The sequence below is a fragment of the Micromonospora lacuserhaii genome, assembly GCF_036902735.1.
Classification (GTDB): domain Bacteria; phylum Actinomycetota; class Actinomycetes; order Mycobacteriales; family Micromonosporaceae; genus Micromonospora.
This window is the reverse complement of sequence record NZ_JBAKHO010000015.1, coordinates 1-54705: the sequence shown is the minus strand read 5'-3', so window position 1 is coordinate 54705 and position 54705 is coordinate 1. Positions and strand designations below refer to the sequence as shown.

Sequence of the window (54705 nt, the reverse complement as noted above, 5' to 3'; positions counted from 1 at the left end):
GGGGCGTCCGGCTCGCCGACGGCACCGTGCACGTGCTGTGGCTGCTGCTCATCGTCGTCGGCCTGCTCACCCTGGCCCGCACCCTGCTGCTCTTCGGGTACGCGGTGGCCCACGCCCGCCGTCGCCGCGCCCCGACCTGGTCCTGGGGCGGCGAGGTGAACGACCCGGTCACGATCATCGTGCCCGCCTTCAACGAGCGGACCACCATCGCCGCCGCCGTACGCTCGCTGGCCTCCGGTACGCACCCCGGCACCGAGGTGCTGGTCGTCGACGACGAGTCCGACGACGGCACCGCCGACGAGGTGGAGCGCCTCGGGCTGCCCAACGTGCGGGTGGCCCGGGTCCCCGGTGGCGGCAAGGCCGCCGCGCTCAACGCCGGGGTGGCGCTCGCCCGCAACGACCTGCTGGTCATGGTCGACGCCGACACCGTCGTCGCGCCCGACGCGGTGCACCGTCTGGTGCAGCCGTTCGCGGACCCGCGGGTCGGCGCGGTCGCCGGCAACGTCAAGGTGGGCAACCGACGGCGGCTGCTCGGCCGCTGGCAGCACATCGAGTACGTCATCGGATTCAGCCTCGACCGGCGCCTCTACGACACGCTGCACTGCATGCCCACCATCCCCGGCGCCCTGGGCGCATTCCGGCGCGAGGCGGTACGGGCCGCCGGCGGGCTCAGCCGGGCCACCCTCGCCGAGGACACCGACCTGACCATGGGGATCCACCGTGCCGGCTGGCAGGTCGTCTACGAGGAGGCCGCGGTCGCCCGTACGGAGGCGCCGAGCACGCTGCCGGAGCTGTGGCGGCAGCGCTACCGGTGGAGCTACGGCACCATGCAGGCGTTGTGGCGGCACCGCCGGGCGCTGATCGAGCGGGGGCCGTCGGGCCGATTCGGCCGGCGGGGGTTGCCGTTCATCGCCCTGTTCTCGGTGCTGCTGCCGCTGCTCGCCCCGGTCGTCGACATCTTCGCCGTCTACGGGCTGTTCTTCCTCGACCGGTACGAGACCGTGCTGGCCTGGCTGGCCGTCATGGTGGTGCAGATCGTCACCGCGATCCTGGCATTCCGTCTCGACCGGGAACCGCTGCGCCCGCTCTGGGTCCTCCCGCTCCAGCAGTTCCTCTACCGGCAGGTCATGTACCTGGTGCTGGTGCACTCGGTGATCACCGCGCTCAGCGGTGGACGCCTGAAATGGCAGAAGCTGCGCCGCACCGGCGAGGTGGCCGAGGCGCAGCCGCAGCCGGTCAGCTGAGCGGCGCCCGCGCCCCGGCTGCCGCCTGCCGGGCGGCAGCCGGCAGCCACGGCGCGGCCGAGATCAGGGCGCGGGCCCGGGCGGGGGAGAAGACGCCCGCCGCCGGTTCGGCCCGGCCGCACGGCCCGTCCGACTCGCCCGGACTCTTGATCCAGAGCAGCGCGGCGACCCGTTCCAGGCCCGGGTCGGTGGTCGGTGGCGCACCGAGACCCTCCGGGGTCGAGTTGCACCACTGGTCGTCCGGGGGAGCCGGCAGCCCGTTGCGGGAGGTGTCGATGACCATCTCCCGGTCGCCCACCAGCCGCGACACGGCCAACCCCCACCGGTGGCTGTCGGCGGTGGACTGGCGGTTGGACACGTTCACCGAGAAGCCCTCGGCCCGGGTGATGCCGGACCGGCGCAGCCGCTCGGCGATCTCCTTCGGCCCCCGCCAGCGAGAATGCCCCGCGTCGAGGTAGACGTGGTGGCCGGCGTCGGCCAGCGTCCGGGTGGTGTCGGCCAGCAGGTCCGCCCGGGCGTCGTCGAAGCACTCCGCGGCCACCGCGTCCGGCTCCAGGATCACCGCCGTCCGGGTGTCGCCGAGCCGCCGCACGGTCTGCGCGATGAACTCCGTGTAGGCGTCCCCGTCGGCCGCACCGCCCCCGCTCGGGCCCGCGCAGTCCCGGTTCGGGATGTGGTAGATCACCACGACCGGCAGGGCCTTGCGCCGGCGGGCCGTGGCCAGCACCGGTGCCAGGTCGGTCAGGTCGTCGGGACCGGTCAGCCACCGGGCCTGCGGGGTGTCGGCGATCGGGTCCAACCAGGCCGCGTCGTGGTCGTCCCGCCAGCGCGCCGCCGGGCTGTCGGTGTCCACCAGCAGGGTCGCGCCGCGGAACGGGTGGCGCAGCGGCGCGTACTCCTCGCCGCCCGCGCAGCCGCCGAGCGTCCCGAGCAGCACGGCGGCCAGGGTGCAGGCGAGCAGAGCCGATCGCATTTGGCCACGGTAGGCCCGGACGGGGTCGGCCGCAGCGCGGGCGACCGGCCGGCCGGTCCCGGCGGCCCGCCCCGTCTTCGCCGCCGTATGCGGCCGGCCGGGACAACCGCCGGGCGCGACGGAATTACTCGGAATCCAGAGTAGTAACCGCCGCAGAGCAGCGCGGGCCTTCGTCGCCGACGCCCGCCGGTCGGCGCGCCGGCGGCGCAGCAGCGTCTTGGCGTCGGACAGGGTGCGCGGCCTCAGGCCCGGCCCGCCGCAGCCGCAGCTGTCGAACAGCGGCCCGTCGGTGCGGTACGCCGGGTCGACGGCGCGCCGGCCCGGCCGCCACGAGCAGCTGGATCTTGCGCCACTCGCGGCGGTTCTCCCGCCTGTACCTCAAGAGGCCGGACCTGCCTGACCTCCCGGAGAACTCCCGTGGTCGTTACCCGGACTTCGCGGAGGAGGACGCCAACGGCAACTTCACCCTGCACGAGGTGTAGGCCGGCATCCCGATGCGGGACGAGGACATCGAGCAGTGCAAGAAGGACGGGTGGTACAAGGACCCGGCCAACCAGGCGAAGATCCAGGCGGACAACCCGGGGATGGGGAGCAAGAAGGTCGTGGGCGTCCACTGGCACTTCATGCCGCACGGCGGTGGCTCGCCGAACAACCCCTACAACAGCCTCGGGGTGTGGGATGACCTCCTGAACTGTCTCGTGCAACAGAACATCACGTTCGCCATTCATTTCCCGGCCGACTGACAGGTCGTCAGCGCGTCGCTGACCACTCGTAGGGTGAATCCGGGGCGTCCTCGTCGATGCCCCGGATTCACCGGTCGCACCCACCGACGTCCGACGGAGGACACCTGGCCATGAACTCGTCGACAAGCTCCGCGCTTCCCCCGTACGCGGTGCCCGGCATCCAGCCGCTCCGGGTCAACGAGGAGGGCCGGCATGTCGAATACCGTGGTCACCAGCTCATCCGGAGACCGCCGGTGGCCGCGGTGTTCGCTCGCGTACCCGAGACCTTCCTTCCCCTCACCGAGGGGGAGCTCCTCCGTCGCGAGGAGCTCTGCGCGGCGCTCGACGTCAGTTCCCGCGACGGCCTGGCCTGGATCGTCGGCCTCGGCGACGCGGTGAAGTGCATGGTGGACAGCGGCGGTGACTTCGTCGAGGACGACCTGATCGAGGAGGCGCTCGCAGCCCCGCCGGACGTGGTCGAGGTCTACCACGTGGACCGAGAGGTCTTCGACGTGGTGCTGGCGCGCTTCCTGCGGGCCGACGAGATGTTCGCCCGCTGGCTCGACGCCATCACCGCCGCCCACCGGGAGTTCGCCCGACGGCTCGGCGTGGAGCTGCCCTACTGAGCTGACCCTGCCCCGCCACCGAACTGCGAGGACGTTCGGGCCCCCCGGCCGAACGACTGTCCCGATCATCCGTTGTGGATGAGTTCGCCCAACTACATGTTCGGCGTCCACGACGGTGACGATTCCGCCGGCGAGGGCGCCGGTCCCGGTCCGGCCGGCTCCGCCCAGATCGAGGACCTGTTCGAAGGATTCTTCGCCGGCCGCGGCCTGCCGACGAACGCCGCCGACTTCACCGGCCGCTCGGACCACGGGCCGTTCATCGTCGTCGGCATCCCCGCCGGTGGCCTGTTCACCGGCAGCTCCCGCGAGACCCAACGGCAACGGCAACAACTGGGGCGTGACGATCCAGCACAACGGCAACTGGACCTGGCCGACGGTCTCCTGCCGCGCAGGCTGACCCCGACCACAGCGTCGGCGGCGCGGCGGCCGCTGGCCGGCGCGCCCACCCGCCATATCTGATCTTCCGTACCTCGCCGAATCGGGCTCATGCGTCGATTCCTCCGCATACCGTCACGGTGGCGGATTCACCGCCGATCCGGCTGTCCAGTTGGTCGAAGACCTCATGCGGCTCTTCGTAGGACACCCATTCGTCGGTGCTGTTCAGAACGGCGCCGAGTTCGTCGAGGATCATGGCCACGCCGCGCATGGGGACGTCTGACCGTGAACCCGCGTAGCTGCAGGCGGTCACGCAGCTGGGCGACTCGTGAGGCGTAGCCGAAGGTGTCGTCGTCGTACCGCAGCTCTGCCTTTGTGAAAAGGGCGCGTGAACGAGGGCGGGAGCCGGCTCTGCCAGATGAGGAGCCTGGCCGAACCTGTTGATCCCTGCCGCTCTACGCGGAATCTGCTCGGTGAGTCGTGGGTGCTGCTGGGCCGCCGTGGTTAGCGCTGGGCAGGGACGGGCACGGAAACGGGCGGCCGGCGATTGCATGCTCCATGTGTGCTCCGCCGGTCGGCGCAACGGCAGCCGACACCGCTGGGCACCGGAGGGCGCTCCTGGGCACTTGTGGGTATCCGCTGGCAGGTAGGCTGGGCACTCGCGCCCTCGTAGCTCAGGGGATAGAGCATCGGTTTCCTAAACCGTGTGTCGCAGGTTCGAATCCTGCCGGGGGCACCAGGTCAGCGCCTTGATCAGGGATCACATCTTCCCCTTCCGGGGCTTCCGTGCCTGTTGCGTCCCCGATCGTGGGCGTTCCAGGGTCTCCAGGTGAACGGCCACCTCGGCATCCCGGGAGTCGATTGCGCGGGCATAGTGCCGCAGCATCTGGGCAGCGACGACGCCACGGCGGTCTGCGCCAACTGACCGGGCCGGCTGCCGGCGATGCACGTGCTCGTACCGCGGCCTCGATCAACCGGTCGGCACGAGGATGGCCGGCGGCGGCCGAGCGCGGACAGTCGCCCGAGGTCGCATACGCGGACAGATCCCGCCGGACGAAGCCCCTAGAACTTGTAGCGGGGCGTCAGGCCCGTGCCGTGCCGTCAGAGGCGAGCGATGCAAGGTCGTCGCGCTCCTGGGTCGTCATCTCCTGGTATGCCTTCCAGAAGGTTTGGAAGGGTTGGGTCAGTTCGTCGCTGTAGGTGGTGCTGGCGACGGCCTGGCGGAGGCTGAGTTGGCCGTCCTGGACGGCGGCGGCCATCTCGCGTAGGAGTGGGTTGTTGCTGCGGCCGAGCTGGTCCAGGGCGTGGCGCAGCGCGTCAGCGCGTCTTTCGTCCCCGCCGGTGATGTCGTCTCGGTCGTCCATGGCGTCAGACCTTTGCTCCGGCGAGGGGGTGGTCGTACCGGCCGCCGTCGGGCAGTGCGGGGAGGGCGACGGCGTCGAGGTCGCTGAGCTCGCGGGTGAGGATGGCGCGGAAGACGAGGACGGCTGCGGCGATCTGCTGGCAGAGCTTGGTGGCTTCGCCCCAGAGCCGGAACAGGTTGGCGACCTCGGCGGCGGCCAGGCCGTAACCGACGACGGCGCCGACGCCGGTCTCGCTGGTCACGGTGCCGGCGGCGGCGGCTACGCCGGCGATGATGGCGCCGTCGATGAGGCTCTTGACGACGCCGCCGAGGGCTTCGCCGGCGGACCAGACGGCGTCGGCCATGTCGAGGTACGCCTTGCTGATGGTGCCCAAGGGTGTGTGAAGGTCGGCGACGGCGTTGGCGGTGGTGGTGAAGTACCGGAAGGCTCCGTCGCCGGCGACGCCTTGCCAGAGCGGGTGCAGGGTGCTGGCACCGGACTGGACGTTGTAGGCCAGGTCGCGCAGGGCTCCGCCGATGTTGTCCACGACGGGCGCCATCTTGGCGAGGGCTTCCCAGTCGCCGGAGACCTTGTCCTGGATCTCGCCGACCGGGTTGAAGCCGAAGACGTGGTCGAAGACCTCGTTGACCCAGGAAGCGGGGCTGAGGTAGTCCATCCAGCCCAGCGCGTTCGACGGGTTCTTCGCCTCGCCTGGGACGTCGAGGTGGCCCTGGACGTCGCGGGGGTCGATGAAGTTCGCCGGGGTGCAGGGGTTGTCCGCCAGCTCCAGTTCCAGTGGAGTGATGCAGCGGTCGACCGCGGCGGGCAGCGTGCGGTCGAGGCGGTCAGCGGCGGCGAGGTCCGTCGTGCGGTAGTAGCCTGCGCTGGCCCGCAGCTCAGGGGCGGAGTTCTCCAGGAGGCAAGCGAGCCGGTTGAGGGTGCCGTTGATGACCTCGACGGCGTGCTCGTGTGCGGCCTTGGCGATGCGTAGCTGCTCACCTCCGGTGGCAACGTCGGCGTACCGGTTGAGGTAGCTGCGGATCTCCCACACATCGCCGGTGGCGCGGTCGACCTGACGTGCGAAGCCGACCACCGCGTCGGGCTCGACGAACAGCGCCATCTCGCCGCCTAATCCACCAGGAAGATGCCGACCAGGCCGGCGACGGCGAGGATGACGGCGGCAGCGAGTACGTAGAGGCGAGCACGCGCCTCCCGCACGACGTACGTGCACAGGCCGAGCGCTCCGCCCAGGATCGAGGCGGCGTACCACGGCAGGTTCGCGGGAGTGACTTCACCGATGAAGATCATCCAGACGGCGATGACGGCGAAGAAGATGGTCGCGTAGGCGATCGTCTGCCGCAGGTTCCGATAGGCCGTCGTCTGCAACCTCGCCACCGACTCGCGGTAGGCCTCCGCCGCCTCGGCGCGTACCTCCTCGGTGCCCCGCTGCCGACGGTCTCGGCTACCGGTCCTTCGCCCCCGACTCATGCCAGCGAAGATACCAACGACAGTCATGCCACCGCTGCCCTCGGTCACTGTCAGCGACGGAAGGCTGAGGTGTGTTTCCGGCCGGACGATCACAATGACTCGGTGAGGATGCGACGACCGAAGTGGTATGGCGACTGCCCCGACTGTGGGCATGACTGGCGCGAGCACACCCCGCCGGAGCCGTGCAGCGAGTGCCAGTACGAGATCGAGCACGAGGAGCCGGAAGCTCCGGCCGTCCCGTGCACTGCGACGGCCCCACCGCCTCCCGGCCGTCGATGACAGGTGCTAGGCGCGGGGCGGCAGGTCGACAGCAACGGTGACAGCAACACACCGGGACGAGAACAGCCGGCGACCACCGGGCGCGGACAGGTGGTGGAGGTGGCGGATGCGGCCGGACCCCGCCGGGCAGAGCGCCAGAACCTGTAAGCGAGATGTCGGCAGGGCCAAGACGCTCGCTCAGAGTTGCTGCGGATGACGCCGCAGCCTGATCCGATGCATCTGCAGCGCCGCGGCTGCGGCGGCGGCGACTAGCAGGACTGCCAGAACCGGCCCGCCAAACATGATCGTCAGGCCCGCTCCGATGTTGGCGCCGATGCCCCCAGCGGTCAGCACCCGCCAGGCGAAGCCAACGACGGCGCCGGCCCCGACCAGCGGCAGCAGCACCGGCCACCACCCGGAGTCGAGACGGCGGGTGGCGGTGCCCCGAACCAGCAGGCCGAGCGCACCGATGGCGCTGATGCACGCCAGGACGCCGACGGTCCGGTCTCCAACGGGGCCAAGGCTGAGCGGCCGGAACTCGTAGTCGAGTTCGACGCCCTGGGCGGCGAGTTGCCGTGCCGCCTCGTTGGTCAGATCGCCGGTGAGCCACCAGGATGCAACCGGTGCCGCCAGGATCAGGACGAGCATTGCGACGGGGAGCGCCGTGCGGCGTAGCTTCATGTGGTGATACCTCTCCCCGTACACCTGCTTTTCTGGATGAATGGAGAGTCTGCGGCCATGCCTGGAGCGAGGCATGAGCACCGGTACTCAACGACCAGTACCAGCTGAGGAGCGGCTATTCCACTCCCGGTCGTCGGGGATGCGTTGGCGGACGCATCCGGCGCCAGAGCAGCAACGCGGCGCCGAGGACGACCACGCCGATGACGGCGTTCGCGAGCATCGGCCAGGGACCGCGCTGCGGGCGACCGGCGTTCCGGACGGTCAGGTCGGGCAGCAGACCGGCGGCGAGGTGCAGGTCCGCCAGCTGGCAGCTCTGGGTGCCCAGCTCGCAGCTACGACCGGTGTCGAAGTGGGCCAGGGTCCGCCGGGTGCCGGCGCCGAGCTGCACCTCGACGAGCGATGCGTGACCTGCGGCGTTGATGGTCGCGACGATCACGCTGCCCGGCGAGCGCCAGCCGAGCAGTTGCACGACGTCCGGGACCGGCGCCGGTGGCGTGCCGGCGCCCGTGAGAGGCACGAATTCGACGTTGCCGACCTTCCACAGGAAGGTGCCGTGGCCGGTGTCGCCGCCGGTGGTGCCGTTGAAGGGCCCGTCCGAGAGCCATGGCACGGTGGCGAGGAACCGGCCGTCCGGTGACCAGCCGACGTCGGCGGTCAGCTCGCGTCCCCTCGGGATGGGGACGCTGCCGTACTCGTGGCCGTCGAGGTCGATGAGGTGGGCCGTCTGGCCCACCTGGACGGCGAGCCGGCGACTGTCTGGCGCGAACGCCGCCGTCCACGCCGGTTTGATCGCCGGCACCTCGGTGCTGCGTCCGCTTGCCAGGTCGAGCAGCCACAGCGTGCCGGTGCGGGCCACCTCGGCCTCGACGAAGTTGACGCTGCCGAACTCACCGGAGCCGGTGAGGGGTGCGGCGCTGTACGCGACGTGGCGGCCGTCGGGGGACCAGGCCAGCAGCCGCACGCCGACCGGGTCGCCAAGCGGGATCGATCGGCGCTTGCCGGTGGTCAGGTCGACGAGGATCAGGTCGCCGGTGGCGCCGCGTTCGTCGCCGAGCAGCACGCGGGTGCCGTCCGGGGCGAGCAGCGCCGACGGGCGGTTCCGCTCCGCCATGGCGTCGACGCGCCGGTACGTGTCGCCGTCGGCCCCGACGACCAGCGGCTGGAACATGTTGACGGCCTCGCCGTTGCCGTAGACGTAGAGAGCGATCGCGCGGCCGGGGGGAGCCGTCGTGACGGTGCTGGTGAGTGTCGAGTACCCGGCGAAACGGTCCGGCAGGCCGGGCTTCGTCGACGGGGCTGCCGGTTGGCCGGGAAGCTGGACGCCGGGCACGACCAGAACGGCCAGCAGCAGCACGACGACTGCCCATACCGCGGCGGTACCGATCCGATGGCGCCGAACCGACTGGCGACCCCGGGTGAGCACGGTGTCCACGTAACCGGGCGGCAACGGCGGCGGATCGTCCGGCAGGGTGGCGAACAGTTCTCTCATGGTGTGTCCGACCCTCCCGGCACGTAGTTCGGCAGCAGGCGGCGCAACGCCGCGATGGCGTACGAGGTCTGGCTCTTGACGGTTCCGGTCGAGCAGCCCAGCGCTGCCGCGACCTGCGCGACGTCGAGGTCCTCCCAGTAGCGCAGGACCAGGACCGCGCGCTGCCCGGGGGACAGCTTCGTGAGGGCGGCCAGCAGGTCGACGCGGTGTTCGGCACCGGCCAGCGGCACCGTCGAGGGTCCGATCACGTCGGCCACGGGCCGGACCCGACGGGTCCAGGACCGCTCCCGCTCGGCCAGGTAGGCGTGGACCAGCATCGCCCGCACGTAGGCGTCGACCGAGTCCGCTGCCGACGCCTTCCGCCAATGCCGGTACAGCGCGACGAGGCACTCCTGCACCAGGTCGTCAGCCGCCGACCACTGCCCGCACAGTCTGTACGCCAGCCGTCGCAGCCACGGCATGCGTGCCTGGACGTACTCGACGTACTCTCGTTCACTCCGCACCCGGCCTCCCATCAACACAATGAGTGGCCCGAGACCCGATTCGGTTGTGGCGGGGCCGGTCGGGTGGTGGTCCCGGCCGGCCCCGCGCCGCGACCCGGTCAGACGGTCGCCACGTACCGCCGCAACCCCATGGGCCAGCCCCCTTCGCTGGCGACCGCGTCCCGGACGCCCTCCCAGCCGGGCCCGTGCGCGTCGAGCCGGTCGTGGACCAGGTCGACCCGGGTGCCGGTGTCGGTGGGGGTGAAGGTGACGGTGACCCGGCTGCCGGTGGCGTCCGGGGGCGGGACCTTCCAGTCGGGGCCGATCAGCCAGGCGAAGGCGAAGGTGCGCGGCGGGTCCCAGGTGAGGACCCTGCCCCAGGTGCAGACCTCGCCGGCGTCGTTCTCCTCCCAGAGCCGCCCGCCGACCTGCGGATCGACGCCGATCTGCTTGAGTTCGCCGGGCAGCAGGTGGTGCGAGCGTTCCCACCAGCGGTCCATCCCGGTGGTGAAGACGGTGAAGGCGTGCTCGGGCGGCGCGGCGACCTCGACGCTGTTGCGCACGACGGTCGGGTCGGTGGTCTCTGTGGTCATGGCTTCTCCTCGGTCGGTTGCTCCGCGGCCCGCGCGAACGCGGTCAGCGCGTGGTTCCAGAACTGGTCGAAGTAGCCGCGTACGGCGGCGAGACCCTGTGGGTCGAGCGCGTACACGCGGCGGGTGCCCACGGCGGTGGACGAGACGAGTCGGGCTTCCTTGAGGACCTTGAGGTGTTGCGAGACCGCGGGACGGCTGACCGGCAGGTCGGCCGCGATCTCGGCGACGGAGCGTGGGCCGGCGGCGAGGAGCTCGAAGATGGACCGCCGGGTCGCGTCGCCCAGGGCGTCCAACATCCGCCCTTGGTAAGTGGCCACGAACGGTAAGTTTAGGCTTTCCGATCCGCCTGTCAAGGGAATCGCCCACTGGCGCGATCGGCCGCGGCGGGGTAGAAACAGCTCATTCCCCTGTTCACGTCAGCCGGGATGTCCGCCGCGCCGGCAAGAGAGCGCTCTCTCGGCGCACGGACAGACCACCACCGACAGGTAGGCCCATGACTTCCGATCTCCACCCGTCCCGCCGGCAACTCCTCGCCCTGGCGGCCGGCACCGTCGCCGCCGCCGGCCTCGTCCCCACCGCCGCCTCCGCCGCGCCCGCTCGCGCCGAGGAGCACGACGAGGAGCCCGACTTCGGCCCGAACGTCTACGTCTACGACCCGAACACCCCCGCCGCCGAGATCCAGTCCACCGTGGACCGGCTCTTCGCCCGGCAGGAACACAACGAGATGGGCACCGACCGGTACGCGGTGCTCTTCAAGCCCGGCCGGTACGAGGTGAACGCCCGGCTGGGCTACTACACGACGGTGGCGGGGCTCGGCGCGCACCCGGACGACGTCGAGATCCACGGCGCGGTCCGGGTGGTCGGCCAGCCCGACCCGAACTCCCCGGCCGGCATCTCCGCACTGACCAACTTCTGGCGCTCGGCCGAGAACCTGGCGATCACCCCCACCGACTGGTCGAACCAGTGGGCCGTCTCCCAGGCGTCCCCGATGCGGCGGGTGCACGTCAAGGGCATCCTCTGGCTGGAGCCGGGCAACGGCGGCTACTCCAGCGGCGGCTTCATCGCCGACTCGCTGGTGGACGGCATCACCATCAACGGCTCCCAGCAGCAGTGGCTGACCCGCGACAGCGAGCTGCGCGGCGACTGGACCAACGGGGTCTGGAACCAGGTCTTCTCCGGGGTCCTCGGCGCCCCCGCCCAGGGCTTCCCGAACCCGCCGTACACCACCCTGCCGACCAGCCCGGTCGTCCGGGAGAAGCCGTACCTCTGCGTCGACGCCGCCGGGCGCTGGCGGGTCGCCGTGCCGGCGCTGCGCCGGGACACCGCCGGCACCACCTGGGCGTCGGGCGCGGGCACCACCCGCTCGCTGCCGCTGCGCGACTTCTTCATCGCCCGCCCCAGCCACGACGCCCAGCGGATCAACCAGGAGCTGGCCCGCGGGAAGCACCTGCTGCTCACCCCGGGCGTCTACCGCCTCGACCGGGCGCTGCGGGTGATCCGGCCGGGCACCGTCGTGCTCGGCCTCGGCATGCCGAGCCTCGCCCCGACCACCGGCGACGCCGCGCTGCGGGTCGCCGACGTCGACGGGGTACGGATCGCCGGCGTGCTGGTCGACGCCGGGGAGCGCGAGTCGGAGGTGCTGGTCGAGATCGGCGACCCGGACTGCGGCCGCGACCACCCCGCCGATCCCATCTCGATGCAGGACGTCTTCTTCCGCATCGGCGGGCCCTGGGTCGGGCGCGCCCGGACCAGCCTGGTGGTGAACAGCAACCACACGCTGATCGACAACGTCTGGGCGTGGCGCGGCGACCACGGCAACGGCATCGGCTGGACCGCCAACACCGCCGACACCGGAGTCGTCGTCAACGGCGATGACGTGACCGCCTACGGGCTCTTCGTCGAGCACTACCAGCGGTACCAGACGATCTGGAACGGTGAGCACGGCCGGACCGTCTTCTACCAGAGCGAGCTGCCGTACGACCCGCCGAGCCAGGCCGCCTGGAGCAGCCCGACGGGGAAGGGCTGGGCGTCGTACAAGGTGGACGATCGGGTGCGCGGGCACGAGGCCTGGGGGCTGGGCGTCTACTCGTACTTCAACCAGGGCGTCGACATCCGCTGCGACCGGGCGATCGAGGCGCCGCGTCGGCCCGACGTGCGCTTCCACGACATGGTCACCGTCTTCCTCGACGGCAGCGGCGGCATCGAGCGGACCATCAACGAGGCCGGTGTCCCGGTGGTCGGCAGCTACGGCACCAGCCCGGTGGTCAGCTACCCGGCCTGAGTTCTGTGCACCCCGTCGGTCGCCGTGCACGATGGACGGCGACCGGCGGGGCCGGGATGTAACAAGAATTCGTCGGAAAGCGCTCCGCCCCTGTTACGGAGCGCGGTGGCGCGGTGGCGCATAGGCTCCAACGTATATCGAGGGCGTGCAGCTCACGGGGGGCCGTGACCAGGTCGGACGCGATCGAGGGGGCGCGTCCGGCCCTGGCCCGTGTCCGCCCCGGCGGCGCGCCGACGCGCACGACATCGCGGTGTCGGCTGCTCCGGTCACACCCCGAGCTGGTCGGCGCGGCTGATCACCTCGTCGATCAGGCCGTAGTCACGGGCCTGCTCGGCGGTGAACCAGCGGTCCCGGTCCCAGTCGCGCTGGATCTCCTCCAGCGTCCGTCCGCTGTGCTCGGCGGTCAGCTCCTGCATCGTCCGCTTCACGTGCAGCATGTTCTCGGCCTGGATGGTGACGTCGGCGGCCGTGCCGCCCATTCCGCCGGAGGGCTGGTGCATCATCACCCGCGAGTGAGGCAGCGCGAAGCGCTTCCCGGCCGCCCCCGCGCAGAGCAGGAACTGCCCCATCGAGCCGGCGAAGCCGAGGGCCAGGGTCGCCACGTCGTTCTTCACGTACCGCATGGTGTCGTAGACGGCCATCCCCGCGCTCACCGAGCCGCCCGGCGAGTTGATGTAGAGGTAGATGTCCCGCTCGGGGTCCTCCGCGGCGAGCAGCAGGATCTGCGCGCAGAGCTGGTTCGCCGAGGCGTCGGTGACCTCGGTGCCGAGGAAGACGATCCGCTCCCGCAGCAGCCGCTCGAACACCTGGTCACCGAAGGTCTGCTGGCCGCCGTCCAGCATCCGTAGGTCGTACCCGATCATCGTGACCGCCCTCCACCCACCGGCGGGCGACGGGAGCGCCCGGGGACCGGCGCCTCCAGCGTGCGCCGGCCGTGGCCGGCGGCCCCAGCCTTTCTGCCGGCGGCAGATCCGCCGTGGGCAGAACCGGCCGGCCTACCCGGCGGTCAGCCGCCGCCGGCCCGCCCGGGCCCGCCGCCGGGCCAGCACCCGGGAGGTACGCGGACCGGGGCGCCCGGCCGGCGCGGAGGCGAACAGCCGGACCCGCAGGCCCGCCCCGCCCACGGTCGACCCGACCGGCGACGCGGGGCCGCCGACGTGCAGGATCGGCCCACCCAGCCGCAGCATCGGCCCGGCCGAGTGTCGGAAGGAGGCCGGCGTCGCGGCCACCGGCGGCGTCGCGCCGGCCGGCTGGAAGCCGATCCGGATGCTCGGGCCACCCTCGCTGCGGGCGGCGGGCACCCGGTCCAGCCGGGCCAGCGCCGCCCGGGGCGCGGTGGGGATCCGCGGCTCCATCCGGCGCAGGTCGTCGCGGGCCTCCTCGAGCAGGTCGGAGAGGTTGATCCCGAGGGCGCGGCAGATCGCGGCGAGCACCTCCGAGGAGGCCTCCTTGCGCCCGCGCTCCACCTCGGAGAGGTAGGGCAGCGAGACACCGGCGGCCTCGGCCACCTCGCGCAGCGTGCGGCCCTGCCGCAGGCGTACCCGACGCAGCACCCCACCGATCACCCGGCGCAGCAGCGACATGCGGGCCTCCTCGCGGTCGGCGTCGGTGGACCTCCCCATCATGCCCCGTCCGCGACCGGGTCACCGTCCCGGTCCGCCACCCCGGGGTGCGGATCACCCGCCAACCGCTATGTTGTGGGCGTGCAGGCGACCCGGGGGAAGCAGGACCGACGGTGATCCATTTCCCGGCGCAGCGGCGCGGTCCGCTGAGCGCGCTGAGCATCCGTCTGGCCGCCGCCCTGGGCCTGGTGCTCCTCACCGTCGCGGTGGTCTACCTCGACCGGGACGGCTACCGCGACGTCGACGAGAACGGGCTGACCCTGCTCGACTGCGCGTACTACGCGGTGGTCACCCTCTCCACCACCGGGTACGGCGACATCACCCCGTTCGCGCAGTCCGCGCGGCTGGTCAACGTCCTGTTCATCACCCCCGCCCGGGTGCTCTTCCTGATCATCCTGGTCGGCACCACCCTGGAAGTCCTGACCGAGCAGTACCGGACCGGCCGTCGCCTGGTGCGGTGGAGGAGAACCGTGAAGGACCACGTCATCATCTGCGGCTACGGCACCAAGGGCCGCAGCGCGGTCTCCGCCCTGCTGGAGAACGGCCTGGACAAGTCGCGCATCGTGGTGGTGGAGCGCAGCGGCACCGCCCTGCGGCAGGCCACCTCGGCCGGGCTGGTCGCCATCGAGGGCTCGGCCACCCGCTCGTCGGTGCTGGAGGAGGCGCACGTCCGCAACGCCAAGGCGGTGATCATCGCGACCGACAGCGACGACGCCTCGGTCCTGGTCGCGCTCACCGCCCGGCAGCTCACCGCCGGCCAGGTCCGGATCATCGCGGCGGTCCGCGAGGCGGAGAACGCCCCGCTGCTGCGGCAGAGCGGCGCGCACCACGTGATCGTCTCCTCGGCCACCGCGGGCCGGCTGCTCGGTCTCTCCACCTCGGCGCCGCCGCTGATCGACGTGGTGGAGGATCTGCTCACCCCGGGTCAGGGCATGGCGCTGGCGATGCGCTCGGCCGACCGGCACGAGGTGGGCAAGTCCCCGCGCGAGCTGGAAGCGCTGGTCATCGCCCTGGTCCGCCGGGGCAAGGTGGTCAGCCTCGCCGACAAGGCCGGCGCGGTGATCGAGACCGGCGACATGCTCGTCCACGTCCGCGACGACCGTCCCAATCCCACCAACACCACCCACTGACGCCCCGCCCCTGGGGCCCGGACGCGGCTCTCTCCGTCTGCGTGGATCTTGGTCGGGGAGCGCGGGGCAGCGGTGGGGGGCAGGGGGTGGTAGAGATCAGGGCGTGGAGACGATTGTTCTGCTGCCGCCCCTTGCCGCCAGCGGCCGTACCTGGCGTCGACAGGTGGACGAGCTCAGCGGGGAATTCGCCGTGCACGCCCCCGAGCTGCCCGGGCACGGCGGCAGCCCCGGCCCGTTCACCTTCGACCGGGCGGTCGCCGAGGTGGCCGGGCTGATCGACCGGACGGCCGGGCCGGTCCACCTCGTGGGGCTCTCGCTCTCCGCCACGGTCGCCGTGCTGGCCTGCCTGGCCCGTCCGGGCCGGGTCGGCAGCCTCGTGCTCTCCGGGGGCATCGCGGCCCCGCCGAGGGCGCTGGCGGTCCAGCGGGCGATCACGGGTCTGCTGCCGGCGGCGGTCATCGCCCGGATGGCCGCCCGTCTGCTCGCCCCGTCCCTCGCCGGCCTGCCGGCGGACGAGCGGGACCGGATCCTCGCCGAGGCCAGCGAGGACTTTCGGACCGCCGGTCGGCGAACCTATCTGGACGGGCTGCGGGAGCTGGCCCGGACCGATCTGCGCCCGAGTCTCGGCGAGGTGACCGCCCCGACCCTGGTGCTCTGCGGGTCACGGGACCGGCTCAACGTGCCGGGGGCCCTGGAACTGGCGGACGGCATCCCCCACAGCCGGCTGCGGATCGTGCGGGGCGTCGGGCACCTGTGGCACCTGGAACAGCCCGGGCTGTTCTCCCGGACGATCGGTGACTTGGTCCGGGAGAACCAGGCCCGTGGCTAGCGGATCGTCCAGGTGTCGCCGCTGGCCAGCAGGCCGGCGAGCTGCTGCTCCGGGGTGTCGGTGACCGTGGCCTTGGCGGTGGCCACCTGCTCCTGCACGACGCTGTCGTAGGAGGGACGGTCGACCTTGCGGAACACGCCGATCGGGGTGTTGCGCAGGTCGAGGCCGGGCAGCCGGGACAGCGCGAAGGCGTACGCCGGGTCGTTGACCGTCGCGTCGTGCACGACGATCTCCCCGGCCGGGGTGGACGCCGTCTCCCGGACCTCCAGCCCGAAGCCGCCCGGGGGGTGGACGACGCAGAACTGGCCGTCCTTGCCGAACGTGATCGGCTGCCCGTGCTCCAGCCGGATCAGGTAGTCGTCCCGGGTGCCGGGCTCCTTGAGCTGGTCGAACGCGCCATCGTTGAAGATGTTGCAGTTCTGGTAGATCTCCACGAAGGCCGAGCCCTGGTGCTCTGCGGCGGCCCGCAACACCGACTGGAGGTGCTTGCGGTCGGAGTCGATGGTGCGGCCGACGAAGGTGGCCTCCGCGCCGAGCGCCAGCGACAGCGGGTTGAACGGGGCGTCCGCCGAGCCGACCGGGGTCGACTTGGTGATCTTGCCGACCTCGGAGGTGGGGGAGTACTGGCCCTTGGTCAGCCCGTAGATCCGGTTGTTGAAGAGCAGGATCTTGAGGTTGACGTTCCGGCGCAGCGCGTGGATCAGGTGGTTGCCGCCGATGGAGAGTGCGTCACCGTCACCGGTCACCACCCAGACCGACAGGTCCGGCCGGGAGACCGACAGGCCGGTGGCGATCGCCGGGGCGCGGCCGTGGATGGAGTGCATCCCGTAGGTGTTCATGTAGTACGGGAAGCGCGACGAGCAGCCGATGCCGGAGACGAAGACGGTGTTCTCGCGCGGGATGTTCAGCTCCGGCATGAACTGCTGCACCGCGGCGAGGATCGCGTAGTCACCGCAGCCGGGGCACCAGCGCACCTCCTGGTCGGACTTGAAGTCCTTCGCGGTGAGCTTGAGGGCGACGGGCTCAGACATTCTTCAGGACCTCTTCCAGCGTCGTCTCCAGCTCCGCGGCCGTGAACGGCAGGCCGCGGACCTGGTTGTAGCTGACCGCGTCGACCAGGTAGCGGCCCCGGATCACCTGGGCCAGCTGGCCCAGGTTCATCTCGGGGATGACCACCCGGTCGTAGGAGCGCAGCACCTCGCCGAGGTTGGCCGGCATCGGCGAGAGGTGCCGCAGGTGCGCCTGGGCGATGGAGAGCCCGCGCTGGCGCAGGCCACGGCAGGCCGCGCCGATCGGGCCGTACGTGGAGCCCCAACCGAGCACCAGCACCCGGGCGTCGCCGTCCGGGTCCTCCACCTCGACGTCCGGCACCGGGATCGCCTCGATCCGGGCCGCCCGGGTCCGCACCATGAAGTCGTGGTTCGTCGGGTCGTACGAGATGTCACCGGTCTTGTCGGCCTTCTCCAGGCCGCCGATGCGGTGCTCAAGGCCCGGGGTGCCCGGGATGGCCCACGGCCGGGCCAGGGTCTCCGGGTCCCGCAGGTACGGCAGGAAGGTGGTGCCGTCCTCGCCGTTGGGCGCGGTGGCGAACTCGACCCGCAGGTCGGGCAGGGAGTCGACGTCGGGCAGCAGCCACGGCTCGGAGCCGTTCGCGACGTAGTTGTCCGAGAGCAGCAGTACCGGGGTGCGGTAGGTGAGCGCGATCCGGGCGGCCTCCAGCGCGGCGTGGAAGCAGTCCGACGGCGACTTCGGCGCGATGACCGCGACCGGCGCCTCGCCGTGCCGGCCGTACAGGGCCATGTTGAGGTCGGCCTGCTCGGTCTTGGTCGGCATGCCGGTGGAGGGGCCGGCCCGCTGCACGTCGACGATCACCAGCGGCAGTTCCAGCGCGACCGCCAGGGAGATCGTCTCGCTCTTCAGCGCGACGCCGGGGCCGCTGGTGGTGGTGACGCCGAGCGAGCCGCCGTACGACGCGCCCAGCGCGGCGCCGACCGCGGCGATCTCGTCCTCGGCCTGCATGGTCACCACGCCGAACCGCTTGTGCTTGCTCAGCTCGTGCAGGATGTCCGAGGCCGGGGTGATCGGGTACGCCCCGAGGAAGACCGGCAGCCCGGAGCGGACCCCGGCGGCCACCAGGCCGAGCGAGAGCGCCGCGTTGCCGGTGATGTTCCGGTAGGTGCCCGGCAGCATCTTCGCCGGCTTCACCTCGTAGCGCACCGAGAAGTTCTCGGTGGTCTCGCCGAAGTTCCAGCCGGCCTTGAAGGCGGCGACGTTCGCTGCGACCAGCTCCGGCCGGGCCGCGAACTTGCGCTCCAGGAACCGCAGCGTCGACTCGTACGGCCGGGAGTACATCCAGCTGAGCAGGCCGAGGGCGAACATGTTCTTGGCCCGCTCGGCGTCCTTCTTGGACACGTCGTTGGCCGCCAGCGCGCCGACCGTCATCGAGGTGAGCGCGACCGGGTGCACCACGTAGCCGGCCAGCGAGTCGTCCTCCAGCGGGCTGGTCTGGTAGCCGACCTTGGCCAGGTTGCGCCGGGTGAACTCGTCGGTGTTGACGATGATGTCGGCCCCGCGCGGGAGGTCGCCCAGGTTGGCCTTCAGTGCCGCCGGGTTCATCGCCACCAGCACGTTCGGGGCGTCACCGGGGGTGAGGATGTCGTAGTCGGCGAAGTGCACCTGGAAGCTCGACACGCCGGGGAGCGTGCCGGCGGGCGCCCGGATCTCGGCCGGGAAGTTGGGCAACGTGGAGATGTCGTTGCCCAGCTGCGCCGTCTCCGAGGTGAACCGGTCGCCGGTCAGCTGCATGCCGTCGCCGGAGTCGCCGGCGAACCGGATGACCACCCGGTCGAGTTGACGGATCTGCTTGGTCACGCCTGCACCTCGCTTCGCTCAGCCCCGCCGCACGGGCGGCTGAACCTGTTGGTGACCCCGCCTTGCCCCGCCACGTGACCTCCTTGACGCGCCACTGCGCCGACCCACCCGTGGCTGGTCCGGCCCGCTGTCGTTTCTCACCTCAGAGCCTACGTCGAGGCATTAGGGCATCCTTGGTGGAGGTCCGACGACTGGGATCGGAATTGGCGGTTTAATGTCCCGGTTCGTGGCGTTTGGTGTGGGCCGCCGTAATCGAGATCACCGGTCACCGGGCGTCGCCCGCCGCCGGTCGGATTTCAGTCCGACGTCGTCGGGCTCGCCGCCGGCTCCGGCGCGGTGCCGCTCATCCGGCGGCGGAGCGAGGTGGTGGCCAGCGCCAACGCCAGCACCACCAGCAGCGCGGAGATCGCGATCAGGGCGGTCGCGATCCGCTGCACCGAGGACAGCCCGTCGTCGGAGTCCCGTCCGGCCGCGGCGAGCACGCCCTGCGAGCCGGTCGGGATCGGGGTCGCCACCGGCGGGGTGGTCAGCGCCGCCGCGGCGGTGATCCGGAAGGTCATCTGCATCTGCTTGGCCGGGCCGTGGCGCGGGTCGAGCCGACCGATCACGGCGCCGGCCAGCGGCGCCTCGCGCTGCGCCTCGGGGGTGGCGGCGACCGGGAGTAGCAGCGTCGCCGTCCGGCCCGCGGGCAGCATGCCCAGGTCGCACCGGGTACGCGTCGGCGCGGCGGTCACGCAGCCGGCCGGCGGGTTCGACACGCTCACCCCGGCCGGCAGCACGATCTCGACCCGGCCCTGGGCGTCCACCTTGCCGGTGTTGCCCAGCCGGACGCCCAGCTCGGTGGGGCCGCCGCTGATGTCGAAGGCCACCTCGTCGGCGGCGAGCGTCATGCCGGGCACCGGCGGGCCCGGCGGGAAGAGCACCGCGAAGCCCTCGTTGTCCTCGGCGGTTCCCTTGCCCGCGGGGCCGGTCGCGGTCACCCGCACCGAGCCGCTGAGCGGCATCTGCCGCCAGGCGCTCCCGCTGACCCGGATCCGGATCAGGGTGCTGAACTTCGCGCCCGGCGCGGCGGTCCAACTGCCGCAGCGGTAGTGCCGGTCGCCGGACGAGAGACAGCCCGGGGTCCCGGCGTCGGTCAGCCCGGCCGGCAGGGTGTAGCGGAGGCGCAACTGCTCGGGCACCGTGCCGGTGTTGCTCACGGTGACCCGCAGCGTGGTGACGGTGCTTGCGGCGTTCCAGTAGGCGGGGGTGAGGGAGACGTCCCGAGTGGTCACCCGGACGCCCAACTGGCCGGCGTCCTGCCTGCCCGACCCCGGCGGCGGCGCCAGCGTGACCCCACCGGGTCCGGCGGGTCCGCCAGGTCCACCCGGTGCGGTCGGCTCGGGCGCGGGGGCCGTCGTCGCCGGCGCGGTGGTGGCGGGGGCGGTCTCGTCCGGGGCGGTGGGGTCCGGGGCGGCCGTGGTCGGATTCGGGGCCGGAGTGGTCGGCTCCGGGTCCGGGGGCAGGGTGGGCGGTGCGGTGGTCGGGTCCGGTTCGGACGTCGTCGGCTCCACCGGAGGCGTGGTCTCCTCGGTGGGATCGCCGGCCGGGGTGGTCTCGTCCACACCCTCCATGGCCACCCGCGTGACGGTGGGTGCCGCCGTCGCCAGGCCCGGCGCGGCCGCGAGGCCGACCGTCAGCCCGACCGCGAGCGACGCGGCGACCAGCGAGGAGGTGCGCCGCTGCATCGCCCGCCGAACGGGGCCTACGTCGCTGCGGGGCATCTGTCCTCCGTGACCGTCAGTGAAGTTTCATTATTCGGCAACAGTTGCCGCAGGGCACTAGTCCGACGAGGAAACAAATCCGTAACGTGTTCGGTACTTCGCCCGATCCGGCCCGCGCCGAGCCGGTCCCGGTAGGCTCGTCGACCATGACCGGTTACCTGGGCTCGTACGCGACGCTCGGGCTCCTGCTGCTCGCTGCCGCTCTCTTCTTCGTTACGGCGTTCTCGGCCAACCGGGTGTTACGTCCTAGCCGTCCGGCTGATCCGCCAGGCAAGCTGACCAGCTACGAGTGCGGCCTCGACCCCGTCGGCGGCGACTGGGCGCAGATGCAGATCCGCTACTACGTGTACGCGTACCTGTACGTGCTGTTCGCCGTGGAGGCGGTCTTCCTCTTCCCCTGGGCGGTGGTCTTCGACCGGCCCGGTTTCGGCCTCGTCACGGTCGCCGAGATGGGCGTCTTCGTGGCCGTCGTGGCGCTGGGCATCCTCTACGCCTGGCGCAAGCGCATCCTCCGCTGGACCTGACGGCCGGCTCAGGCCAGGCCGCGGCGGGTCAGCGTCGGCGGGCGGTCGCCCCGGATGGCGGCGACCATGTCCAGCACCCGGCGGGTGGGCCGGACCTGGTGGGCGCGGAACACCTGGGCGCCGAGCCAGGCGGAGACCGCGGTCGCGGCGAGGGTTCCCTCCAGCCGCTCGGGCACCGGCAGGTCGAGCGTCTCGCCGATGAAGTCCTTGTTCGACAGCGCCACCAGCAGCGGCCAGCCGGTGCCGGAGAGCTCGTCCAGCCGGCGGGTGATCTCCAGCGAGTGCCGGGTGTTCTTGCCGAAGTCGTGCGCCGGGTCGATCAGGATGCCGTCGGGGCGTACCCCCAGGGCGACCGCGCGCTCGGCGAGCCCGGTCACCGTCGCGACCACGTCGCCGACCACGTCGTCGAAGGCGGCCCGGTGCGGGCGGGTCCGTGGCGCGAGGCCGCCGGCGTGCGAGCAGACCAGCCCGGCGCCGGTCTCCGCGGCCACCCGGGCCAGCGCCGGATCGGCACCCGACCAGGTGTCGTTGAGCAGGTCCGCGCCGGCCTCCACCGCCTCCACCGCCACCTCGGCCCGCCAGGTGTCGATCGAGATGACCACCTCGGGGAAGGCGGCCCGGACGGCGGCGATGGTGTCCACCGTCCGGCGGATCTCCTCGGCCACGTCGACCTCGTCGCCCGGGCCGGCCTTCACCCCGCCGATGTCGATGATCTCGGCGCCCTCGGTCACCGCGCGTTCCACCGCGCGCAGCGCGCTGTCCAGCCCGAACGTGGCGCCCCGGTCGAAGAACGAGTCCGGCGTCCGGTTGACGATCGCCATCACCACCAGCTCGCCCGGCGCGAACGTCCGCCCACCGAGCCGCAGCGCCCCGGCCATGCCCGCCTCCCGCCGTCACCGACCGGGTCCCCCGGCCGGTGACGACGCTATCGGAGTCCGGGCCGCCTCCGCCCGGCCGGTACGGCCCGCCAGGATCGTCGACGACGCCGGCCGTTGGGGTCGCTCGGGGACCGGTCGTCGTGCCACGATCTCTGCATGGGTCAGGTTCTGCTCGTACTGGTCGTCGCGTTGACCGTGGCGGCAGTGGTGTTCGGGGTGACGGTGCTGGTCTCCGGCCGGGATCCCGGCCTGACACCGGCCGAGCCGGACGGCCGGGCCGTCCCGCTGCCGGGCGGCCGTCCGCTGCGGGAGTCCGACGTCGGGGAGGTCCGCTTCGACACCGCCCTGCGCGGCTACCGGATGGCCCAGGTCGACGAGGCGATGCGCCGCGCCGCCTACGACATCGGCTACAAGTCCGAGCTGATCGGCGTGCTGGAGGCGGAGGTGGAGGCGCTGCGCGACGGCCGTACCGCCGACGCCGACGCGTTGCGCCGGGCCCGGGCGGAGGCCGTCGGCGACCCGGGTGTCGACGAGACCCCGGCGTACGCCGGACCGGTCGACGCGACGGCCGACGAGGACGACGCCACCGTCCTGCCGGCGGAGCCGCCCCGGCCGGCCTCGCCCGACGAGCCGCCCGCGGGCCACCTCGACGAGCCGCTCGCGGGCCACCCGGCCGAACCGGTCGGGCTGCGCGCGGATGCGCCGGACGACCCCGACCGGCGCCGCGACGAAGCCGACCGGGCCGACGCCCGAGCCGACGTGCCGGACCCGACCGCCGACGCCCGCGCCGACATGCCGGACCCGACCGCGGACCCGGTCGACGGCCGGCCCGGCGCGGTGGTCCGGTCGGAGTCGGTGTGACCAGCCCGGCGGGCGGCAGCGCCGAGGGCCTGGGCGAGGCGGCCCAGCCCGGCGCGGGGGAGTTCACCGCCACGGTGATCGTCGACGCCCCGGCGGCACGGGTCTTCGCCGCGCTGACCGCGTGGGAACGGCAGTCCGACTGGATCCCGCTCACCACGGTCCGGGTGGTCGAGGGCGACGGCGGGGAGGGCAGCCTGGTCGAGGCGGTCACCGCGCTCGGCCCGGCGGTGCTCCGCGACGAGATGCGGGTGGTCCGGGTGGACGCGCCCTACGAGGTCGGTGTGGTGCACTGCGGCAAGCTGCTGCGCGGGCCCGGTGTGCTGCGCTGCACCCCGCTGGCCCGCGACCGCACCCAGGTGGTCTGGCACGAGTGGTTCCACCTGCCCGGCGGGAAGGCCGGCCGGCTGGCCTGGCCGCTGCTCTGGCCCGGCTCCAAGGCGAGCCTCACCCTGGCGCTGAAGAAGTTCGCCCGGCTGGTCGAGCAGGGCCGCCTGCCCTGACCCGGCCCCGGTGTCGGGGGCCTGCCCTAGCGTGGACGCCGTGACTGACCTGGTGACCGGCGCCGACGGGCTGACCCGCTGCGCCTGGGGATCGAGCACCCCGGACTACGCCATCTACCACGACGAGGAGTGGGGCCGGCCGCTGCGCGGCGACGACGCGCTCTACGAGCGGCTCACCCTCGAGGCGTTCCAGTCCGGCCTGTCCTGGCTGACCATTCTGCGCAAGCGGCCGGCGTTCCGGCTCGCCTTCGACGACTTCCACCTCGAGCGGGTCGCCGAATACGGCGAGGCGGACGTGGCCCGGCTGCTGGCCGACGCGGGGATCGTCCGGAACCGGGCCAAGATCGAGGCGGCGATCGCCAACGCGCGGGCCGCGGTGGAGCTGCCCGACGGCCTCTCCGCCCTGCTCTGGTCGTACGCGCCGCCGCCCCGGGCCGCCCGGCCGGAGTCGTTCGCCCAGGTGCCCGCGCTCACCCCGGAGTCCACCGCGATGGCCAAGGCGCTCAAGAAGCGCGGCTTCCGCTTCGTCGGCCCCACCACGGCGTACGCGCTGATGCAGGCCACCGGCATGGTCGACGACCACCTCGCGGGCTGCCACGTCGCCGCCGCCGTGGCCCGTGATGGGATAAGGGCATGACCGTGACCGACCACCGCACCGGCGGGACGACCGACGCCGACGGCGGGCGGGGTGACGGCGCCTGGGCGGTGCTGCTGCCGGCCGGGCGTCTCGACGCCGAACGCCTCGTCCACCACGACACCCTGGAACTGGCCGCCCCGGCCGACCGGCACCGGCCGCGCCCCGGCGACCCGGTGGCGGTGCTGGTGGACGCCCCGCCCCGGCTGGTGGCGCTGGGCCGGGTCGCCCGGGTGGGCGCCGGCTCGCTGGTCGTGGCGTACACCCGGCGGACCCTCGACGAACCGGTGCCGGCCGACCGGGTGACCCTCGACGGGCCGGTCACCGCGCTGGACCCGGCGGCCTACCGGGAGCTGGCCGACCGGCTCGGTCCGCCGCCGCCGCGCCGGACCTGGCTGGTCAGCCTGGACCTGCCGATCGAGGCCGACTCCCGGGCCGAGGCGGTCCGGATCTTCTGGTCGTACGTGCAGGAGCTGGGCCCGGCGGAGCTGCCGGCGTTCGTCTCGCCCTCCGGCGACGAGCTGGCCATGCAGGCGTTCGTGCTGGGCGCCGAGGCCAACCAGGACCCGGAGGAGGACGACTAGCCCTCACCCGAAGCGGTGCGGCGGCCGGCAGCCCGGCCGCGTTCAGTGCCCCTCGAAGACCGGCTTCTGCTTGTTCACGAAGGCCATGGTGGCGGCCTTGTGGTCGGCGGTGGCGCCGCAGATGGACTGGGCCTGCGCCTCGGCGGCGAGGGCGTCCGCGAGGGTGCCCGCGTCGGCGATGGAGAGCTGCCGCTTGATCGCCCCGTACGCGACGGTCGGGCCGGCGGCGAGCCGGGCGGCCAGCTCCTGGGCGGTCGGCAGCACCTTCTCGTCGTCGTCGACCAGCGTGTTGAGCAGGCCCAGCCGGCAGGCCTCCTCGGCGCCGACCGGCTCGGCGAGCATCAGCAGCTCGACCGCCTTGGCGTGGCCGACCAGCCGGGGCAGCGTCCAGGAGGCGCCGGTGTCGGCAGCCAGCCCCACCCCGGCGAAGGCCATCAGGAACTTCGTCCGGGGGCCGCCGATCCGGAAGTCGGCGAGGAACGCCAGCGACGCGCCCGCCCCGGCGGCCATCCCGCGGACCGCGGCCACCACCGGCTTGGGCAGGTTGGCCAGCCGGGCGGCGATCGGGTTGTAGTGCGCCCGCACGGTGTCCAGCGGGTTGGCGGTGGCCGACTCCAGGGTCTGCACGTGCTCGCGCAGGTCCTGGCCGGCGCTGAAGGAGCCGCCCGCCCCGGCCAGCACCACCGCGCGGCAGGACCGGTCGGACTCCAGCTCGGCCAAGGCGTCCCGGAGCGCCTCCTTGAGGGCCACGTCGAGCGAGTTCATCGCCGTCGGGCGGTTCAGCGTCAGGGTGACCACGGCGTCGGTGCGGTCGACGAGCAGCGGCTCGGTCACGTTCTCAACGACCCTTCTGTCGGGCGGTGCGGTTGCTGGCGTCGAGGCAGTGCTCGACGTACCGGTCGGCGGCCGGCCGGAGCCGGGCCGCGTGCCGGTCGAAGAAGCTGGCCGCGGCGGTGCCGGGCCAGCGCTCCGGGAGCAGCGCCGGCGGCAGCTGCGGGTCCCGGAAGAGGAAGGTACGCCACGCGTGCACCAGCCGGAACCGGGCCGCGTACGCCTCCTCGTCGCCGCTGCGCACGGTGACGCCGGCCAGCAGCGGCCGCTGCTCGTCGACGAACCGCTCGTACGCGTACCCGATCTCGGTGAGGTCCCAGGCCCGGCGGACCACGCCCATCGCGCCGGGGGTGCCGGCGGCGTGCGCGGCGGTGAACCGCTCGTAGCAGACGCCGGCCTCCTCCAGCAGCATGTCGACGTCCTCGCTGGGCCGGGTCGCCACCCAGGTGTGCTCGTCGAGGGTGCCGTAGCCGAGGAAGCTCAGGTTCGCGGCGAGCCGCTGCCGGTCCCGGCGGGCCGTCGGGGTCTCCAGCACGAGCAGGTCGAACCGGCCGTCCCAGGTGATCCGGCCCGTGCGGTAGATCCGGGCGCCCGCCTCGTCGAGTCGCCGGGCCGCCTTTGGTGTGATCGAATATCCCGGTCCGGTGGCGAGGCGGAGCGGGTCGAGCCAGCCCTGGCGCACCATGCGGGAGACCGCGGTGCGCACGGCCGGAGGTGCGATTCCCAGCGGCGCGAGCAGCTTGACCAGGGCGGCAACCGGCGCGCGGCCACCCCTGGGTCGGAGGTAGTCGCCGTACAGGTCGAAGAGTGCCGACCGTGCCTGCATGACCGCACATTGTGACAGGCCTATCCAAGATAAGCTAGATGCTGTTACATCAATGCTGCTTCGGTTTGGGTCCGGCGGTGTTCATCAGGGAAAATCGTTGGTCGACGCCCCCGTGCACGTTGCGGGTGGTCATGACGAAGTGGCTGTGGGGCAACCCACCGACCCTGGTGTAGGTCTGAGGGGAGACAACATGGCGGCGATGAAGCCGCGGACGGGCGACGGTCCGCTGGAAGTCACCAAGGAGGGCCGGGGCATCGTCATGCGAGTCCCGCTGGAGGGCGGTGGCCGGCTCGTCGTCGAGATGACTCCCGACGAGGCCAACGCGCTCGGTGACGCGCTGAAGGCGGCTGCCGGCTGAGCGAACGACGGTCCACGCGGCGTCCGCCGCACGGACAGGTCGTCATACCCTGAGCCACCGGCATCGCCGGTGGCTCAGGGCCTTCAGCGTCCCCTGCGGGGCACCGATTTCCCGCACCACGATCAATTCCGGAGGTACGGTCGAGCGTGCTCGCCATCCGTCTGACAGCCGGCCCCGGCCGGCTGGACACCCTCGTCCTGCCCGTGCACACCGGTGCCGCGACCGACGGGGGCGACGCCCCGGCGACGCTGGCCCCGACCGGCTCGGCCCTGCCCGACGGGGTGTCGGCGGAGGCGGCCGCCCTGCTGCCCGCCGCCCGGCTGACCGGCCGGGCCGGGGAGACCTACCGGCACCTGCGTCCGACCCGCACCCCGGGCCGGCTGCTGCTGCTCGGCGTCGGCGAGGGCACCGACCGGCACTGGCGAACCGCCGGGGCCGCCCTGGCCCGCGCCGCGTCGGATGAGACGCACATCACTCTGGCACTTCCCGCCGACGCCGCCGAGGGGACCGTCCGGGCGCTCGTCGAGGGGCTGCTGCTCGCCTCCTACCGGTTCCGGATGACCGACGCCGGGGAACGGCCCGCGCTGGCCGAGGTCGAACTGCTCGCCACCGACCCGGACGGGTACCGCGACGCGGTCGACACCGCCCGCACCACCGCCGAGATGACCCGGTTCGCCCGGGACCTCACCAACACCCCGTCCTCGGTCAAGAACCCGCAGTGGTTCGCCGCGCAGGTCGAGGCCGCCGCGGCCGACCTTCCCGACCTGCACCTGCGGGTACGCGGGCCGGAGGAACTGGCGGCCGAGGGCTTCGGGGGGATCCTCGCCGTCGGTGGTGGCTCGGCGAGCCCACCCCGCCTGGTCGAGCTGGACTGGCGGCCGGCCGACGCCCGTACCCACGTGGTCCTGGTCGGCAAGGGGATCACCTTCGACACCGGCGGCATCTCGATCAAGCCGGTGCCGGCGATGAAGCTGATGCGCAAGGACATGGCCGGCGCTGCCGCGGTCGTCGCGGCCACCCTGGGCGCCGCCGCGCTGCGCCTGCCGGTCCGGGTGACCACCCTCGCCCCGCTGGCGGAGAACATGGTCAGCGGCTCGGCCTTCCGGCCCGGCGACATCATCCGGCACTACGACGGCACCACCAGCGAGACCACCAACTCCGACGCCGAGGGGCGGCTGGTGCTCGCCGACGCCCTGGCGTACGCCGCCCGGGAGCTGGCCCCCGACCTGCTGGTCGACCTGGCCACCCTGACCGGCGCCAACGCGGTCGCGCTCGGCAAGCGGCACGGCGCCCTCTACAGCGAGAACGACCAGCTCGCCGCCGACCTGCTCGCCGCGATCGACGCCGCCGGCGAGGCCGCCTGGCGGATGCCGCTGCCCGCCGACTACCTGGAACACCTCGGCAGCGACCTGGCCGACCTGCACAGCTCCCCGGACCGGGGCGCCGGCTCGGTGATCGCCGCGCTCTACCTGCGCGAGTTCACCGGCGACACGCGCGACCGCTGGCTGCACATCGACATGTCCGCGCCCTCCTGGGCCGACGGGGACGACGCCGAGCTGACCCGGGGCGCGACCGGCTGGGGCGTACGCGGACTGCTGCGCTGGCTGGGCACGCTGAGCTGAGCCGGCGGTCGGACCGGGCCCCCGGCGGGCCCGGTCAGCGGGTCAGCGGCTCAGCACTTCACCGCGGCCAGCAGGCCGTCGCCGACCGGCAGCAGGGCCGGGGTCCAGTGCTCGGACTCCCGGAGCGCCTTGATGGTCTCCCGGACGGTCACCGTGTCGGTGTCCCGGGCGGCCGGGTCGCCGATCCGGCCGCCGGCCAGGGTGCCGTGCAGGGCGAGCACCCCGCCCGGGCGCAGCAGCCGCAGCGCGGCGTCCACGTACGCGGCGAACCCGGTCGGCTCGGCGTCGACGAAGATCAGGTCGTACGCGCCGTCGGCGAGCCGGGGCAGCACGTCCAGCGCCCGCCCGGTGATGATCCGGGTACGCCCGGACGGGAAGCCCGCCTCGACGAGGATCCGTCGGGCGATCCGCTGGTGCTCGACCTCCAGGTCGATGGTGGTGAGCACCCCGTCGGCGCGCATCCCGCGCAGCAGCCAGACGCCGCTCACCCCGGTGCCGGTGCCGATCTCCACCACCGCGCGGGCGTTGCCGGCCGCGGCGAGCAGGCGCAACGCCGCCCCGACGCCCGGGGTCACCGCGTCGAGGCCCACCTCCCGGGCGAGGCTGCGGGCGGTCCGCAGCACGAGGTCCTCGCCGACGTACGACTCGGCGAACTGCAACGCCTGCGCCGTCGGGTTGCCGGAACTGGCGACCGTGGCGATGGGACACCTCCGGGCGGCGGGAGTGGTGCGAGGGGCGGGTTGGCGCTATGAGCCTAGAGGCGAGGCTTCCGGCGTGCAGCCGCGCGTCCACCGCTGACGATCACGCCCGGCCAAGAGCTGACTTCACTCGGCGCATCCGTGCAATCCTGGATGCGGTACCCCACGCGTCACGCCGGACCCCTCTCCCGGCGCGGCCCGGGGGACCGGGGGACGGAGTGGAGGCACCGACGTGACCGACGGCTGGGACTGGCGCCAGCCCGGCGGGAGCCCGGCACCGGCGGGACCGCCGGCCGGGACACCGCCGGTGGGGCCGCCGACGGTGCCGCACGGCGCCGCGGCAGGCACGACATCACCGTGGTGGTCCGACGCGCTCGCCGACCCGTGGCGGGACCCGTACGCGCCGGCTGCGGTGGTGATCCCCATGGCGCCCGTCGCCGGGGCGGCGCCGGAGCCGGTCACCGACCCGGACGCGCCGGGCCGGCCGAAGCTGCGCCAGCTCCTGCTGATCCCGTTGATCACCGCGCTGCTCGCCGGCGCCCTGGGCGGTGCCCTGGGGTACGCCTTCGCGGTCCGCGGCGGGGCCGGCGCGGGAGTGGCCCTGGGCGCCCGTCCCGCCGAGGCGCCGGCGCTGGCCCAGCGCCGCCCGGAGTCGCTGGCCGGAGTCGCCGAGAAGGTCCTGCCCAGCGTGGTGACCGTGCGGGTGGCCAGCCTGGGCGGCACCAGCGAGGGTTCCGGCTTCGTCGTCAGCGCCGACGGCCACGTGATCACCAACGACCACGTGGTGGCCGGTGGCACCGGCAAGGCGTCGGTGGTCTTCAACGACGGCAGCACCGCCCCGGCCACCGTGGTCGGCCAGGACCCGGAATCCGACATCGCGGTGATCAAGGTGAACCGCAGCGGGCTGCGCCCGATCGAGTTCGGCGACTCCGACGCGCTCGCCGTCGGCGACCCGGTGCTCGCGATCGGTTCGCCGCTGTCGCTGGCCAACACCGTCACCGCCGGCATCGTCAGCGCCCTGGACCGGACCATGCAGGCCGGCGAGCCGGGCGGCCCGGTGCGCTACTACGCGGCCATCCAGACCGACGCGGCGGTCAACCACGGCAACTCCGGCGGGCCGCTGGTCGACGCCGCCGGCCGGGTGATCGGGGTCAACTCGACGATCAAGTCGCTGGTCGCCGAGGGGCAGGAGGCGGGCAACATCGGCCTCGCCTTCGCCATCCCGATCAACCAGGCCAAGCGGGTCACCCAGGACATCATCGGCACCGGCAAGGCCCGGCGTACGGTGATCGGCGCCCAGGTGGGCGGTACCGGCACGGTCACCACGGTCGGCAGCGGCGTACGGCTGGCCGCGGTGGAGCCGTCCGGCCCGGCGGCCGGGGCGGGCCTGAAGGCCGGGGACGTGATCCTGAAGCTCAACGGCCGGCCGATGACCGAACCGACCGATCTGATCGCCCTGGTCCGCAAGTACGCCCCGGGCTCGGTGGTGACGGTGGAGTACCGGCGCGGCGCTAGCCGGCAGAACACCTCCGTGACGCTCGCCGCAGACGCCAAGTGAGGGCCGGTCACCCCCTCCCGAAGCGGCGCGCGACGTGCGTAGTCTTGGCCTGACGCCGACGAGGAGGCCCAGCAGTGCTCGACAACCTGAACTGGTGGGAGATCGGTGCGCTGCTGCTCCTGGCGCTGCTGATCTTCGGTGACCGGCTGCCCAACGTGATCAACGACGGGCTGCGGATGGTGCGCAACCTGCGGAACATGGCCCGCAACGCCACCGGCGACCTGAGTCGTGAGCTGGGCACCGACATCCAGTTGGAGGATCTGCACCCCAAGGCGTTCATCCGCAAGCACCTGCTCAGCGAGGAGGACGAGCAGGCGATCCGGAAGCCGCTGCAGGGTGTCTACGACAACCTCCGCGCGGACGTCACGGGCGTGCACAACGAGCTCAAGGACGTCGCGAACGCCGCGGACCCGCGTGCCAACGGCCGCCGCCCCGGCACCGCCACCGGCGGCGCTCCCGCCCCGGCCCCCCGCCCCAGCTACGACGACGCCACCTGACCCACCGGCGCCGCGTCGCACCCCCGAGGGCCGTCCTGGCCCGCACTTACTCGCAGAAGAGGGGCCTCCCGAGCTCGGGAGGCCCCTCTTTGCGTGTATGCGTGTGGATCCTGGCGGGTGTGGTGGGTCAGCGGCCGGCGGGCTTGAGGCCGAGCGGCTTGCCGAGCAGCGACTCGCGGCGCAGGGCGAGCCGGTCGGCGATCTGGTTCAGCGCCTTCGCGGCCGGGGACTCCGGCTCGGCGACCACGATCGGGTTGCCGGCGTCGCCGCCCTCCCGGACCCGGGTGTCCAGCGGGATCTGACCCAGCAGCGGCACCTGGGCGCCGATCGTCCGGCTCAGCGACTCGGCGACGGTCTGCCCGCCGCCGGCGCCGAAGAGCTCCATCCGCGAGCCGTCCGGCAGCTCCAGCCAGGACATGTTCTCGATCACACCGACCACCCGCTGGTGGGTCTGCAGGGCGATCGCGCCGGCCCGCTCGGCGACCTCGGCGGCCGCGGCCTGCGGTGTGGTCACCACCAGGATCTCGGAGTTCGGCAGCAGCTGGGCCAGAGAGATGGCCACGTCGCCGGTGCCCGGCGGCAGGTCGAGCAGGAGAACGTCCAGGTCGCCCCAGTAGACGTCGGCGAGGAACTGCTGCAACGCCCGGTGCAGCATCGGGCCGCGCCACACCACGGCGGCGTTGCCCGAGGTGAACATGCCGATCGAGATGACCTTCACGCCGTGCGCCTGCGGCGGCATGATCATGTCTTCCACCCGGGTCGGGCGGCCGTCCGCGCCGAGCATCCGGGGCACCGAGTGGCCGTAGATGTCGGCGTCCACCACCCCGACGGAGAGGCCGCGGGCGGCCAGCGCGGCGGCCAGGTTCACGGTGACGCTGGACTTGCCGACCCCGCCCTTGCCGCTGGCCACCGCGTAGACGCGGGTGCGGGAGCCGGGCTGGGCGAACGGGATGACCGGCTCGTCGGCGGCGCCCCCGCCGCGCAGCTTGGCCTGGAGGCCCTGGCGCTGCTCGGGGCTCATCACGCCGAACTCGATCTCGACACCGGTCACGCCGGGAACCGCCCCGACGGCGGCGGTGATGTCGTTGCGCAGCTTGTCCTTCAGCGGGCAGCCGGCGACAGTGAGCAGCAGCTCGACGCGGACGACGCCGTCGTCGCCGACCTCGGCGGAGCGGACCATGCCCAATTCGGTGATGGGCCGGCGGATCTCCGGGTCGTTGACGGTGGCCAGCGCGGCCTGGATCGCGTCGGAGACGGTGCTGACGGGTGCTGACATGCCCGCAATGCTACGTCGGCGGTGATCCGCCACCGCCGCCCGAGGGGGCGTGGTGTGAGCGAATCGATGACCGGGTCGCACGCGTCCGGGGCCCACCGGGCGGACGGGACATCCGGCGGCAGACCCGGCGGCGAGCGTGCCGGTCAGCCCTCCGGGCGGCCGTCCCGGGCGAAGTCGCCGTCCAGCTCGTCCCGGGGCTCGTCGAGCGGCTCCGTGCTGCGGCGCTGGGCCCGCTCCTGCTGCCGCCGCTCCAGCTTCTGCCGGCGCTGCGCCGCCTCGTCCAGCTCCTCGGCCAGCCGGGCCAGCTCCGAGCGGAGGAAGTCCCGGGTGGCCACCTCGCCCATCGCGATCCGCAACGCGGCGATCTCCCGGGCCAGGTACTCGGTGTCCGCCTTCTGCAGGGTGGCCCGCCGCCGGTCCTCCTCCAGCGACACCCGGTCCCGGTCGGCCTGCCGGTTCTGCGCGAGCAGGATCAGCGGGGCCGCGTACGACGCCTGCAACGACAGAACCAGGGTCAGGAAGGTGAAGGTGTACGGGTCGAAGCGCAGGTCCGCCGGGGCCAGGGTGTTCCAGCCGAACCAGGCGGCGATCACCACCGTCATGTAGACGATGAAGTTCGCCGTGCCCATGCCCCGGGCGATCCCCTCCGACCAGCGGCCGAAGGCCTCCGGGTCGAAGCGCGGCAGCTTGACGCCGCGGGGCTCGCGCGGCTGGTCCAGCCGCTCGGCCCGCCGCTGCTCAGCCATCTGTGCCGTCCAGGACGGCGTCGGTGGGGGTCGGGCCCGGTATGGCGTCCCGGTCACGCCAGTCGCGGGGCAGTGAATGGTCCAGCACGTCGTCCACGGTGACCGCGCCGACCAGGCGCATGCTGCGGTCCACCACCGGCATGGCGACCAGGTCGTAGGTGGCCATCCGGCGGGTGATCTCGGGCAGCGGCGTGGTCGGCCGGAGCGGGTCGATGTCGTTGACCACCACCCCGCCGAGCAGGTCGGCCGGAGGCTCGCGGAGCAGCCGCTGGAAGTGCACCATGCCCAGGTAGCGCCCGGTCGGGGTGGTCATCGGCGCGCGGGTCACGAAGACCTGCGCGGCGACCGCCGGCGACAGCTGCTCCTCCCGGATCCGGGCCAGCGCCTCGGCGACGGTGGCGTCCGGCGGCAGGATCACCGGCTCCGAGGTCATCACGCTGCCGGCGGTGCCGGAGGCGTACCGCAGGAGCTGGCGGACCGGGTCGGCCTCGTCCGGCTCCATCAGGTCGAGCAGCACGTCCTGCTCCGGCGGGGGCAGCTCGTTGAGCAGGTCGGCGGCGTCGTCCGGGTCCATCTCCTCCAGCACGTCGGCGGCCCGTTCCCGGTCCAGGGCGGCCAGGATCTCCACCTGGTCGTGCTCGGGCAGCTCGCTGAGCACGTCGGCGAGGCGCTCGTCGTCCAGGGCCGCGGCGACCTCGTTGCGCCGCGCGTCGGGCAGGTCCTGCAACGCGTTGGCCAGGTCGGCGGGGCGCATGTCCTCCAGGACGGCGAGCAGGTTCGCCGTACCCCGGTTGTCGGCGATGCCGCTGAGCCCGCGCACCCGGTCCCACTCGACCTGGTGCAGATGGCCGCGGCGGGTGAGCCGGCTGGCCTGCTCGCGGACCGCGACCCGGGACAGCGACCACTCGCCGCCACGGCTGCGCTCCATGGCCACGTCGACCACCGCGCCGGGCTGGCCGCCCGGTTCGAGCTGGACCCGCCGGTCCAGCAGCTCCTGGAGGACGAGCAGTTCGTTCGGGCGCTTCTCGAAGCGGCGCAGGTTGAGGGTGCCGCTGCCGAGGACGACCGCCTCGGCGTCGATGGAGGTGATCCGGTTGATGGACAGGAAGATCCGCCGGCGCATCGGCATCTCGGCGACCAGGCCGACCACCTCGGGCGGACGCTGGGTCGGCCGGATCCGGGCCACGGCGTCGCGGACCCGCCCCACCTGGTCGCCGTTGGGGTCGAAGACGGCGACTCCGGCGAGTCGTGCGATGTAGACCCGGTTCGGCGTGCTCACGGGCACCAGCCTAAGCGCCTAGTGTTTATCAACATGTCGACCTTGGCCTACGAGATCGTGGACGTGTTCACCGACCGCCCCTTCGCCGGCAACCCGCTGGCCGTGGTGTTCGGCGCCGAAGGGCTGGCCACCGAACAGATGCAGGCGCTCGCGGTGGAGTTCAACCTGTCGGAAACGGTGTTCGTGCTGCCACCGACCCAGGTCGGCGCCACCTACCGGGCCCGGATCTTCACCCCGGCGGCGGAACTGCCCTTCGCCGGGCACCCCAGTGTCGGCGCCGCGGTCACCGCCAGCCGGCGCGGGATGTTCGGTGTGGGCAGTGTCACTCAGGAGTGCGGTGCCGGGGTGCTCCCGATCGAGGTGACCGCCACCGGCGCCACCCTGACCGGTGGCACGCCCACCCTCGGCCCCGAACTCGACCCGGAGCAGCTGCTGGAGATGGCCGGCCTGACCGCCGCCGACCACACCGGCCCGGCGCCTCGGGTGGCCGGCTGCGGGCTGGAGTTCCCCTACCTGCCGGTCCGCCCGGACGCGGTGTCCCGCGCCAGGGTGAACCCGGCGGCGGCGGAGCGGTACGGGGTGGAGCACGTCAGCGTCTTCTCCTGGGACGCCGGGACGCAAACCGCGCACGCCCGCGTCTTCGTGCCGGGGCTCGGTGTCCCGGAGGACCCGGCGACCGGCTCGGCCGCCCTCGGCCTGGGCGTCTGGCTGGTCGCCAGCGGTCTGCTCCCCGGCGACGGCACCTCGACGTACGCGGTCCGCCAGGGCATCGAGATCCACCGGCCGTCCGCGCTGGCCTGCACGGTGACCGCGGCCGACGGGGCGGCGGTCGGCGCCACGGTCTCGGGCCAGGTGATGGCGGTGGCCCGGGGCGAGATCCTGATCCCGCCGTTCGTCGGCTGACCGGCACGGGCACGACGACGTACGAGAGGATGCCGGTGTGACGGACGAGCCGGACGCCCGGGACAGCACCCCGCTGGTCGACGAGGCGATGAAGAAGGCCGCGATCGCCTGGGTGAGCGTCGGCGACCGGCCGGCGCTGGCCCTGTGGTGCGCACCCCTGGAGGGCGCGCTCTTCGTGGTGAGCGGCCCCGGCGAGCAGTCCGCGCCGGGGCTGGCCGACGCCACCGGTGCCCGGGTGACGCTGCGCGGCGACCACGGCGGGCGGATCGTGACCTGGCCGGCCCGGGTGACCCGGGTGACACCTGGGACGGAGGCGTGGGAGAACGCGGCGCCGCTGGTGGCGGCGAAGCGGCTGAACGCGTCCGGCCCCACCGCCGACCTGGTGACCCGCTGGGCGGCCGACGGCTGCGCGCTGACCCGGCTCTCCCCGGCGGGCGACCCGGACGCCGGGGACCGGCTGCCCGACGCCGCGCTGGCCGAGCCGCCGCGCGGCGCCCCGGTGGTGCGGGTGACCCGCAAGCCGTTCCGGCTGCACCGGGTCCGCCGCCGCTGACGCCGCTCACCGATCGGGAGTCGGGTCGGCCGCTGACGCCGGTCACCGGCCGGGAGCCGGACCGCTCAGCGGGCCGCTGGCACCGCGTCGACCAGCTCGACCACCTCGCGTAGTGATCCGACCACCCGGCCGTCCCAGTTTCGTTCCGCGTCGAAGACCAGGTGCCCGGCCAGGTCCGGGGTCACCAGGCGGGCCGCGGTCATCCCGGCCCGGCGGGCACCGGTCAGTTCCCGGCTGCCGCCGTCGCCGACGTAGAGGCAAGCCTCCGGCGCGACGTCTAGCCGCCGGCACGCCGCCTGGTAGAGCGCCGGGTCGGGCTTGCACCGGCCGACCTGGACGGAGAAGACCCGCACGTCGAGCAGCGGGGCGACCGCCAGTTGCGGCAGGAACGCCGGCAGTTCGTGGGTGCAGTCGCTGACCAGGGCGGTCCGGATCCCCCGCTGGCGCAGCGCGGCGAGGGCGGGCACGGCGTCCGCGCGCAGCCGGGTGTCGGCGCGTACGGCGCGGTGCCGGGAGGCGACCGCGGAGCGGACCGCCGCGTCGGAGGGGTGCACGCCGGCCTGCGCGCACACCCAGCGCAGGGTCGCCTCCGCGTCGCCGTACCGGCCGGCGGCCCGCTGGTAGAAGGTCCGGTCGAGCACGGCGGAGAGGGTGTCGACCGGGCAGCCGAGCAGCTCGGCCGTGGCCTGGTGGGCCGCGCCGCGCTGGACGCAGCGGGTCAGCGTGCCGAAGAAGTCGAACAGCACCGCGGAGTACCTGGGCATGGGGAGCGCCTCCGGGCGTCGAGGGGTCGCCGGCGCGGACCTGCGTGATCGTAACGGAGTGCTGACGGTCCGTGCTGTCCTCTCCTGTGTGAGTATTGCTCTCCGTGTCTCCGACCCCCTCCCGCCATCCGGTGGACCCGCTGACCGCCGGCGTCCTGGTGCTGGCCGTCGCCGCCGTCTCGTCGTCCGCCCCGCTGGTCGCGTTCGCGGCCGCCCCGGCGCTGGCCATCGCGTTCTGGCGGAACCTGCTCTCCACCGCCGTGCTGGGCCCGTTCTCGCTGGCCCGCCGCCGGGCCGAGTTCCGGTCGCTGACCGTCGGCGCGGGCCGCCGGGAGGGCTTCTACTGCGTGCTGTCCGGGGTGGCGCTCGCCGCGCACTTCGCCACCTGGATGCCGAGCGCGCAGCTCACCTCGGTCGCCGCGGCCACCGCACTGGGCGCCACCCAACCGGTCTGGCAGGGGCTGATCGCCCGGTGGCAGGGCCGTCGCCTGCCGTACCAGGTCTGGCTCGGCATCGGGGTGGCGGTGACCGGCGCGGCCCTCGCCACCGGCGCGGACTTCGCCGTCTCCGGCCGGGCCTTCGCCGGTGACCTGCTGGCGGTCACCGGCGGCATGTTCGCCGCCGTCTACACGGCCTTCGGTGAGCGGGCCCGCGCCACCATCAGCACCACCACCTACACCACCATCTGCTACGGCGTCTGCGCGCTGGTCCTGCTGGTGGTCTGTTTGGTCGGCGGGGTGCCGCTGCACGGGTACGACTCGTCGACCTGGCTGGCCATCCTCGCCCTGGTGGCCGGCGCGCAGCTGCTGGGGCACTCGATGTTCAACTACGCCCTGCGTCGGGTCTCGGCGACCACGGTGAGCGTGCTGATCCTGCTGGAGGCGCCCGGCGCGGCGCTGATCGCCGGGGTCTGGCTGGGCCAGCTGCCCCGGCCGCTCGCCCTGCCCGGGTTGGCGCTGCTGCTGGTCGGGGTGGCGGTGGTGGTGCTCGGCGGGGCCCGCGCCGGCCGCCGCGCCACGCCCGCCCCGGTCCCGGCCGACGCCGCCCCACCCGCAGGCTGACCCGCGCCCCGGCGCGCCGCACCGCCCCGGCTCCTTCGGCGCGAGTACGCCCAAACCGCCGCCCCGGCCGCCCCCGTCACGTGAGATAGCGGGGAGGGAGGGGTGACCGATGGCGGGGCGGGACGAGCACGAGCCGGACGGCGGCACGGTCGTCACCCCGTCGGCCGAGTTCCCACCGCTCGACCCCGCCGAGCTGGGCACCCTGCGCCGGATCGGCGAACGCTGGCGGGTGAGCGGGGGCGCGGAGCTGCCGGTCGACCCGACCCTGCGTCGGCACCGCGCCCACCCCGTCCCGACCCGGTTCGGGCGGCTGGCGCCGATCGAGCTGTTCCGCCCGGAGGAGCCGGACGAGCTGGTCGCCACCGAGCCGGCGAACCTGCCCGGCACCCGGTTCGGCCGGACGCTGACCCGGCTGCGCCGGGCGGTCCTCGGCCCGCCGTTGACCAGCGCCGCGGTGCTCTACGAGCGGATGCGCAAGCTGGTCGCCCTGCCGGTGCTCTCCTCCGACCTGCTCAGCTCCGTGGCGTACGGCCCGGAGGCGCTGCTGACCGTGCTGGTGCTGGCCGGCAGCGGCGCGCTGGGGCTCTCCCTGCCGCTCGCCGCCGGGCTGGTGCTGCTGATGGTCGCGGTGGGCGTCTCCTACCGGCAGACCATCCCCGCCTACCCGCACGGCGCCGGGTCGTACATCGTGGCGGGGGACAACCTGGGTGCCGGGGCGGGGCTGGCCGCTGCGGCCGGGCTGATGCTCGACTACGTGCTGACCGTGTCGGTGTCGGTGGCCGCCGGGGTGCACGCGATCACCTCCGCGCTGCCCGGGCTGGCACCGTACGCCGTGCCGCTCGGGGTGCTGGTGATCGGCGTGCTGCTCGCCGGCAACCTGCGCGGCGTCCGGACCGCCGGCAACCTCTTCGTGCTCCCCACGTACGCCTTCGTGGCCGCGCTGCTCGCCCTGCTCGCGGTCGGCTACTTCCGGTTCGCGGGCCGGGGGTTCGCGCCCGTGCCGCCGCCCGCGGTGCCGGCCGCCGAGGGGCTCGGCCTGCTGCTGGTGCTGCGCGCCTTCGCGTCGGGCGCGGTGTCGATGACCGGCATCGAGGCGGTCTCCAACGCGGTGCCCGCGTTCCACCCGCCGGAGTGGCGCAACGCCCGCACCACCCTGGGCTGGATGGTGGGCATGCTGGTGCTGCTCTTCGCCGGGCTCACCCTCCTGATCCACCTCGACGGCCTGGTCCCCACCCCGGAGCAGACCCTGCTGTCCCAGCTGGCCCGGCTCACCTTCCCGACCGGCCCCTGGTACGGCGTCGTCCAGGCCACCACCGCGCTGATCCTGCTGCTGGCGGCGAACACCGCCTTCAACGACTTCCCCCGCCTGCTCTTCTTCATGGCCCGGGCGGGGCACGCGCCCCGCCGGTTCCTGCACATGGGGGACCGGCTGGCGTTCAGCAACGGCCTGGTGGCGCTGGCCGTGACGGCCGCGCTCGTCCTGGTGGCGTTCCGTGGCCACACCGAGTCGCTGATCCCGCTCTACGCGGTGGGTGTCTTCCTCGCCTTCACCCTCTCGCAGGCCGGCATGGTGGTGCACTGGCGGCGCCGGCGCGGGCCGGGCTGGCGGCACCGGCTGGCGCTCAACGCGGTCGGCGCGGCCCTGTCCGGGCTGGTGCTGCTCACCGCGGCGGTCGCCAAGTTCACCGAGGGCGCCTGGGTGGTGGTGGTCGCCGTACCCCTGCTGGTGCTGCTCTTCCACCGGGTGCACCGGCACTACCGAACGTTGCACGCGGCGCTGGCCCTGCACCCGTTGCCGCCCGCCGGCGGACCGCCCGCCGGGCCCGCCGAGGGGGAGGAGCTGCCCCAGCAGGTACGCCACCTGGTGGTGGTGCCGGTGGCCCGGCTCAACCGGGCGTCGTTGCGGGCCCTGGCGTACGCGGTGTCGCTGGGCCGGCCGACCCTGGCGCTGCACATCGCGCCGGAGGAGGCGGAGGCGGACCGCTTCCGGGCGCAGTGGGAGGCCTGGGGGGACCACGTCCGGCTGGAGACGATCGTGTCGCCGTACCGGGCGGTGATCGGGCCGCTGGCGCACTACCTGGAGGCGCTGCGCGACTCCGCGCCCGAGCTGGTGCTGACCGTGATCGTGCCCGAGGTGGTGCTGCGCCGGCGCTGGCACCGGCCGCTGCACAGCCGCACCGAGCACCGGCTGCGGCAGGCGCTGCGGGCGCTGCCGGGGGTGGTGGTGACGAGCATCCCGGTGCACCTCACCGAGTGACGGTCGGAACCTCGTGCACCTCGATCACCCGGGTCTCGGGTGCCGCGTCGCCGACCGCCGCCCGCAGCGCCAGCCGCTCCGGATCGGCCAGGTACGACTGCACCCCGTCCCGCGAGTCGAAGCGGATCAGGTGCACCTCGCTGCGCCCGTCGACGGCCCGCAGTCGCCGCTCGAGCTGGCCGCCGTGCCGTTCGAGCAGCGTGAGCACCGCGTCCTCGTAGCGCTGGCCGGCCTCCGGGTCGGCGCCGTACTCGACCACCGCCACCAGGCGCAGCCCGTTCACCCGTCGATCCCGACGGCCTTGGCGCTGGCCGTCCAGAGCCGGGCGGCGAGCTGCGGGTCGGCCGCCTTGCGCAGCGGTCGGCGCAGCCGCCGGTCGGCGTAGTAGGCGCCGTTGACCAGCCGCGCCGGGTCCTGGCGGGCCAGCCAGACCAGCGTCTCGGCGCCCTTCTCCGGGCTGCGGAACGGCAGGAGCCGCATGCCGAGGGCGACGAACCGGCTGTCCGCGCCGAACCGGGTCCGCACCACGCCCGGGTGGAACGAGTACGCCGGCACGCCCGGCCAGCGTCGGGCCGCCTCGGCGGTGAACAGGATGTTCGCCTGCTTGCTGGTGCCGTACGCCTGGATCGACCGGTACCGGCGCAGCGTCACGTTCAGGTCCTCCGGGTCGAGCACGCCGCTGCGGTGCGCCCCGGAGGCGGTCACCACCATCCGCCCGATCCGGTCCTTCAGCAGGTTGCTGAGGAGGAACGGGGCCAGGTGGTTGGCCTGCATGGAGAGCTCGAAGCCGTCGACCGTGGTGAGCGGGTGCAGCACGATCGCCCCGGCGTTGTTGGCCAGCACGTCGATCCGGTCGTACGCCGCGCGCAGCCGCTCGGCGAGCCCACGGACGTCGTCGAGCACGGCGAAGTCGGCGCGGAACAGCTCGGGGCGCTCCCCGGAGGCCTCCCGTACCCGGTCACCGGCGGCCTGCAGGCGGGCCGGGTCCCGGCCGACCAGCACCACCTGGTCGCCACGACGGGCCAGCTCGACCGAGGCGGCGAGGCCGATGCCGGAGCTCGCGCCGGTCACCACCACGATCCGACGCCCAGTGAGATCTTCCACAGGTCCATTCACCCCGGTCACGGCACGAGGTTACCGTGTGGTCACAACGCCCTTTGGGATCGTTAAGTTCTCGGTTTTCATTTCAGGTGGCGTCGGCCTGCCCGCCGGACGCTGGAAGGAGCGCATCCATGGCCGCTGTCGGTCGCCCCCGCCGGTCCTGCCTCGCCGTGCCGGGTTCCAGCGTCAAGATGCTCGGCAAGGCCCAGGGCCTTCCCGCGGACCAGGTCTTCCTCGACCTGGAGGACGCGGTCGCCCCGCTGGCCAAGCCGGACGCCCGCAAGAACATCGTGGCCGCGCTGAACGACGGCGACTGGGCCGGCAAGACCCGGGTGGTCCGGGTCAACGACCTGACCACCCCGTGGACCTACCGGGACGTCATCGAGGTGGTCGAGGGCGCCGGAGCGAACCTGGACTGCATCATGCTGCCGAAGGTGCAGAACGCCGCCCAGGTGCAGTGGCTGGACCTGACCCTCACCCAGATCGAGAAGACCCTCGGCCTGGAGGTCGGCCGGATCGGCATCGAGGCGCAGATCGAGAACGCCGCCGGCCTGGTCAACGTCGACGCGATCGCCGCCGCCTCGCCGCGGGTCGAGACCATCATCTTCGGCCCGGCCGACTTCATGGCCTCGATCAACATGAAGTCGCTGGTGGTCGGCGCGCTGATCCCGGACTACCCGGGCGACCCGTACCACTACATCCTGATGCGGATCCTGATGGCCGCCCGGATGCACGACAAGCAGGCCATCGACGGCCCGTTCCTGCAGATCCGCGACGTGGACGCGTTCCGCGAGGTGGCGAAGCGCTCCGCGGCGCTCGGCTTCGACGGCAAGTGGGTGCTGCACCCGGGCCAGATCGACGCCGCGAACGAGGTCTACCAGCCGGCCCAGGCCGACTACGACCACGCCGAGCTGATCCTCGACGCGTACGAGCACTACACCTCGGAGGCGGGCGGCAAGCTCGGCGCGGTGATGCTCGGCGACGAGATGATCGACGAGGCGTCCCGGAAGATGGCCCTGGTGATCTCCGCCAAGGGGCGTGCGGCCGGGATGACCCGCACCTCGACCTTCACCCCGCCCGCGGAGTGACCGGCGCGCCGCCCCTCGCCGGGGCGGCCGCGGAAAGGGCCGTCCCGGTGCGCCGGGACGGCCCTTTCGTACGTCAGAAGCTGCTACTGCTGCTCGAGTCGCCGTTGGCGATGGCGAGCACGATGACGACCACGTAGAACGCGATGAGCAGCAGCAACAGGCCGGTGAGGATCCAGCCGACGATGATGGCCGCCTTCGCCATCCCCTCGCCGCCCTCGCCGGTCTCCCGGATCTGCTTGCGGGCCACGTGGCCGAGAATCGCGCCGACCGGCGCGGTGATGCAGGACGCGATGCCGACCAGCGACAGCACCAGCGCGGCGATCGCCATGCTGTTCGTCTTCGGCTGGGCCGCGTAGCCGTACGAGGGGTAGCCGGGCGTCGGGTAGCCCGGCGTCGGGTAGCCCTGCGTCGGGTAGGCCGCCGCGGCGGCGTACGGGTCGGTGGGGGCGGCCGGCGGCCCGGAGTACGGCGTGGCCGGGGCGTAGGGGTCCTTGCCGGTCGGCTGGGCCGGAACGGGCTGGCCGCTGACCTGCAGGGTCGGGTCGGCCGCGGGATCGTGCCAGCCGCCGGAGGGCGGGGGATAGGTCATGAGATCTTCTCCGTCGCATGTGGGTGCGCCGTCAGGGTAGCCAGGACGAACCAGAACGGATGTCCCCCGTGGTGCCGCGTTGCCCGCGCCGCCCCCAGGGGGCAGGATCGCGGCATGGCTATCGACGCGCGTGGCGCGGACCTCTCCGACGGCGGACCGAGGCGGGTCGGGTCGGGCCGGCGCATCCCCACCGCCGGCCGCAACGGCCAGGACGAGCCGGCGCCGGTCTCCGATCCGGTGACCATGCGGCTGGACGGCAAGGTCGCTCTGGTCACCGGCGCGGGCAGTCCGGACGGCATCGGGTACGCGACGGCCCGCCGGCTGGCCGACCTGGGCGCCCGGGTCGCCATCGTCTCCACCACCCGCCGCATCCACGAGCGCGCCGGCGAGCTGGGGGTGACCGGCTTCGTCGCCGACCTGACCGACGAGTCGGAGGTGGGCGCGCTCGCCGACGCGGTCACCGAGCAGCTCGGCGACGTCGAGGTGCTGGTGAACAACGCGGGCCTGGCCAGCCGGGCCAGCCCGGAGGTGCTGCGCCCGGTGGCTCAGCTCAGCTACGACGAGTGGCGCGGGGAGATCGACCGGAACCTGACCACCGCCTTCCTGTGCAGCCGCGCCTTCAGCAGCTGCATGTCCGAGCGGGGCTGGGGGCGGATCGTCAACCTGGCGGCGACCGCCGGGCCGGTCAACGCGCTGCCCACCGAGGCGGCGTACGCGGCGGCGAAGGCCGGGGTGGTCGGGCTGACCCGCGCGTTGGCGATGGAGATGATCGCCGACGGGGTGACCGTCAACGCGGTCGCGCCCGGCACCATCTACACGGCGGCCTCCACGATGGCCGAGATCAAGCAGGGCCTGGGTACGCCGGTCGGCCGCCCCGGCACCCCGGACGAGGTGGCGGCGGCGATCGCCTTCCTCTGCTCGCCGGCCGCCTCGTACATCACCGGTCAGATGCTGGTGGTGGACGGCGGCAACAGCGTCCGCGAGGCGCAGTTCCGCTGACGATCAGTTGTAGGTGTCGCCGTTGTCGGAGCCGGCCCAGATCGCGAAGCCGATCCAGCCGCAGCAGGCCAGCAGGCCGAGCACCGTGAAGACGTAGCTGAGGATCAGGCCCCAGGTGGCGAGCTGGTCGCCCTCCTCGCCGGTCCGCCGGATCTGGCGCTTCGCCAGGTGGCCCAGCACGATGCCGGCGGGGGCGAAGACGAACGCGAAGACCAGCGAGAGGATCGCCATGACGTTGGTGCCCCCGCCGCCGGGCGGGGGGCCGTACTGGCCGTACGGGCCCTGGGGCGGGTACGGCGGCTGCTGTCCCCACTGCGGGTGCTCGGGCTGACCCCAGCGGGGCTGCTCGGGCTGGTCCCACTGCGGCTGCTCCGACTGGCCGGACGGCCGTTCGTAGGGCGACGGCGGCTGCTCAGGCTCGCCCGGTGGTGGATGACTCACGTCCGCTCGCCCCCTCCGCCGCAGGTCAACGCCGCTCTCTCTTGCGGACGCTACCCGTAGCGGTGAACCTTTTCACAGCGGTTGTGTGGACTGGTCACCTTGGCGCGGCAGGCCGGGGGGCCGATACTGACCGAGCGTTCAGTTACCCACGAGTAATGCGCCGATTCCCCGGAGGCTGAGATGGCCCGACTCGCCCAGACGCCCGGCCTGACCGATGTGCAGCGGTCGATCCTGGAAACAGTCCGGGAGTTCGCGGACAAGGAGATCATTCCGCACGCCCAGCGGCTGGAGCACGCCGACGAGTACCCCACCGACATCCTGGACGGGATGCGCGAGATGGGACTCTTCGGCCTCACCATCGACGAGGAGTACGGCGGCCTCGGCGAGAGCTTGCTGACGTACGCCCTGGTGGTCGAGGAGCTGTCCCGGGGCTGGATGTCGATCTCCGGCATCGTCAACACCCACTTCATCGTGGCGTACCTGATCTCCCAGCACGGCTCGGCCGAGCAGAAGTCCCGGCTGCTGCCGAAGATGGCCACAGGCGAGGTGCGCGGCGCCTTCTCGATGTCCGAGCCGGAGACGGGTTCGGACGTCTCGGCGATCAAGTCGAGGGCGGTCCGCGACGGCGACAACTACGTGCTCAACGGCCAGAAGATGTGGCTGACCAACGGGGCGTACTCCTCGGTGGTGGCGACCCTGGTGAAGACCGACACCGGCGCCGAGTCGGTCTACGGCAACATGAGCACCTTCCTGCTGGAGAAGGAGCCGGGCTTCGGCGAGACCGCCCCCGGCCTGACCATCCCCGGCAAGATCGACAAGATGGGCTACAAGGGCGTCGAGACCACCGAGATGGTGCTCGACGGGGTCACCGTCCCCGACTCGGCCATCCTCGGCGGCGCCGACAAGGTCGGCCGCGGCTTCTACCAGATGATGGACGGCATCGAGGTCGGCCGGGTCAACGTCGCCGCCCGCGCCTGCGGCATCTCCATCCGCGCCTTCGAGCTGGGCGTCGCGTACGCCCAGCAGCGCAAGACCTTCGGTCAGCCGCTCGCGAAGCACCAGGCGATCGCCTTCAAGCTCGCCGAGATGGGCACCAAGATCGAAGCCGCGCACGCGCTCATGGTCAACGCCGCCCGGCTCAAGGACGCCGGCCAGCGCAACGACGTCGAGGCCGGCATGGCCAAGCTGCTCGCCTCGGAGTACTGCGCCGAGGTCGTCCAGGAGGCGTTCCGCATCCACGGCGGCTACGGCTACTCCAAGGAGTACGAGATCGAGCGGCTGATGCGGGAGGCCCCGTTCCTGCTCATCGGCGAGGGCACCTCGGAGATCCAGAAGACCATCATCTCCCGCGGCCTGCTCAAGGAGTACAAGCTCTGATCCGGCGTACGCCGGTCACCCGCCGGCCGGCTCGACAGCCGGCTCCGGCGCGGTGACCGGCCCGCCCGCCAGCACGTGCGGGCGGAGCCGGTACTCCTCGATCGCGGCCACCAGCCGCTCCTCCGGCACCGCCGTGTCCCGGCCCCCGACCACCGGCGCCGGCTCCAGCGAATCCCACCGCACCGGGCGGAGCCGCACCCCGTTGATCCGGCCGTCCCTGCGGTGCGGGATCACCCGGTCGATGTTCGCCCAGTCGTACGCCCGGCGACCGTGGCGGATCCCACCGGCGGTCAGCGCCACCCGCCCGGTGAACCGCGCCTCCTCGTAGGTGGCCCGGCCGAGTCCCGCCGCCAGGCCCAGGACGAGCACCGTCCGCGCGATCCGCCCCCACTCCTGGTCCGTCGGCACCAGCGAGATCACCATCAGCGCGGCCGCACCCATCCAGACCAGATCGGCGGCGAGGTCGACCCACCCTGCCAGCGAACGACGGGCCACCAGTCCCGGCTCGACCGCGTCCCGGCCGGCCACCCGTGCGCTCCAGACCAGCCGGCGATCCCGCCGAGGCCACCAGCGCCGCTCCAGCGCGCGTGCGCCGATCAGCAGCCAGACCACCCCCTCGACTCCGTCGAAGTCGAACCGGTCGGTGCGCAGCAGCGGCGTCGCGACCACCCCGGCCGCCGCCGCGGCCGCCGCGCGGGCCAGCAGCCGCCGACCCCAGAGCCCGTCACCGAGCGGGGGGATCCGGACCGTCGGTGGGAAAGGCATGCGCGCAGGGTACGACCACCGGGCCAGCCCCGCCGCGAGGCCGGTCGTCGCCCGAACCGGTCTCGCCGGTCAGGGCAGGCGGGTGAGGTTGCCCGCGGCGCGTTCGATGATCAGGCAGCGGTCCTCGACGTAGTCCATGCCGGCCTCCTCGGCGATCCGCCGCGCCTCGGCGGAGACGATGCCGAGCTGCAACCAGACCGCAGGTGCGCCGATGGCCGCCGCCTCCCGTACCACCTGCACGGCGTCCCGGGCGGGCCGGAAGACGTCCACCAGGTCGACCGGGTGCGGGATGTCGGCCAGCGACGGGTACGCCTTCTCGCCGAAGAGTTCGTCCACCGTCGGGTTGACCGGGATGATCCGCCAGCCGTACCGCTGCATCTGGAACGGCACGCTGTGGGCGGCCTTGCGCGGGTCGCGGGACGCGCCCACAACGGCGATCACGGCCGAGTCGGCGAGGAGCTGCTGAGCGGTACGCACCGGCCGACTCTAACCCCGCCGGTCAGCCGCCACCGCCGAGTGTCGCCCGGAACCGGGCGTACTTCTCGGCGGTCCCGATGGCGGCGCGCGCCTCGGGGTGGGTACGGAGAACGGCCAGCGATCGTCCGACGGTCGAAGCAGGGAGTCGGCGGCCTGGTAGGCGAAGAACCCGACCACCGCGGGGGCGAAGTCGACCTGGGCGCGGGGCGGCGCGAAGAACGCCCGCGCGCCCTCATCGACCCGCAGCTCGGCGGTGCTCGGCCGCGCATCCCCGGCACGGTAGAGCCCGCCCGCTACAGCAGCGAGAGCTGCTCGGCCGCCGGTGGTGGGGGTGGCTCCGGTTGTCGCCGGTTGTCGCCGTGCTCGCCCCGGTGCAGGCCGTGCCGGCGGGCCGCGATCCGCACCCGCGCGGTCAACTCCCGCTGGTACGCCTGCGGCGCGTACGCGCCGGAGCGGTAGAGCTCGCGGTAGCGGGGGACCAGGTGCGGGAACTCGCGGCCCAGCCAGTGCGCGTACCACTCGCGGGCGCCGGGGCGCAGGTGCAGCGCCATCGGGGTCACACTGACCGCCCCGGCGGCGGCGATGGCCGCCACGGTGGCCTCGATCGACTCGTCGCTGTCGCTGAGCCCGGGCAGGATCGGCGCCATCAGCACGCCCACAGGGAAGCCGGCGTCGGTGAGCTGGCGTACCGCGTCGAGCCGGCGGCGTGGGCTCGGCGTGCCCGGCTCGACCGCCCGCCACAGCGCCTCGTCGACGAAGCCCACCGAGTACGACACGCCGACCCGGGTCACCTCGGCGGCCTGCCGCAGCAGCGGCAGGTCCCGCAGGATCAGGGTGCCCTTGGTCAGGATCGAGAACGGGTTGGCGAAGTCGCGCAGCGCCTCGATGATCGGCGGCATGAGCCGGTAACGCCCCTCGGCCCGCTGGTAGCAGTCCACGTTGGTGCCCATCGCGACGTGCGCGCCCCGCCAGCGCGGGGCGGCCAGATCCCGTCGGACCAGCTCGCCAGCGTTGACCTTGACGATCACCTTGCGGTCGAAGTCCGCCCCCGCGTCGAGGTCGAGGTAGGTGTGGGTGTTACGAGCGAAGCAGTTGTGACTCACCACGCCGTTCGCGATGAAGTCGCCAGTGCCGGTGGTGATGTCCCACAGCGGCAGCTCCAGCCCGAGTGGTTCGATGGCGGTGACCCGGAGTTCCGCCTGGCACTTCAGGGCCGCGCCTTCGATGTCCCGCTTGCGGGTGATGGCCGGGTCGGTGAGGTGGAAGAACCGCAGTCGCTCGGGAAGCCCACCGGTCAGCCGGATCTGACGGACCCGGTTCGGCCGTCCGGGATCCTCCAGCACAGTGTGGAAGCCAAAGCGGTGGAGCGCCTCGGAGCTGTGGTCGAGGATCTCGTCGTCGCCGTTGCTGATCCGAAAGACGCCCCTACTGCAGCTCCCCTCGGCATCGAAGATCCCGGCGAGGAAGCCCAGCCGCCAGTCGTCGCTCGGTCTCTCGGGCCAACGGACCAACTCGGTGACGGCGTCGATGTCTCGCTGCCGCGAGGTGCGGATCGCGTGCATCGCCCGTCGGGCAGCGGTCGCGGGCGCGAAGAGGAAGCGACTCGTCGGCACCCCGAAGCCGTGGAGGAAGACTTCCGTGCGGCGCAGTGCCTCGGCGTCGGCGAGCGCGAGACGGAATCGGTGCACGACCCCGCCGGGGTAGCGGTAGCTCCCGAGATGGGCGTCGCCGCGGACCATCCCGCAGAGGTAGCCCCGCCGGTAGTCGGTCGAGTCCTTTGGGCCGGCGGCGAACTGACCGGTCCCGATCAGGCGGTTGTTGGTGGTCAGGTAGGGACGTTGATCGACGCCCTGCATCGTGCCGGTGACGTACTTCCAGCCCCGCTCCGAAAGGAAGCGGTGGTCGCCGCTGGCGACCAGCGTCGTGCCGTCCGCCAAGGTCACCCGGTAGGCCGGCTTCACCGTCGACCACTTGTCCAGCACTGTGGTGACCACGTAGCGGCGGTACGCCCCCTGCCGTTCGGTCCCGTAGATGCGGTCGCCGGGCTCCAGTTCGCTGATCGGCCTGGTTCGCCCGTCGGCCATCAGGATCGGGGTCTCCCCGGCCAGGCAGTAGACGCACGCATGGGTGCAGCCACGGTACGGGTTGATCGTCCACTCGAACGGGACGCGGGACTCGCCGGGCACCCGGTTGATGATCGACTTGGCGCGGACCTCGTAGAAGGTCATGCCGGCGAAGCTGGGAGTGTCGAAGGTGCGGGCGATCGCGCCGGGCAGCGCCAGCGGCAGGGGTGGCGTCGCTGGCGCTGACCCGTCGGGATGCCCCTCGTCCGGGGGAGCGGAGAGGTTCTCCCAGCGCATGGGCCTATTCGAACACGTGTACGAAGAGAGTGCAAGCGGACACGACGACGGCCGGGCCCCGATCGGGGCCCGGCCGTCGTCGATGAAGATCAGTGCTTGTGGTCGGCCAACTGCTTGCGGACGTCGTCCATGTCGAGCGCCTGGACCTGCTCGATCAGGTTCTCCAGGGCCGACTCGGGCAGCGCGCCCGGCTGGGCGAAGACGATCACGCCGTCCCGGATCGCCATGATCGTCGGGATGGACCGGATGTCGAACTTGGCGCCCAGCTCCTGCTGGGCCTCGGTGTCGACCTTGCCGAAGGTGATCTCGGGGTGCTTCTCCGAGGAGCGCTCGTAGACCGGGGCGAACCGCTTGCACGGACCACACCACTCGGCCCAGAAGTCGACGAGCACGATGCCGTCGCTGGCGGTCACCTCTTCGAAGTTGGCCGTGGTCAGCTCAACCGTTGCCATTACTCTCTCCGATCAGCGCGGATTGCGTTTCGTCCCATAGAACCAGGGTCGGCCCCTTCAAATTCCCGGGCCTGCCGGGCCGAAACCGGCCCTGGACCGCCCGCCCGCGATCACGCCCATCGAGTGACATCGGTCGGTCCCATCCTGCGGCACGCAAGTGCGTAACGCATTTGCGTGACGAGCGGTGATGGGAGCGTTCCCAAGGAGATCGCGGGGGGCGAGTGTTACGCCACGGTAATTTCCGCACTGACAAGGGCCTATCCCACCTGCGGAGATCGCCGATCACCCGGACGTCTGTCACGCAGGGTGATGTCACAAAAAGGTAAATGTGACGTCCATCTCTGTTCGTCCGAAGTTCCCTGCGGCAGAATCTTCCCCATCAGAGCGTGGGCGGCGGGTGCCGGGGAGGGCCCCGCCGCTCATTGCGTCTCCCCCCGGTTGCGCCCGGTGTGACATTTCCTCACCACCCGCGCCCCGGCCGTCGACTTAACAAGCGGTAAGGCATGCTGTGCCGAACTCCATCGCCGCCCGTCGAAGGGGACCAAGGATGCAGTTCGGCCGCTACTACGAGGAGTTCGAGGTCGGCGCCGTCTACCGGCACTGGCCCGGCAAAACGGTCACCGAGTACGACGACCACCTCTTCTGCCTGCTCACCATGAACCACCACCCGCTGCACATGGACGCGCACTACGCCGAGACGTCGAGCCAGTTCAAGCGCAACGTGGTGGTCGGCAACTACATCTACTCGCTGCTCCTCGGCATGTCGGTGCCGGACGTCAGCGGCAAGGCGATCGCCAACCTGGAGATCGAGTCGCTGCGGCACGTCGCCCCGACGTTCCACGGCGACACCATCTACGGCGAGACCACGGTGCTGGACAAGCGCGAGTCCGGCTCCAAGCCCGACCGGGGCGTCGTCGCGGTGGAGACCCGCGGCTACAACCAGGACGGCACGCTGGTCTGCGTCTTCCGCCGCAAGGTCATGGTCCCCAAGCGGGAGTACGCCGCCGCGGCCGTGCCCGACGGCGTCGACCCGGAGCGGCCGAGCTTCCCCGAGCCCCGCTGACCGGGAGCACGCGTACGACGTAGGGCCCCGCCCCGCCGGGTATCGGTGGGACGGGGCCCTTTCCGCGTTCCGCGTCATATGCTGACGCCGGAGGTTCCCATGAGCCACTCCCTCGCCGGAGAGCCGCCCTCTGCCGGACGTCGTGCCGCACCGCTGACCACCGCCGTCTACTCCGCCGCCGAGTGGGACCTGCTCACCACCCTGCCCGGCCGGGTGCTGGTGGCTGCCGTCTCCCCGGCGCCGGGCCGACCATCCCGGGACGTCGGTGCCGGCCTTGCCGGCCTCGACGCGGTGGCCGCCGGCCGGGCCTTCGACAGTGATCTGGTCCGGGCCGTGGTGGCCGCGATCTACGCCCGGCACGACGGGACCTCACCGTCGGTCGAGCAGCTGGCCGACCTGGTCGACCTGCTGGCCGCCTGCCGGGCCGCGACCCGGGTGCTGCGCCGCCGCGCCGACCCGGCGGACTCCGCCGCGTACCGGCAGTGGGTGCAGTCGGTGGCGGCCCGGGTCTGCCGGGCCGGCCCGAGCGTCGGATCGGTGTCGGTGAGCCTGTCGCCCGCCCCCGCCGACCAGCGGTTCCTGGATCGGCTGGGCGGAGCGCTGGAGCTGCGGTGAGCGGGCCGTGGCCGGGGGCCGGGGCGGCGTGGGGCCGCTCGGGCCGTACCCTCTTGTGACCGTGACCGAGGACCAGCTCCACGTGGGTGTCGGCCCATGGCCCAGCGACCCGCCGGACGACCCGCGATACGACCCCGAGCTGCTCGCCGCCGGCGACCGGCGCAACGTGGTCGACCGCTACCGGTACTGGCGACGGGAGGCCGTCGTCGCCGACCTGGACACCCGCCGGCACGACTTCCACGTGGCGATCGAGAACTGGCAGCACGACTTCAACATCGGCACGGTCGTCCGCAACGCGAACGCCTTTCTCGCCGCCGAGGTGCACATCGTCGGCCAACGCCGGTGGAACCGCCGGGGCGCCATGGTCACCGACCGGTACCAGCACGTCCGGCACCACCCGACGATCGAGGAGTTCGTCGGCTGGGCGGCGGAGCGGGAGCTGCCGGTGGTCGGCATCGACAACCTGCCCGGCTCCCGGCCGCTGGAGACCAGCACCCTGCCCCGGCGGTGCGTGCTGCTCTTCGGCCAGGAGGGGCCGGGCCTCTCCGACCCGGCCCGGGCGGCCTGCGACCAGCTCTTCTCGATCGCCCAGTACGGCTCGACCCGGTCGATCAACGCCGGGGTGGCCAGCGGGATCGCCATGCACGCCTGGATCAGGGCGTACGCCGGGCCGCCGCCGGGCTGAGCCGGTACCCATCGTGCGCGGGGGAAACGGCCGCTCCGCTTGACGGGTGGTCGGCACGGGTCCACGGTGGGGATGTGAGTGTCGTGGTGAGTTGTCCGAGGTGTGCCGGTCCCGTTCGGCTGCCGGACCTGATGCACGCCGAGTCGCGATGCGTGCGGTGCGGCCCGGTCGCGCCCCTGCACGTGCCCGAGCACGTCGACGCCGACATCGTGGCGAGCGTGGTCGAGCGGGTCACCGCCGCCGCGCCGACGGAGCGGCCGCCCCTGCCGGTGTGGTGCCCCTGGCCGCTGCCTCCGGGGTGGACGGTCACCGGGGTCGCCTGGGCCGGTGACGAGGCCGCCGGGGTACGGGCCACCGCGGTGGCCTGCGCCGGGCCGGCGCCGCTCGGGGGTGGCCCGGCCGACCTGATCCTGATCGCCGAGGAGCCGGGGGTGGGGCTGGGCGCCCGCTTCGCCGGGGTGTCCGGGCCGGACCCGGGGCCCGAGTTGGCAGAGGCGTTGACCGCGCCCGCGGCCGGGCAGCCGGAGCACGTGGAGCCGGCGCGAATCCGGGTGGGCGGGCATCCGACTCCACTGTGGTTGGTGAATTCCGCGACGGATCGAAGCGCGTACGCCGGCGAGGCTCGGGGAATGTGGCTCCATGCGATAGCCTGGCCGGCGAGCGCGGGTCACCTCCTCGCGGAAGATGTCGTCCTGCACGACCTCACCGAGTGGACTCCGCCCGAGCTCGTGTACGGCGCACCGTCCCCGTACCTGCACGGAAGGGCGTGAGAAACCCTCCCGGGCTTGTCGGGGAACGGGCGCAAATGCAGATATTCACTGTACGACACCATACTGATACTCTGGGTGCCGCTGCGGTATTCGGACCCGGCGCCGCGCGAGAGGATGGCCCGCCATGGCTAAGAAGGTCCTCACCTGGGCCGGCATCGCGTTCTTGATCTTCTTCGTCGCGTACCGGCCAAACTCCGCTGCGGACGTCTTCAAGTCGCTCGGTGGCGGCATCATGGACATCGCCCAGGGCTTCGGCGACTTCTTCACCAGCCTCGTCGCCTAGCCGCCCATGGGCAGCCCCTCCGGTCCCCCCTTCGACCCCGACGATCCCGACCGGGAGCGCCGGGAGCGCGACACCGAGCCCATCCCGAGATACCGGGACGAAGGGCCGGGCTTCGGCTCCGGCGCGGGCCTCTCCGACGGGCCGTCCCTGTCGGACGGTGCCGGCTACGGTGACGGGCCGGGCTACGCCGGTGAGGGCCGTTCCGGTCGGGCCTGGGTGCGTGACCCCGAGGCGGGCTACCAGCAGCCGGTCATCTCCGAGGACGAGTTGGCCGGGCTGCGGGCCGACGCCCAGGGCATGGCGCCGCGACGGGTGCTGCCGCTGGAGGACGAACCCAGCTCGCTCGTCGCCCGCTACCTCTTCCCCACCGAGCGCTACCGGGGCGAGTGGAAGCGGCACTGGATCCACCTGACCACCCCGATCCTGATCGGCATCGGGGCGACCTTCGTGCTCGGCTACCTCTCCGGCTTCCTCGCCGGGCAGGACGTCGGCGCGCTCACCACGATCGCGGTGCTGCTCTGGTTCGCGATCATGGGCTGGGTCGCCTGGCGGGTCGCCGACTGGTGGTACGACCGCTTCATCCTGACCAACAAACGGGTCATGGTGGTCAACGGCATCATCACCCGGCGGGTGGCCATGATGCCGCTGGTCCGGGTCACCGACATGAAGTACGAGCAGTCCCCGACCGGCCGCGCGCTCAACTACGGCACCTTCGTGCTGGAGTCCGCCGGTCAGGAGCAGGCGCTGCGCGAGATCAAGAATCTGCCCAACCCGAACGAGCTCTACCTGCGCGTCGTCGAGGAGATGTACGAGCCGCAGGCGGTCGAGGCGCGGCTGGGCAAGGAAGCCGACGAGGCCAAGGCCGACGACGGGGCGTGAAGGTTTTCGTCCGTTCATCGGATGAACAGCGCACCATTTGCCGTGGCACCCTGCGAGGACGGGGTGGAGGTGAGCGGTGGCCGATCGGGATCCGCTGGAGGAGGAGTTCCGCGAGTTCGTCGCGGCGCGTTCCGCTGCGCTGCTGCGCACCGCGTACCTGCTCGCCGGGGACTGGGCCACCGCGGAGGACCTGCTCCAGACCGCGCTGACCAAGACGTACCTGGCGTGGAAGCGGCTCGGCGGGATCGAGGCGATCGAGCCGTACGCCCGGCGGGTCATGGTCAACACGTCGACCAGTTGGTGGCGGCGGCGCTGGAACGGTGAACGGCCGACCGAGGTGCTGCCCGAGCGGGCCGGGGTCGACGAGATCGAGCAGCAGCTCGACCGGGACGCGCTCTGGCGCCACCTGACGGCGTTGCCGGCGCGGCAGCGGGCGGTGCTGGTGCTCCGCTTCTACGAGGACATGTCGGAGGCGCAGACCGCCGCGCTGCTGGAGATCTCGCCCGGCACCGTGAAGAGCCAGACCTCCCGCGCCCTCGCCACGCTGCGCAAGCGGCTGGGCGGGCAGGCGCTGCTCGACCTGCCCGCGGAACCGGAGGCCACCCCGTCCCGGCCCACGACGAGCGCCGACCGACGAGCCACCACGACCACGACCACCGGTGCCCGGTCCGCGCCGGCCAGCACCGGAGGCCGGCCCGCTTCGGGCGGCGCGACGGGTGCCCGGCCCGCGCCCGCCGTCGACGGACCGCGTGTCCCGGCCGCCGTCGCCCAAGTCGGATCG

At 72.8% G+C, this 54705-nt stretch carries 62 protein-coding genes and 1 tRNA gene (1 of these 63 only partly in view); 32 read left to right on the top strand and 31 right to left on the bottom strand.

All coding sequences use genetic code 11. From position 1 onward, the window contains the following. Positions 1-1244, top strand: the 3' portion of a protein-coding gene (locus V6U81_RS13120) for a bifunctional polysaccharide deacetylase/glycosyltransferase family 2 protein (RefSeq protein WP_334488624.1). 829 nt of this gene lie to the left of the window's left edge; only the last 1244 of its 2073 coding nucleotides appear in the window; its start codon lies off the left edge, out of view; its stop codon occupies positions 1242-1244. Here V6U81_RS13120 and V6U81_RS13115 read toward each other — a convergent pair. Then, positions 1237-2217: a glycoside hydrolase family 6 protein gene (locus V6U81_RS13115; protein ID WP_334488620.1), complete on the bottom strand. Its 981-nt coding sequence runs from the start codon at positions 2215-2217 to the stop codon at positions 1237-1239. The genes V6U81_RS13120 and V6U81_RS13115 overlap by 8 nt on opposite strands. A gap of 344 nt (positions 2218-2561) precedes the next feature. Here V6U81_RS13115 and V6U81_RS13110 point away from each other — a divergent pair, with 344 nt between their 5' ends. The 4 genes from V6U81_RS13110 to V6U81_RS13095 all read left to right on the top strand — a co-directional run bounded on the left by V6U81_RS13110 (position 2562) and on the right by V6U81_RS13095 (position 4024). Then, on the top strand, positions 2562-2699 hold the full coding sequence (locus tag V6U81_RS13110; protein ID WP_334488618.1) for a hypothetical protein: 138 nt from the start codon (positions 2562-2564) through the stop codon (positions 2697-2699). 12 nt (positions 2700-2711) lie between these two features. Next, positions 2712-2960: a hypothetical protein gene (locus V6U81_RS13105; RefSeq protein WP_334488615.1), complete on the top strand. Its 249-nt coding sequence runs from the start codon at positions 2712-2714 to the stop codon at positions 2958-2960. Positions 2961-3070: 110 nt separating this feature from the next. Next, positions 3071-3565, top strand: a complete 495-nt coding sequence (locus V6U81_RS13100; protein WP_334488612.1) for a hypothetical protein — start codon at positions 3071-3073, stop codon at positions 3563-3565. 96 nt (positions 3566-3661) lie between these two features. Beyond that, positions 3662-4024 (top strand): zinc-binding metallopeptidase family protein, encoded by a 363-nt coding sequence (locus tag V6U81_RS13095; RefSeq protein ID WP_334488609.1) that lies wholly within the window; start codon positions 3662-3664, stop codon positions 4022-4024. A gap of 25 nt (positions 4025-4049) precedes the next feature. Here V6U81_RS13095 and V6U81_RS13090 read toward each other — a convergent pair whose 3' ends face one another. Next, entirely contained in the window at positions 4050-4202 is a 153-nt protein-coding gene (locus tag V6U81_RS13090; protein ID WP_334488606.1) for a hypothetical protein, read from the bottom strand. A 401-nt stretch (positions 4203-4603) separates the two neighbouring features. Between V6U81_RS13090 and V6U81_RS13085 the strand changes: the two genes are divergently transcribed. Continuing rightward, positions 4604-4679, top strand: a tRNA-Arg gene (locus V6U81_RS13085). Positions 4680-5022: 343 nt separating this feature from the next. Here V6U81_RS13085 and V6U81_RS13080 read toward each other — a convergent pair. The 8 genes from V6U81_RS13080 to V6U81_RS13045 all read right to left on the bottom strand — a co-directional run bounded on the left by V6U81_RS13080 (position 5023) and on the right by V6U81_RS13045 (position 10591). Then, positions 5023-5304: a hypothetical protein gene (locus V6U81_RS13080; protein WP_334488603.1), complete on the bottom strand. Its 282-nt coding sequence runs from the start codon at positions 5302-5304 to the stop codon at positions 5023-5025. 4 nt (positions 5305-5308) lie between these two features. Continuing rightward, the gene (locus V6U81_RS13075; protein WP_334488600.1) at positions 5309-6403 is read right to left on the bottom strand and encodes a hypothetical protein; all 1095 of its coding nucleotides are present in this window, start codon (positions 6401-6403) and stop codon (positions 5309-5311) included. A gap of 8 nt (positions 6404-6411) precedes the next feature. Further along, entirely contained in the window at positions 6412-6771 is a 360-nt protein-coding gene (locus V6U81_RS13070) for a hypothetical protein (protein WP_334488598.1), read from the bottom strand. 456 nt (positions 6772-7227) lie between these two features. Beyond that, complete coding sequence (locus V6U81_RS13065) at positions 7228-7710, bottom strand: hypothetical protein (protein WP_334488595.1); 483 nt, start codon at positions 7708-7710, stop codon at positions 7228-7230. A gap of 115 nt (positions 7711-7825) precedes the next feature. Further along, complete coding sequence (locus V6U81_RS13060) at positions 7826-9199, bottom strand: hypothetical protein (protein ID WP_334488593.1); 1374 nt, start codon at positions 9197-9199, stop codon at positions 7826-7828. Further along, positions 9196-9702, bottom strand: coding sequence for a SigE family RNA polymerase sigma factor (locus V6U81_RS13055; protein ID WP_334488590.1), 507 nt, complete (start codon positions 9700-9702; stop codon positions 9196-9198). The genes V6U81_RS13060 and V6U81_RS13055 overlap by 4 nt, the downstream gene beginning before the upstream one ends. A gap of 98 nt (positions 9703-9800) precedes the next feature. Next, positions 9801-10274 carry an SRPBCC family protein gene (locus tag V6U81_RS13050; RefSeq protein WP_334488587.1) on the bottom strand — a complete coding sequence of 158 codons (474 nt, stop codon included), beginning with the start codon at positions 10272-10274 and terminating at the stop codon, positions 9801-9803. Beyond that, positions 10271-10591: an ArsR/SmtB family transcription factor gene (locus V6U81_RS13045; RefSeq protein ID WP_334488583.1), complete on the bottom strand. Its 321-nt coding sequence runs from the start codon at positions 10589-10591 to the stop codon at positions 10271-10273. Before V6U81_RS13045 ends, V6U81_RS13050 begins: the two co-directional genes overlap by 4 nt. 176 nt (positions 10592-10767) lie before the next feature. Here V6U81_RS13045 and V6U81_RS13040 point away from each other — a divergent pair, with 176 nt between their 5' ends. Then, complete coding sequence (locus V6U81_RS13040) at positions 10768-12555, top strand: adenylyl cyclase (protein ID WP_334488580.1); 1788 nt, start codon at positions 10768-10770, stop codon at positions 12553-12555. A 266-nt stretch (positions 12556-12821) separates the two neighbouring features. Here V6U81_RS13040 and V6U81_RS13035 read toward each other — a convergent pair whose 3' ends face one another. Both V6U81_RS13035 and V6U81_RS13030 read right to left on the bottom strand, forming a co-directional pair. Further along, positions 12822-13418: a ClpP family protease gene (locus V6U81_RS13035; protein ID WP_334488578.1), complete on the bottom strand. Its 597-nt coding sequence runs from the start codon at positions 13416-13418 to the stop codon at positions 12822-12824. A 132-nt stretch (positions 13419-13550) separates the two neighbouring features. Continuing rightward, complete coding sequence (locus V6U81_RS13030) at positions 13551-14138, bottom strand: helix-turn-helix domain-containing protein (protein WP_334488776.1); 588 nt, start codon at positions 14136-14138, stop codon at positions 13551-13553. Between the two features lie 152 nt (positions 14139-14290). Here V6U81_RS13030 and V6U81_RS13025 point away from each other — a divergent pair, with 152 nt between their 5' ends. Beyond that, the gene (locus V6U81_RS13025) at positions 14291-15307 is read left to right on the top strand and encodes a potassium channel family protein (protein WP_334488577.1); all 1017 of its coding nucleotides are present in this window, start codon (positions 14291-14293) and stop codon (positions 15305-15307) included. Positions 15308-15410: 103 nt separating this feature from the next. After that, entirely contained in the window at positions 15411-16136 is a 726-nt protein-coding gene (locus V6U81_RS13020; RefSeq protein WP_334488574.1) for an alpha/beta fold hydrolase, read from the top strand. Here V6U81_RS13020 and V6U81_RS13015 read toward each other — a convergent pair. The 3 genes from V6U81_RS13015 to V6U81_RS13005 form a co-directional block, all read right to left on the bottom strand. After that, on the bottom strand, positions 16133-17167 hold the full coding sequence (locus V6U81_RS13015) for a 2-oxoacid:ferredoxin oxidoreductase subunit beta (RefSeq protein WP_334488571.1): 1035 nt from the start codon (positions 17165-17167) through the stop codon (positions 16133-16135). The genes V6U81_RS13020 and V6U81_RS13015 overlap by 4 nt on opposite strands. Next, the gene (locus V6U81_RS13010; protein ID WP_334488568.1) at positions 17160-19007 is read right to left on the bottom strand and encodes a 2-oxoacid:acceptor oxidoreductase subunit alpha; all 1848 of its coding nucleotides are present in this window, start codon (positions 19005-19007) and stop codon (positions 17160-17162) included. Before V6U81_RS13010 ends, V6U81_RS13015 begins: the two co-directional genes overlap by 8 nt. A 296-nt stretch (positions 19008-19303) precedes the next feature. Further along, complete coding sequence (locus V6U81_RS13005; protein ID WP_334488565.1) at positions 19304-20770, bottom strand: hypothetical protein; 1467 nt, start codon at positions 20768-20770, stop codon at positions 19304-19306. 146 nt (positions 20771-20916) lie between these two features. On the opposite strand from V6U81_RS13005, the gene ndhC reads away from it, so the two are divergent. Next, entirely contained in the window at positions 20917-21294 is a 378-nt protein-coding gene (ndhC, locus tag V6U81_RS13000) for an NADH-quinone oxidoreductase subunit A (RefSeq protein WP_334488559.1), read from the top strand. 8 nt (positions 21295-21302) lie between these two features. On the opposite strand, the gene folP is transcribed toward ndhC, so the two are convergent. After that, positions 21303-22172 carry a dihydropteroate synthase gene (gene folP / locus V6U81_RS12995; RefSeq protein ID WP_334488557.1) on the bottom strand — a complete coding sequence of 290 codons (870 nt, stop codon included), beginning with the start codon at positions 22170-22172 and terminating at the stop codon, positions 21303-21305. A 156-nt stretch (positions 22173-22328) separates the two neighbouring features. Here folP and V6U81_RS12990 point away from each other — a divergent pair, with 156 nt between their 5' ends. The 4 genes from V6U81_RS12990 to V6U81_RS12975 are packed head-to-tail and all read left to right on the top strand — an operon-like array spanning position 22329 to position 24751. Continuing rightward, complete coding sequence (locus tag V6U81_RS12990) at positions 22329-23033, top strand: DivIVA domain-containing protein (protein WP_334488554.1); 705 nt, start codon at positions 22329-22331, stop codon at positions 23031-23033. Beyond that, a complete protein-coding gene (locus tag V6U81_RS12985) occupies positions 23030-23533 on the top strand; it encodes an SRPBCC family protein (RefSeq protein WP_334488551.1) in 504 nt (167 codons plus the stop codon). The genes V6U81_RS12990 and V6U81_RS12985 overlap by 4 nt, the downstream gene beginning before the upstream one ends. 40 nt (positions 23534-23573) lie before the next feature. Then, on the top strand, positions 23574-24170 hold the full coding sequence (locus tag V6U81_RS12980; protein WP_334488548.1) for a DNA-3-methyladenine glycosylase I: 597 nt from the start codon (positions 23574-23576) through the stop codon (positions 24168-24170). After that, the gene (locus V6U81_RS12975) at positions 24167-24751 is read left to right on the top strand and encodes a hypothetical protein (protein ID WP_334488545.1); all 585 of its coding nucleotides are present in this window, start codon (positions 24167-24169) and stop codon (positions 24749-24751) included. The genes V6U81_RS12980 and V6U81_RS12975 overlap by 4 nt, the downstream gene beginning before the upstream one ends. 42 nt (positions 24752-24793) lie before the next feature. Here the strand turns inward: V6U81_RS12975 and V6U81_RS12970 are convergent, their stop codons facing one another. Then, positions 24794-25585 (bottom strand): enoyl-CoA hydratase/isomerase family protein, encoded by a 792-nt coding sequence (locus V6U81_RS12970; protein WP_334488543.1) that lies wholly within the window; start codon positions 25583-25585, stop codon positions 24794-24796. Positions 25586-25589: 4 nt separating this feature from the next. Then, the gene (locus V6U81_RS12965) at positions 25590-26408 is read right to left on the bottom strand and encodes a PaaX family transcriptional regulator (protein ID WP_334488541.1); all 819 of its coding nucleotides are present in this window, start codon (positions 26406-26408) and stop codon (positions 25590-25592) included. A gap of 190 nt (positions 26409-26598) precedes the next feature. Between V6U81_RS12965 and V6U81_RS12960 the strand changes: the two genes are divergently transcribed. Both V6U81_RS12960 and V6U81_RS12955 read left to right on the top strand, forming a co-directional pair. Continuing rightward, positions 26599-26766 carry a DUF3117 domain-containing protein gene (locus V6U81_RS12960; RefSeq protein WP_007455245.1) on the top strand — a complete coding sequence of 56 codons (168 nt, stop codon included), beginning with the start codon at positions 26599-26601 and terminating at the stop codon, positions 26764-26766. A 146-nt stretch (positions 26767-26912) separates the two neighbouring features. After that, positions 26913-28388 (top strand): leucyl aminopeptidase family protein, encoded by a 1476-nt coding sequence (locus tag V6U81_RS12955; RefSeq protein WP_334488538.1) that lies wholly within the window; start codon positions 26913-26915, stop codon positions 28386-28388. A gap of 50 nt (positions 28389-28438) precedes the next feature. On the opposite strand, the gene V6U81_RS12950 is transcribed toward V6U81_RS12955, so the two are convergent. Further along, a complete protein-coding gene (locus V6U81_RS12950) occupies positions 28439-29047 on the bottom strand; it encodes an O-methyltransferase (RefSeq protein ID WP_334488536.1) in 609 nt (202 codons plus the stop codon). A gap of 271 nt (positions 29048-29318) precedes the next feature. On the opposite strand from V6U81_RS12950, the gene V6U81_RS12945 reads away from it, so the two are divergent. Together V6U81_RS12945 and V6U81_RS12940 are read left to right on the top strand one after the other, a co-directional pair. Further along, on the top strand, positions 29319-30644 hold the full coding sequence (locus V6U81_RS12945; protein WP_334488534.1) for a S1C family serine protease: 1326 nt from the start codon (positions 29319-29321) through the stop codon (positions 30642-30644). Positions 30645-30718: 74 nt separating this feature from the next. Further along, positions 30719-31141: a twin-arginine translocase TatA/TatE family subunit gene (locus V6U81_RS12940; RefSeq protein ID WP_334488531.1), complete on the top strand. Its 423-nt coding sequence runs from the start codon at positions 30719-30721 to the stop codon at positions 31139-31141. Between the two features lie 127 nt (positions 31142-31268). On the opposite strand, the gene V6U81_RS12935 is transcribed toward V6U81_RS12940, so the two are convergent. The 3 genes from V6U81_RS12935 to V6U81_RS12925 all read right to left on the bottom strand — a co-directional run bounded on the left by V6U81_RS12935 (position 31269) and on the right by V6U81_RS12925 (position 34442). Beyond that, the gene (locus V6U81_RS12935) at positions 31269-32417 is read right to left on the bottom strand and encodes an Mrp/NBP35 family ATP-binding protein (RefSeq protein ID WP_334488528.1); all 1149 of its coding nucleotides are present in this window, start codon (positions 32415-32417) and stop codon (positions 31269-31271) included. A gap of 143 nt (positions 32418-32560) precedes the next feature. After that, complete coding sequence (locus tag V6U81_RS12930; protein WP_334488525.1) at positions 32561-33163, bottom strand: DUF1003 domain-containing protein; 603 nt, start codon at positions 33161-33163, stop codon at positions 32561-32563. Then, positions 33156-34442, bottom strand: a complete 1287-nt coding sequence (locus V6U81_RS12925) for a magnesium transporter MgtE N-terminal domain-containing protein (RefSeq protein ID WP_334488523.1) — start codon at positions 34440-34442, stop codon at positions 33156-33158. The genes V6U81_RS12930 and V6U81_RS12925 overlap by 8 nt, the downstream gene beginning before the upstream one ends. A 33-nt stretch (positions 34443-34475) precedes the next feature. On the opposite strand from V6U81_RS12925, the gene V6U81_RS12920 reads away from it, so the two are divergent. Then, entirely contained in the window at positions 34476-35345 is an 870-nt protein-coding gene (locus tag V6U81_RS12920) for a PhzF family phenazine biosynthesis protein (RefSeq protein WP_334488520.1), read from the top strand. An 88-nt stretch (positions 35346-35433) separates the two neighbouring features. Then, positions 35434-35898, top strand: a complete 465-nt coding sequence (locus V6U81_RS12915; RefSeq protein WP_420884018.1) for a hypothetical protein — start codon at positions 35434-35436, stop codon at positions 35896-35898. Between the two features lie 65 nt (positions 35899-35963). On the opposite strand, the gene V6U81_RS12910 is transcribed toward V6U81_RS12915, so the two are convergent. Continuing rightward, positions 35964-36662 (bottom strand): HAD family hydrolase, encoded by a 699-nt coding sequence (locus V6U81_RS12910; RefSeq protein ID WP_334488515.1) that lies wholly within the window; start codon positions 36660-36662, stop codon positions 35964-35966. 95 nt (positions 36663-36757) lie between these two features. On the opposite strand from V6U81_RS12910, the gene V6U81_RS12905 reads away from it, so the two are divergent. Together V6U81_RS12905 and V6U81_RS12900 are read left to right on the top strand one after the other, a co-directional pair. Then, positions 36758-37723: a DMT family transporter gene (locus V6U81_RS12905; RefSeq protein WP_334488512.1), complete on the top strand. Its 966-nt coding sequence runs from the start codon at positions 36758-36760 to the stop codon at positions 37721-37723. Positions 37724-37832: 109 nt separating this feature from the next. After that, on the top strand, positions 37833-39980 hold the full coding sequence (locus tag V6U81_RS12900; protein WP_334488509.1) for an APC family permease: 2148 nt from the start codon (positions 37833-37835) through the stop codon (positions 39978-39980). Here V6U81_RS12900 and V6U81_RS12895 read toward each other — a convergent pair. Together V6U81_RS12895 and V6U81_RS12890 are read right to left on the bottom strand one after the other, a co-directional pair. Further along, positions 39970-40263 (bottom strand): DUF1330 domain-containing protein, encoded by a 294-nt coding sequence (locus tag V6U81_RS12895; RefSeq protein ID WP_334488507.1) that lies wholly within the window; start codon positions 40261-40263, stop codon positions 39970-39972. The genes V6U81_RS12900 and V6U81_RS12895 overlap by 11 nt on opposite strands. Next, on the bottom strand, positions 40260-41084 hold the full coding sequence (locus tag V6U81_RS12890) for an SDR family NAD(P)-dependent oxidoreductase (RefSeq protein WP_334488505.1): 825 nt from the start codon (positions 41082-41084) through the stop codon (positions 40260-40262). The genes V6U81_RS12895 and V6U81_RS12890 overlap by 4 nt, the downstream gene beginning before the upstream one ends. A gap of 128 nt (positions 41085-41212) precedes the next feature. On the opposite strand from V6U81_RS12890, the gene V6U81_RS12885 reads away from it, so the two are divergent. Next, positions 41213-42169: an HpcH/HpaI aldolase/citrate lyase family protein gene (locus V6U81_RS12885; protein WP_334488502.1), complete on the top strand. Its 957-nt coding sequence runs from the start codon at positions 41213-41215 to the stop codon at positions 42167-42169. Between the two features lie 73 nt (positions 42170-42242). Here the strand turns inward: V6U81_RS12885 and V6U81_RS12880 are convergent, their stop codons facing one another. Then, positions 42243-42758 (bottom strand): DUF4190 domain-containing protein, encoded by a 516-nt coding sequence (locus V6U81_RS12880; protein ID WP_334488500.1) that lies wholly within the window; start codon positions 42756-42758, stop codon positions 42243-42245. Positions 42759-42872: 114 nt separating this feature from the next. Between V6U81_RS12880 and V6U81_RS12875 the strand changes: the two genes are divergently transcribed. Continuing rightward, positions 42873-43757, top strand: coding sequence for an SDR family NAD(P)-dependent oxidoreductase (locus V6U81_RS12875; RefSeq protein ID WP_334488498.1), 885 nt, complete (start codon positions 42873-42875; stop codon positions 43755-43757). Between the two features lie 3 nt (positions 43758-43760). On the opposite strand, the gene V6U81_RS12870 is transcribed toward V6U81_RS12875, so the two are convergent. Next, the gene (locus V6U81_RS12870; RefSeq protein ID WP_334488495.1) at positions 43761-44198 is read right to left on the bottom strand and encodes a DUF4190 domain-containing protein; all 438 of its coding nucleotides are present in this window, start codon (positions 44196-44198) and stop codon (positions 43761-43763) included. A 180-nt stretch (positions 44199-44378) separates the two neighbouring features. On the opposite strand from V6U81_RS12870, the gene V6U81_RS12865 reads away from it, so the two are divergent. Further along, positions 44379-45575 carry an acyl-CoA dehydrogenase family protein gene (locus tag V6U81_RS12865; protein ID WP_334488493.1) on the top strand — a complete coding sequence of 399 codons (1197 nt, stop codon included), beginning with the start codon at positions 44379-44381 and terminating at the stop codon, positions 45573-45575. Positions 45576-45590: 15 nt separating this feature from the next. Here V6U81_RS12865 and V6U81_RS12860 read toward each other — a convergent pair whose 3' ends face one another. The 4 genes from V6U81_RS12860 to trxA all read right to left on the bottom strand — a co-directional run bounded on the left by V6U81_RS12860 (position 45591) and on the right by trxA (position 49629). Beyond that, positions 45591-46340 carry a hypothetical protein gene (locus V6U81_RS12860; RefSeq protein ID WP_334488490.1) on the bottom strand — a complete coding sequence of 250 codons (750 nt, stop codon included), beginning with the start codon at positions 46338-46340 and terminating at the stop codon, positions 45591-45593. 69 nt (positions 46341-46409) lie between these two features. Then, the gene (locus tag V6U81_RS12855; protein WP_334488488.1) at positions 46410-46817 is read right to left on the bottom strand and encodes a CoA-binding protein; all 408 of its coding nucleotides are present in this window, start codon (positions 46815-46817) and stop codon (positions 46410-46412) included. 293 nt (positions 46818-47110) lie between these two features. Continuing rightward, positions 47111-49177, bottom strand: coding sequence for an intein-containing Rv2578c family radical SAM protein (locus V6U81_RS12850; protein WP_334488485.1), 2067 nt, complete (start codon positions 49175-49177; stop codon positions 47111-47113). Between the two features lie 89 nt (positions 49178-49266). Beyond that, a complete protein-coding gene (gene trxA, locus V6U81_RS12845) occupies positions 49267-49629 on the bottom strand; it encodes a thioredoxin (protein WP_334488482.1) in 363 nt (120 codons plus the stop codon). Between the two features lie 547 nt (positions 49630-50176). On the opposite strand from trxA, the gene V6U81_RS12840 reads away from it, so the two are divergent. The 7 genes from V6U81_RS12840 to V6U81_RS12810 all read left to right on the top strand — a co-directional run. Further along, on the top strand, positions 50177-50692 hold the full coding sequence (locus tag V6U81_RS12840) for a MaoC family dehydratase (protein WP_334488479.1): 516 nt from the start codon (positions 50177-50179) through the stop codon (positions 50690-50692). Positions 50693-50791: 99 nt separating this feature from the next. After that, positions 50792-51307, top strand: coding sequence for a hypothetical protein (locus tag V6U81_RS12835; protein WP_334488477.1), 516 nt, complete (start codon positions 50792-50794; stop codon positions 51305-51307). A gap of 61 nt (positions 51308-51368) precedes the next feature. Beyond that, complete coding sequence (locus tag V6U81_RS12830) at positions 51369-51992, top strand: TrmH family RNA methyltransferase (RefSeq protein WP_334488475.1); 624 nt, start codon at positions 51369-51371, stop codon at positions 51990-51992. Between the two features lie 74 nt (positions 51993-52066). Further along, a complete protein-coding gene (locus V6U81_RS12825; RefSeq protein WP_334488473.1) occupies positions 52067-52762 on the top strand; it encodes a DUF6758 family protein in 696 nt (231 codons plus the stop codon). A gap of 124 nt (positions 52763-52886) precedes the next feature. Next, the gene (locus V6U81_RS12820) at positions 52887-53045 is read left to right on the top strand and encodes a hypothetical protein (RefSeq protein WP_334488470.1); all 159 of its coding nucleotides are present in this window, start codon (positions 52887-52889) and stop codon (positions 53043-53045) included. 6 nt (positions 53046-53051) lie between these two features. Continuing rightward, positions 53052-53924: a PH domain-containing protein gene (locus V6U81_RS12815; protein WP_334488467.1), complete on the top strand. Its 873-nt coding sequence runs from the start codon at positions 53052-53054 to the stop codon at positions 53922-53924. Positions 53925-54000: 76 nt separating this feature from the next. Beyond that, positions 54001-54705 (top strand): SigE family RNA polymerase sigma factor (locus tag V6U81_RS12810; RefSeq protein ID WP_334488464.1); only part of this gene is annotated, 705 nt, incomplete at its 3' end.

Coding starts and splice junctions, on each gene's coding strand:
- V6U81_RS12935 (WP_334488528.1), bottom strand. CDS start 32,417: ATGTCAGCACCCGTCAGCACCGTCTCCGACGCGATCCAGGCCGCGCTG.
- trxA (WP_334488482.1), bottom strand. CDS start 49,629: ATGGCAACGGTTGAGCTGACCACGGCCAACTTCGAAGAGGTGACCGCC.
- V6U81_RS13035 (WP_334488578.1), bottom strand. CDS start 13,418: ATGATCGGGTACGACCTACGGATGCTGGACGGCGGCCAGCAGACCTTC.
- V6U81_RS12915 (WP_420884018.1), top strand. CDS start 35,434: ATGAAGAAGGCCGCGATCGCCTGGGTGAGCGTCGGCGACCGGCCGGCG.
- V6U81_RS12835 (WP_334488477.1), top strand. CDS start 50,792: ATGAGCCACTCCCTCGCCGGAGAGCCGCCCTCTGCCGGACGTCGTGCC.
- V6U81_RS12885 (WP_334488502.1), top strand. CDS start 41,213: ATGGCCGCTGTCGGTCGCCCCCGCCGGTCCTGCCTCGCCGTGCCGGGT.
- V6U81_RS13040 (WP_334488580.1), top strand. CDS start 10,768: ATGACTTCCGATCTCCACCCGTCCCGCCGGCAACTCCTCGCCCTGGCG.
- V6U81_RS13080 (WP_334488603.1), bottom strand. CDS start 5,304: ATGGACGACCGAGACGACATCACCGGCGGGGACGAAAGACGCGCTGAC.
- V6U81_RS13050 (WP_334488587.1), bottom strand. CDS start 10,274: ATGACCACAGAGACCACCGACCCGACCGTCGTGCGCAACAGCGTCGAG.
- V6U81_RS12960 (WP_007455245.1), top strand. CDS start 26,599: ATGGCGGCGATGAAGCCGCGGACGGGCGACGGTCCGCTGGAAGTCACC.
- V6U81_RS13115 (WP_334488620.1), bottom strand. CDS start 2,217: ATGCGATCGGCTCTGCTCGCCTGCACCCTGGCCGCCGTGCTGCTCGGG.
- V6U81_RS12820 (WP_334488470.1), top strand. CDS start 52,887: ATGGCTAAGAAGGTCCTCACCTGGGCCGGCATCGCGTTCTTGATCTTC.
- V6U81_RS12930 (WP_334488525.1), bottom strand. CDS start 33,163: ATGGCTGAGCAGCGGCGGGCCGAGCGGCTGGACCAGCCGCGCGAGCCC.
- V6U81_RS13105 (WP_334488615.1), top strand. CDS start 2,712: ATGCGGGACGAGGACATCGAGCAGTGCAAGAAGGACGGGTGGTACAAG.
- V6U81_RS13005 (WP_334488565.1), bottom strand. CDS start 20,770: ATGCCCCGCAGCGACGTAGGCCCCGTTCGGCGGGCGATGCAGCGGCGC.
- V6U81_RS12975 (WP_334488545.1), top strand. CDS start 24,167: ATGACCGTGACCGACCACCGCACCGGCGGGACGACCGACGCCGACGGC.
- V6U81_RS13030 (WP_334488776.1), bottom strand. CDS start 14,138: ATGTCGCTGCTGCGCCGGGTGATCGGTGGGGTGCTGCGTCGGGTACGC.
- V6U81_RS12815 (WP_334488467.1), top strand. CDS start 53,052: ATGGGCAGCCCCTCCGGTCCCCCCTTCGACCCCGACGATCCCGACCGG.
- V6U81_RS13100 (WP_334488612.1), top strand. CDS start 3,071: ATGAACTCGTCGACAAGCTCCGCGCTTCCCCCGTACGCGGTGCCCGGC.
- V6U81_RS12990 (WP_334488554.1), top strand. CDS start 22,329: ATGGGTCAGGTTCTGCTCGTACTGGTCGTCGCGTTGACCGTGGCGGCA.
- V6U81_RS13075 (WP_334488600.1), bottom strand. CDS start 6,403: ATGGCGCTGTTCGTCGAGCCCGACGCGGTGGTCGGCTTCGCACGTCAG.
- V6U81_RS12910 (WP_334488515.1), bottom strand. CDS start 36,662: ATGCCCAGGTACTCCGCGGTGCTGTTCGACTTCTTCGGCACGCTGACC.
- V6U81_RS12900 (WP_334488509.1), top strand. CDS start 37,833: ATGGCGGGGCGGGACGAGCACGAGCCGGACGGCGGCACGGTCGTCACC.
- V6U81_RS12865 (WP_334488493.1), top strand. CDS start 44,379: ATGGCCCGACTCGCCCAGACGCCCGGCCTGACCGATGTGCAGCGGTCG.
- V6U81_RS13015 (WP_334488571.1), bottom strand. CDS start 17,167: ATGTCTGAGCCCGTCGCCCTCAAGCTCACCGCGAAGGACTTCAAGTCC.
- folP (WP_334488557.1), bottom strand. CDS start 22,172: ATGGCCGGGGCGCTGCGGCTCGGTGGGCGGACGTTCGCGCCGGGCGAG.
- V6U81_RS12860 (WP_334488490.1), bottom strand. CDS start 46,340: ATGCCTTTCCCACCGACGGTCCGGATCCCCCCGCTCGGTGACGGGCTC.
- V6U81_RS12850 (WP_334488485.1), bottom strand. CDS start 49,177: ATGCGCTGGGAGAACCTCTCCGCTCCCCCGGACGAGGGGCATCCCGAC.
- V6U81_RS13060 (WP_334488593.1), bottom strand. CDS start 9,199: ATGAGAGAACTGTTCGCCACCCTGCCGGACGATCCGCCGCCGTTGCCG.
- V6U81_RS12965 (WP_334488541.1), bottom strand. CDS start 26,408: ATGCAGGCACGGTCGGCACTCTTCGACCTGTACGGCGACTACCTCCGA.
- V6U81_RS13095 (WP_334488609.1), top strand. CDS start 3,662: ATGTTCGGCGTCCACGACGGTGACGATTCCGCCGGCGAGGGCGCCGGT.
- ndhC (WP_334488559.1), top strand. CDS start 20,917: ATGACCGGTTACCTGGGCTCGTACGCGACGCTCGGGCTCCTGCTGCTC.
- V6U81_RS13070 (WP_334488598.1), bottom strand. CDS start 6,771: ATGAGTCGGGGGCGAAGGACCGGTAGCCGAGACCGTCGGCAGCGGGGC.
- V6U81_RS13065 (WP_334488595.1), bottom strand. CDS start 7,710: ATGAAGCTACGCCGCACGGCGCTCCCCGTCGCAATGCTCGTCCTGATC.
- V6U81_RS12880 (WP_334488500.1), bottom strand. CDS start 42,758: ATGACCTATCCCCCGCCCTCCGGCGGCTGGCACGATCCCGCGGCCGAC.
- V6U81_RS12840 (WP_334488479.1), top strand. CDS start 50,177: ATGCAGTTCGGCCGCTACTACGAGGAGTTCGAGGTCGGCGCCGTCTAC.
- V6U81_RS12875 (WP_334488498.1), top strand. CDS start 42,873: ATGGCTATCGACGCGCGTGGCGCGGACCTCTCCGACGGCGGACCGAGG.
- V6U81_RS12920 (WP_334488520.1), top strand. CDS start 34,476: ATGTCGACCTTGGCCTACGAGATCGTGGACGTGTTCACCGACCGCCCC.